At 71.4% G+C, this 56,211-nt stretch carries 53 protein-coding genes, 3 tRNA genes and 2 pseudogenes (2 of these 58 running past the window's edge); 26 read left to right on the top strand and 32 right to left on the bottom strand.

Annotated features, from left to right (window positions below):
• Both C6W10_RS12715 and C6W10_RS12710 read left to right on the top strand, forming a co-directional pair.
• Positions 1–153, top strand: the 3' portion of a protein-coding gene (locus C6W10_RS12715) for a hypothetical protein (protein WP_107258248.1). 435 nt of this gene lie to the left of the window's left edge; 153 of the gene's 588 nt are visible here — the last part of the coding sequence; the start codon falls outside the window, past its left edge; the stop codon is at positions 151–153.
• 6 nt (positions 154–159) lie between these two features.
• A complete protein-coding gene (locus tag C6W10_RS12710) occupies positions 160–690 on the top strand; it encodes a copper resistance protein CopC (protein WP_107258247.1) in 531 nt (176 codons plus the stop codon).
• 61 nt (positions 691–751) lie between these two features.
• On the opposite strand, the gene C6W10_RS12705 is transcribed toward C6W10_RS12710, so the two are convergent.
• A complete protein-coding gene (locus C6W10_RS12705; RefSeq protein ID WP_107258246.1) occupies positions 752–1,744 on the bottom strand; it encodes a DUF1702 family protein in 993 nt (330 codons plus the stop codon).
• Positions 1,745–2,039: 295 nt separating this feature from the next.
• On the opposite strand from C6W10_RS12705, the gene C6W10_RS12700 reads away from it, so the two are divergent.
• The 7 genes and pseudogenes from C6W10_RS12700 to C6W10_RS38495 all read left to right on the top strand — a co-directional run bounded on the left by C6W10_RS12700 (position 2,040) and on the right by C6W10_RS38495 (position 7,334).
• Positions 2,040–2,609, top strand: a complete 570-nt coding sequence (locus C6W10_RS12700) for a DUF5987 family protein (RefSeq protein WP_107258245.1) — start codon at positions 2,040–2,042, stop codon at positions 2,607–2,609.
• Positions 2,606–4,246 (top strand): GMC family oxidoreductase N-terminal domain-containing protein, encoded by a 1,641-nt coding sequence (locus tag C6W10_RS12695; RefSeq protein WP_107258244.1) that lies wholly within the window; start codon positions 2,606–2,608, stop codon positions 4,244–4,246. Before C6W10_RS12700 ends, C6W10_RS12695 begins: the two co-directional genes overlap by 4 nt.
• Before the next feature lie 12 nt (positions 4,247–4,258).
• Positions 4,259–5,347, top strand: a complete 1,089-nt coding sequence (locus C6W10_RS12690) for a carboxymuconolactone decarboxylase family protein (protein WP_107258243.1) — start codon at positions 4,259–4,261, stop codon at positions 5,345–5,347.
• A 145-nt stretch (positions 5,348–5,492) separates the two neighbouring features.
• The gene (locus C6W10_RS37260) at positions 5,493–5,660 is read left to right on the top strand and encodes a hypothetical protein (protein WP_159079476.1); all 168 of its coding nucleotides are present in this window, start codon (positions 5,493–5,495) and stop codon (positions 5,658–5,660) included.
• Between the two features lie 41 nt (positions 5,661–5,701).
• Positions 5,702–6,478, top strand: a pseudogene (locus C6W10_RS12685) (helix-turn-helix domain-containing protein); the annotation flags it as partial.
• A gap of 178 nt (positions 6,479–6,656) precedes the next feature.
• Positions 6,657–6,803, top strand: a pseudogene (locus C6W10_RS38500) (MerR family transcriptional regulator); the annotation flags it as partial.
• Positions 6,804–6,959: 156 nt separating this feature from the next.
• Complete coding sequence (locus C6W10_RS38495) at positions 6,960–7,334, top strand: hypothetical protein (RefSeq protein WP_234359736.1); 375 nt, start codon at positions 6,960–6,962, stop codon at positions 7,332–7,334.
• On the opposite strand, the gene C6W10_RS12675 is transcribed toward C6W10_RS38495, so the two are convergent.
• The 8 genes from C6W10_RS12675 to C6W10_RS12640 all read right to left on the bottom strand — a co-directional run bounded on the left by C6W10_RS12675 (position 7,310) and on the right by C6W10_RS12640 (position 14,256).
• On the bottom strand, positions 7,310–8,110 hold the full coding sequence (locus C6W10_RS12675; RefSeq protein ID WP_107258241.1) for a TIGR03084 family metal-binding protein: 801 nt from the start codon (positions 8,108–8,110) through the stop codon (positions 7,310–7,312). The genes C6W10_RS38495 and C6W10_RS12675 overlap by 25 nt on opposite strands.
• Before the next feature lie 21 nt (positions 8,111–8,131).
• Positions 8,132–8,557, bottom strand: a complete 426-nt coding sequence (locus C6W10_RS12670; RefSeq protein ID WP_107258240.1) for an SgcJ/EcaC family oxidoreductase — start codon at positions 8,555–8,557, stop codon at positions 8,132–8,134.
• Positions 8,558–8,808: 251 nt separating this feature from the next.
• Positions 8,809–9,258 carry an SCP2 sterol-binding domain-containing protein gene (locus C6W10_RS12665; protein ID WP_107258239.1) on the bottom strand — a complete coding sequence of 150 codons (450 nt, stop codon included), beginning with the start codon at positions 9,256–9,258 and terminating at the stop codon, positions 8,809–8,811.
• A gap of 162 nt (positions 9,259–9,420) precedes the next feature.
• On the bottom strand, positions 9,421–10,392 hold the full coding sequence (locus C6W10_RS12660; protein ID WP_107258238.1) for a nitroreductase: 972 nt from the start codon (positions 10,390–10,392) through the stop codon (positions 9,421–9,423).
• On the bottom strand, positions 10,393–11,478 hold the full coding sequence (locus C6W10_RS12655) for a hypothetical protein (protein ID WP_107258237.1): 1,086 nt from the start codon (positions 11,476–11,478) through the stop codon (positions 10,393–10,395). It abuts the gene before it with no gap.
• On the bottom strand, positions 11,475–11,915 hold the full coding sequence (locus tag C6W10_RS12650) for a DUF4188 domain-containing protein (RefSeq protein ID WP_107258236.1): 441 nt from the start codon (positions 11,913–11,915) through the stop codon (positions 11,475–11,477). The genes C6W10_RS12655 and C6W10_RS12650 overlap by 4 nt, the downstream gene beginning before the upstream one ends.
• A gap of 3 nt (positions 11,916–11,918) precedes the next feature.
• Complete coding sequence (locus C6W10_RS12645) at positions 11,919–13,514, bottom strand: phenylacetate--CoA ligase family protein (RefSeq protein WP_107258235.1); 1,596 nt, start codon at positions 13,512–13,514, stop codon at positions 11,919–11,921.
• 547 nt (positions 13,515–14,061) lie between these two features.
• Positions 14,062–14,256, bottom strand: coding sequence for a hypothetical protein (locus C6W10_RS12640; protein WP_107258234.1), 195 nt, complete (start codon positions 14,254–14,256; stop codon positions 14,062–14,064).
• 163 nt (positions 14,257–14,419) lie between these two features.
• Here C6W10_RS12640 and C6W10_RS12635 point away from each other — a divergent pair, with 163 nt between their 5' ends.
• From C6W10_RS12635 to C6W10_RS12620, 4 genes are all read left to right on the top strand, one after another.
• Positions 14,420–14,950 (top strand): hypothetical protein, encoded by a 531-nt coding sequence (locus tag C6W10_RS12635; protein ID WP_159104567.1) that lies wholly within the window; start codon positions 14,420–14,422, stop codon positions 14,948–14,950.
• Positions 14,947–16,752 (top strand): ABC transporter ATP-binding protein, encoded by a 1,806-nt coding sequence (locus C6W10_RS12630; protein WP_107258232.1) that lies wholly within the window; start codon positions 14,947–14,949, stop codon positions 16,750–16,752. The genes C6W10_RS12635 and C6W10_RS12630 overlap by 4 nt, the downstream gene beginning before the upstream one ends.
• Positions 16,749–17,267 carry a S26 family signal peptidase gene (locus tag C6W10_RS12625; RefSeq protein ID WP_234361727.1) on the top strand — a complete coding sequence of 173 codons (519 nt, stop codon included), beginning with the start codon at positions 16,749–16,751 and terminating at the stop codon, positions 17,265–17,267. Before C6W10_RS12630 ends, C6W10_RS12625 begins: the two co-directional genes overlap by 4 nt.
• A gap of 124 nt (positions 17,268–17,391) precedes the next feature.
• Complete coding sequence (locus C6W10_RS12620; RefSeq protein ID WP_159104566.1) at positions 17,392–19,377, top strand: BTAD domain-containing putative transcriptional regulator; 1,986 nt, start codon at positions 17,392–17,394, stop codon at positions 19,375–19,377.
• Positions 19,378–19,478: 101 nt separating this feature from the next.
• Here C6W10_RS12620 and katG read toward each other — a convergent pair whose 3' ends face one another.
• The 9 genes from katG to C6W10_RS12575 all read right to left on the bottom strand — a co-directional run bounded on the left by katG (position 19,479) and on the right by C6W10_RS12575 (position 28,688).
• On the bottom strand, positions 19,479–21,674 hold the full coding sequence (gene katG, locus C6W10_RS12615; RefSeq protein WP_107258230.1) for a catalase/peroxidase HPI: 2,196 nt from the start codon (positions 21,672–21,674) through the stop codon (positions 19,479–19,481).
• A 120-nt stretch (positions 21,675–21,794) separates the two neighbouring features.
• A complete protein-coding gene (locus C6W10_RS12610; protein WP_304598420.1) occupies positions 21,795–22,211 on the bottom strand; it encodes a Fur family transcriptional regulator in 417 nt (138 codons plus the stop codon).
• A gap of 413 nt (positions 22,212–22,624) precedes the next feature.
• Positions 22,625–23,389, bottom strand: a complete 765-nt coding sequence (locus C6W10_RS12605; protein ID WP_107258228.1) for a hypothetical protein — start codon at positions 23,387–23,389, stop codon at positions 22,625–22,627.
• Complete coding sequence (locus tag C6W10_RS12600; RefSeq protein WP_159079479.1) at positions 23,386–24,177, bottom strand: hypothetical protein; 792 nt, start codon at positions 24,175–24,177, stop codon at positions 23,386–23,388. The genes C6W10_RS12605 and C6W10_RS12600 overlap by 4 nt, the downstream gene beginning before the upstream one ends.
• A gap of 224 nt (positions 24,178–24,401) precedes the next feature.
• Positions 24,402–25,637, bottom strand: a complete 1,236-nt coding sequence (locus C6W10_RS12595) for a low temperature requirement protein A (protein ID WP_107258226.1) — start codon at positions 25,635–25,637, stop codon at positions 24,402–24,404.
• A gap of 144 nt (positions 25,638–25,781) precedes the next feature.
• A complete protein-coding gene (locus tag C6W10_RS12590; RefSeq protein WP_107258225.1) occupies positions 25,782–27,026 on the bottom strand; it encodes an RNA polymerase sigma factor in 1,245 nt (414 codons plus the stop codon).
• A complete protein-coding gene (locus tag C6W10_RS12585; RefSeq protein ID WP_234361726.1) occupies positions 27,023–27,409 on the bottom strand; it encodes a YciI family protein in 387 nt (128 codons plus the stop codon). The genes C6W10_RS12590 and C6W10_RS12585 overlap by 4 nt, the downstream gene beginning before the upstream one ends.
• Before the next feature lie 5 nt (positions 27,410–27,414).
• A complete protein-coding gene (locus C6W10_RS12580) occupies positions 27,415–27,795 on the bottom strand; it encodes a YciI family protein (RefSeq protein ID WP_107258224.1) in 381 nt (126 codons plus the stop codon).
• 164 nt (positions 27,796–27,959) lie between these two features.
• Positions 27,960–28,688: a DUF998 domain-containing protein gene (locus C6W10_RS12575; protein WP_107258223.1), complete on the bottom strand. Its 729-nt coding sequence runs from the start codon at positions 28,686–28,688 to the stop codon at positions 27,960–27,962.
• A 246-nt stretch (positions 28,689–28,934) separates the two neighbouring features.
• Between C6W10_RS12575 and C6W10_RS37255 the strand changes: the two genes are divergently transcribed.
• The 3 genes from C6W10_RS37255 to C6W10_RS12565 all read left to right on the top strand — a co-directional run bounded on the left by C6W10_RS37255 (position 28,935) and on the right by C6W10_RS12565 (position 33,415).
• Positions 28,935–29,093: a hypothetical protein gene (locus C6W10_RS37255; RefSeq protein WP_159104565.1), complete on the top strand. Its 159-nt coding sequence runs from the start codon at positions 28,935–28,937 to the stop codon at positions 29,091–29,093.
• A 51-nt stretch (positions 29,094–29,144) separates the two neighbouring features.
• Entirely contained in the window at positions 29,145–29,768 is a 624-nt protein-coding gene (locus tag C6W10_RS12570; RefSeq protein WP_107258222.1) for a GPP34 family phosphoprotein, read from the top strand.
• 218 nt (positions 29,769–29,986) lie between these two features.
• Positions 29,987–33,415 carry a S8 family serine peptidase gene (locus C6W10_RS12565; RefSeq protein WP_159104564.1) on the top strand — a complete coding sequence of 1,143 codons (3,429 nt, stop codon included), beginning with the start codon at positions 29,987–29,989 and terminating at the stop codon, positions 33,413–33,415.
• A gap of 357 nt (positions 33,416–33,772) precedes the next feature.
• On the opposite strand, the gene C6W10_RS12560 is transcribed toward C6W10_RS12565, so the two are convergent.
• On the bottom strand, positions 33,773–34,603 hold the full coding sequence (locus C6W10_RS12560; protein WP_107258220.1) for a hypothetical protein: 831 nt from the start codon (positions 34,601–34,603) through the stop codon (positions 33,773–33,775).
• A gap of 369 nt (positions 34,604–34,972) precedes the next feature.
• Here C6W10_RS12560 and C6W10_RS12555 point away from each other — a divergent pair, with 369 nt between their 5' ends.
• Positions 34,973–35,863: a hypothetical protein gene (locus tag C6W10_RS12555; protein ID WP_107258219.1), complete on the top strand. Its 891-nt coding sequence runs from the start codon at positions 34,973–34,975 to the stop codon at positions 35,861–35,863.
• On the opposite strand, the gene C6W10_RS39695 is transcribed toward C6W10_RS12555, so the two are convergent.
• Together C6W10_RS39695 and C6W10_RS12545 are read right to left on the bottom strand one after the other, a co-directional pair.
• Positions 35,853–36,149, bottom strand: coding sequence for a DUF4326 domain-containing protein (locus tag C6W10_RS39695; protein ID WP_159104563.1), 297 nt, complete (start codon positions 36,147–36,149; stop codon positions 35,853–35,855). The two genes, C6W10_RS12555 and C6W10_RS39695, sit on opposite strands and share 11 nt — an antisense overlap.
• Positions 36,150–36,325: 176 nt before the next feature.
• Positions 36,326–36,401 (bottom strand) — tRNA-Lys (locus tag C6W10_RS12545).
• Positions 36,402–36,589: 188 nt separating this feature from the next.
• On the opposite strand from C6W10_RS12545, the gene C6W10_RS12540 reads away from it, so the two are divergent.
• Both C6W10_RS12540 and C6W10_RS12535 read left to right on the top strand, forming a co-directional pair.
• Entirely contained in the window at positions 36,590–37,828 is a 1,239-nt protein-coding gene (locus tag C6W10_RS12540) for an Ig-like domain-containing protein (RefSeq protein ID WP_107258217.1), read from the top strand.
• A 268-nt stretch (positions 37,829–38,096) separates the two neighbouring features.
• Positions 38,097–39,389, top strand: coding sequence for an Ig-like domain-containing protein (locus tag C6W10_RS12535; RefSeq protein ID WP_369938319.1), 1,293 nt, complete (start codon positions 38,097–38,099; stop codon positions 39,387–39,389).
• Between the two features lie 282 nt (positions 39,390–39,671).
• Here C6W10_RS12535 and C6W10_RS12530 read toward each other — a convergent pair.
• Positions 39,672–39,744, bottom strand: a tRNA-His gene (locus tag C6W10_RS12530).
• A gap of 146 nt (positions 39,745–39,890) precedes the next feature.
• The gene (gene orn / locus C6W10_RS12525) at positions 39,891–40,487 is read right to left on the bottom strand and encodes an oligoribonuclease (protein ID WP_107258215.1); all 597 of its coding nucleotides are present in this window, start codon (positions 40,485–40,487) and stop codon (positions 39,891–39,893) included.
• 68 nt (positions 40,488–40,555) lie between these two features.
• On the opposite strand from orn, the gene C6W10_RS12520 reads away from it, so the two are divergent.
• Positions 40,556–41,866 carry a glycosyltransferase family 87 protein gene (locus C6W10_RS12520; protein ID WP_107258214.1) on the top strand — a complete coding sequence of 437 codons (1,311 nt, stop codon included), beginning with the start codon at positions 40,556–40,558 and terminating at the stop codon, positions 41,864–41,866.
• 433 nt (positions 41,867–42,299) lie between these two features.
• On the opposite strand, the gene C6W10_RS37975 is transcribed toward C6W10_RS12520, so the two are convergent.
• The 3 genes from C6W10_RS37975 to C6W10_RS38490 form a co-directional block, all read right to left on the bottom strand.
• Positions 42,300–44,078 (bottom strand): DUF963 domain-containing protein, encoded by a 1,779-nt coding sequence (locus tag C6W10_RS37975; protein ID WP_199853918.1) that lies wholly within the window; start codon positions 44,076–44,078, stop codon positions 42,300–42,302.
• A 191-nt stretch (positions 44,079–44,269) separates the two neighbouring features.
• Positions 44,270–45,013 (bottom strand): YcnI family protein, encoded by a 744-nt coding sequence (locus C6W10_RS12510; protein ID WP_107258213.1) that lies wholly within the window; start codon positions 45,011–45,013, stop codon positions 44,270–44,272.
• 11 nt (positions 45,014–45,024) lie between these two features.
• Positions 45,025–47,016, bottom strand: a complete 1,992-nt coding sequence (locus C6W10_RS38490) for a copper resistance CopC/CopD family protein (protein WP_234361898.1) — start codon at positions 47,014–47,016, stop codon at positions 45,025–45,027.
• 578 nt (positions 47,017–47,594) lie between these two features.
• Here C6W10_RS38490 and C6W10_RS12495 point away from each other — a divergent pair.
• Genes C6W10_RS12495 through C6W10_RS12485 form a run of 3 tightly spaced genes read left to right on the top strand, consistent with a single transcriptional unit; the run spans position 47,595 to position 50,075 of the window.
• Complete coding sequence (locus C6W10_RS12495) at positions 47,595–48,140, top strand: DoxX family protein (RefSeq protein WP_107258212.1); 546 nt, start codon at positions 47,595–47,597, stop codon at positions 48,138–48,140.
• Positions 48,133–48,852: a thioredoxin domain-containing protein gene (locus C6W10_RS12490; protein ID WP_107258211.1), complete on the top strand. Its 720-nt coding sequence runs from the start codon at positions 48,133–48,135 to the stop codon at positions 48,850–48,852. Before C6W10_RS12495 ends, C6W10_RS12490 begins: the two co-directional genes overlap by 8 nt.
• On the top strand, positions 48,849–50,075 hold the full coding sequence (locus C6W10_RS12485; RefSeq protein ID WP_199853917.1) for a hypothetical protein: 1,227 nt from the start codon (positions 48,849–48,851) through the stop codon (positions 50,073–50,075). Before C6W10_RS12490 ends, C6W10_RS12485 begins: the two co-directional genes overlap by 4 nt.
• Here C6W10_RS12485 and C6W10_RS12480 read toward each other — a convergent pair.
• Genes C6W10_RS12480 through C6W10_RS12465 form a run of 4 tightly spaced genes read right to left on the bottom strand, consistent with a single transcriptional unit; the run spans position 50,072 to position 52,873 of the window.
• Positions 50,072–50,872, bottom strand: a complete 801-nt coding sequence (locus tag C6W10_RS12480; RefSeq protein WP_107258210.1) for an energy-coupling factor ABC transporter ATP-binding protein — start codon at positions 50,870–50,872, stop codon at positions 50,072–50,074. The genes C6W10_RS12485 and C6W10_RS12480 overlap by 4 nt on opposite strands.
• Positions 50,869–51,639 carry a cobalt ECF transporter T component CbiQ gene (cbiQ, locus tag C6W10_RS12475; RefSeq protein ID WP_107258209.1) on the bottom strand — a complete coding sequence of 257 codons (771 nt, stop codon included), beginning with the start codon at positions 51,637–51,639 and terminating at the stop codon, positions 50,869–50,871. Before cbiQ ends, C6W10_RS12480 begins: the two co-directional genes overlap by 4 nt.
• A gap of 11 nt (positions 51,640–51,650) precedes the next feature.
• Positions 51,651–52,157, bottom strand: a complete 507-nt coding sequence (locus C6W10_RS12470; protein ID WP_369938315.1) for a PDGLE domain-containing protein — start codon at positions 52,155–52,157, stop codon at positions 51,651–51,653.
• The gene (locus C6W10_RS12465; protein ID WP_199853340.1) at positions 52,154–52,873 is read right to left on the bottom strand and encodes an energy-coupling factor ABC transporter permease; all 720 of its coding nucleotides are present in this window, start codon (positions 52,871–52,873) and stop codon (positions 52,154–52,156) included. Before C6W10_RS12465 ends, C6W10_RS12470 begins: the two co-directional genes overlap by 4 nt.
• Before the next feature lie 138 nt (positions 52,874–53,011).
• Here C6W10_RS12465 and bcp point away from each other — a divergent pair, with 138 nt between their 5' ends.
• The 3 genes from bcp (at position 53,012) to C6W10_RS12450 (ending at position 54,188) form a co-directional block, all read left to right on the top strand.
• The gene (gene bcp, locus C6W10_RS12460; RefSeq protein ID WP_107258207.1) at positions 53,012–53,488 is read left to right on the top strand and encodes a thioredoxin-dependent thiol peroxidase; all 477 of its coding nucleotides are present in this window, start codon (positions 53,012–53,014) and stop codon (positions 53,486–53,488) included.
• 30 nt (positions 53,489–53,518) lie between these two features.
• Positions 53,519–53,599 (top strand) — tRNA-Leu (locus C6W10_RS12455).
• Between the two features lie 70 nt (positions 53,600–53,669).
• Positions 53,670–54,188: a GNAT family N-acetyltransferase gene (locus tag C6W10_RS12450; RefSeq protein WP_107263892.1), complete on the top strand. Its 519-nt coding sequence runs from the start codon at positions 53,670–53,672 to the stop codon at positions 54,186–54,188.
• Positions 54,189–54,273: 85 nt separating this feature from the next.
• Here the strand turns inward: C6W10_RS12450 and C6W10_RS12445 are convergent, their stop codons facing one another.
• Both C6W10_RS12445 and C6W10_RS12440 read right to left on the bottom strand, forming a co-directional pair.
• Positions 54,274–55,320, bottom strand: a complete 1,047-nt coding sequence (locus C6W10_RS12445) for an expansin EXLX1 family cellulose-binding protein (protein WP_234361725.1) — start codon at positions 55,318–55,320, stop codon at positions 54,274–54,276.
• Positions 55,321–55,400: 80 nt separating this feature from the next.
• On the bottom strand, positions 55,401–56,211 hold the 3' portion of the coding sequence (locus tag C6W10_RS12440; RefSeq protein WP_107258206.1) for an MOSC domain-containing protein. It continues 32 nt past the right edge of the window; only the last 811 of its 843 coding nucleotides appear in the window; its start codon lies off the right edge, out of view; it ends in the stop codon at positions 55,401–55,403.

Below are 56,211 nucleotides of genomic sequence, written 5' to 3'. Positions count from 1 at the left end.
GAGCTGCACCTCTTCTACAACTCCGTGGTGTTCATCCCGATGGCGATCGCGATGTACCTGCACCTGCGCCCCAACCGGGCCGAGCTGGCCGAGTACACCTGCAACTGCGTCGCCCGGTCGAGGTCGGGTCAGCCCGTGCCCTCGGCGGTCTGACCGGTCATGCCCTCCCGCGCCACCGCACCGATCGCGCTGGCCCTGCTGGCTGTCGCCGCTGGTGTCCTGTTCGGGACGCCAGCGGCCGCCGGTGTGCCGGGCACCCTCGTGGCGAGCGACCCGCCCGACCAGGCGGTGCTCACCGCCGGGCCACCCGGGGTGCGTCTGACCTTCTCCGGCCCGCCGGTCGAGGCGGGCTCGCACGTCTCCGTGCTCGACGGCGACGGCTTCACCCTGACCACCGGACCGCTGGTGGTCCGGCCCGGCCGCGCCGTCTGGCAGCCGATCGCCGTCGACGCGCCGGGTGACGTGGTCGTCGCGTACCACGTCGAACTCAGCAGCGGCGGTGCGGCCTCCGGCATCCTGCGCTTCAGCGTCGGTACCGGAGAGCCGCCCGCACCGCTGCGCGCCGCCATACCCACCGGCGACCACGGGCACGGCGTCGACCCGATCAGCGCGTTCCTGCTCGTGGTCGACGGGCTCGTCGCGCTCGGCGTACTGGCGCTGCTGTGGCTGCGTCGCCCGCTCCCGCCGTGACCGGACGACCCGGGCGGCGCCGGGGCCCGGGCCGGGCCCACTCCGCCGCCCGTCGCCGGTCCTAGCTCGGGGTGCCGCGCAGCTGGGACGCCACCCGCGACCCGACCCGCTGCCGCCAGATCTCGTAGTCCGGATCGGCACCGGAACCGAACCCGTCCGCCGCCACGTCGTCGGCGAGCGTCGCCGCCGCCGGCACCGTCAGCCCGGTGAGGAGGCCGGTCGCCAGCTCGGTGTGCGGGGGCACGAAACCGGCGAAGTCCCGGGCCTTGGCCGCGAAGACCGCGCCCTGGGCCAGGTGCGGGAGTGCGTCACCGGCCGCCCCGCGCAGCACCGTGAGGCCGTGCGCGTCGCTGCCGCCGGCGAAGGTGGCCGCCAGGCCGACGCCGCTCCACAGGTCGGCCTGCCGCTCGGTGGCGAACCGGCCCACCGCCGTCGCCACGTCCGGCGCCACCCCGCCGTGGATGAACCAGAGGGCACGGCCGATGCCCTGGTCGACCGCGCGCGGGAAGTAGTCGGCCCGGCCCTGCCACGGGTACGGCGCCGGCCGGCGCTGCTCGGTGACCCAGCGGTCGGTCTCGAAGTAGGCGCGGTCGAAGCCGTACCCGTCCACGGCCAGCCAGCTCATGGTCGGGTAGTAGGGCACGCCGCTCAGGTCGGGCAGCACGTTGCGCCACAGGATGCGCGGCAACCGGGCCATCGCGAAGCCGATTCCGATGTACGTGAGGAAGGTGTGCGGCCGACCCGGTCCGCGCAGCAGGTCCCGCGCCCGGTGGCCCCGGCCGCCCGCCATCGCGTCGCGCACTGTGTAGGCCATCGCGGCACCCTCGTACGCGAACCCCCGCTGTTCGGCCTCCACCAGTTCCAGCCGACGTTCCACCTCCCACGGTGCCCGCGCCTCGATCGCCCACTCGAAGCCACAGAGGACCGCCTGGGGAATGGCCTCCAGCCGGCGGGTCGCGTCGGTGGCACGGACCGGAAAGCCGCGCGCCGCGAAGGTCACCTCGGTGAACGACGGCGTCAACGCCAAACGGCGCAGCGAACCGAGCATCGGCATGCCGGGCTCCTAATCCGATTTAGGGGGACAGCTCATCCCATGGTGGCGCGGCCCCGAGGAAAATCCGTCTCCTGCCGTGCGCTGTCGGGGCCCGGCAAGGGTTTGCGCGGCAGCCCGCGCCAGCGCAACGAAGAAGATGATTTCCAACCCCCGTATCGGGAGGATTGTCGTCTAACGGATCGGATTACGCCGAGCATCCGTGCGCACCTTCTCCGAAACCATTACCGGCCCAGCGGACCGGGCTAATTGGAGCAGGACGCCCACGACAGGCTCCGACACGACAGGAGGGAATGCCGTGCAGCCCGACGAACACGATGCGGGGCCGGCCCGTACAGCCACCATAGAGGCATTCGCCGACACCATCATCCCGGGAGCGAAGCGGTCACCCGACGACCGGGCGGTGGCGGGTGCCGACCCGACCGGAGGCGCGGTGGCGGCGGGCGCCCTCGAACTGCTCGAACAGCCCGGCGGCGGGCTGGCTGAGGCGCTGGACTCGCTGTTCTACACGCTGAACGACCACGCCCTCGAATACGCCGCCGAGCACGGTTTGACACTCGACGACGACGTACCCGCCTTCGTCGCACTCTCCTTCGAGCACCGCACCGCACTGGTACGGCAACTCACCGCACCGGTTCATCCGGAAAAACAGATGTGGGTCGCTCTCGCCCTTTTCAGCAACATGGCATTCGACAGCGCCGCGCACATCAGTACGGCGGAGGCATTCGCCGGGCAACATCCGGGGCTGTTGACAATCGGCTATTTCCGGCCGGACGCCGACGGCCTGCACCGTTTCCCGCAGTACTCGTACGGTCGCGCACTGGCCCCGATCCACCCACAAACCACGGTGACAGGTGATCCAGCATGACAACAGCCACGGAGTCGACGGACATCGTCGTGATCGGCAGCGGTTTCGGCGGTGCCATCGCGGCCTACCATTTCGCCGCCGGTGGGGCCCGAGTCGTGGTCCTGGAACGCGGACCATGGTTGCAGGCCGAGGAGTTCGACCACGACTTCAAGCTGGGGTCGTCGTACACCCGGGTGTTCGACTTCGTCGTCGGCGACGGGATGAGCGTGCTCAGCGGAAACTGCGTCGGCGGCGGCAGCGTGGTCTACTTCGCCACGATGCCGCGGGCGCCCCGGTTCGTCTTCGAGCGGCACGGCAGCATCGGCCGCCGGATGTGGCCGGCCAGCATCACCAGGGACAAGCTCGATCCCTGGTACGACCGGGTCACCGAGGCGCTGCCGGTCACCCGGCAGTCCTGGGACCGGGTGCCGTACGCGGGCGGCCTCTTCGCGGCGGCCTGCGCGCACGCCGGCCGTACCGCCAACCCGCCGCCGTCGGCGGTGGACCTGGACGAGTGCGTGAACTGCAACTGGATGATGGCCGGCTGCCGGTTCGACGCCAAGCGGTCGCTGCTGCTCAACTACCTGCCGGCCGCCGTCGCGCACGGTGCCGCGATCCGGCCGTTGCACGAGGTGCAGCACCTGACCAGAAACGACGACGGCGGCTACCGGGTGCACTACCGGATCGTCGACGCCGAGGACTACCGGATCCTGCACGACAGCGGCACGATCGACGCCAAGCTCGTCGTCCTCGCCGCGGGTGCCGGCGCGACGCCGGTGATCCTGCAACGCTCGGCGGCCACCCTCGGCCCGATGCCGCACGCGGTCGGGAGGTACTTCTCCGGCAACGGCGAGCGCCTCAACACGGCGGTCTTCGACGAGGACCGGGTACGCGAGGTGCTCGGACTGTCCCGCCCGGGCGGCCAGGCCTACGAGGCGTACCAGATCGGCCGGGGCCCGACGGTGGCGAGCTGGGACCGGTTGGACGGCCGGCTGCCGGAGTACGAGCGCTTCTCGCTCGAGCAGTTGTATTTCCCGCCCGGGCTCGGCACCATCCTGGCCCAGGTGCCCGGTGCCACCGGTCCGTCCTGGTTCGGTGTGCAGAAGAAGGAGATGCTGCGGCGCTGGCAGTCCTGGCTGACCATCTTCACGATGTCCGAGGACGACAACGAGGGCGTCTTCGGGCCGCCGCCGGAGACCGGGAACGCACACCGGCTCTCGATGCAGATGCTCGGCGACGGGCCGCTGCGGTACCGGCCGACGCCGAACACCTGGCGCGGCTGGTCGTTGGCGGACGCCGAGGTCAAGGACATCCTGGAGCGTGACGGCCTGGCCCGGGTGGCGCCGTGGACCAACGACCTGGTCGGCGCCTACACGGTGCATCCGCTGGCGTCCTGCCGGATCGGCGACGACCCGGCGACCTCGGCGCTGGACGACCGGCACGAGCTGCGGGGGCATCCCGGCATCTTCGTCACCGACGGCTCGGCGGTGCCGGGTGCGTTGACGGTCAACCCGGCGCTCACCATCGCGGCGCTGGCCGAGCGGGCCATGCCCGGCATGGTGCGGGCCGCCCAGGAGCGGGGTGTCGCCGTGCGGTACGGCGCTCCCGGACCGGGTGCCGACACGGCCTCCCGGGTCGCCATGGCCCGGACGGCCTGACGGGGGTGCGCCGTGGGATCGCTGTTCGCACGCGTCGCGCGCCGGGCGTCCGCGGCGCACATCCGGCACGTCGCCCGGGTCGCACCGGGTAGCGAGACCGGCCTGGTGGCCGAGGTGTACCAGCAGATGGAGGCCGACTTCGGCATGGTCGCACCGCCGATCGGGCTGCACGCGCCGGCACCGGCGGCGCTCGCGGCGAGTTGGCTGATGCTGCGGGAGTCGCTGCTGGCCGGCGGCGTGGTCGACCGGTCGGTCAAGGAGGCGGTGGCGGCGGCGGTCTCGGTCGCCAACCGGTGCCCGTACTGCGTGGAGGTGCACGGGGCGGCGATGGCGGGACTGTCGTCCGGCGCGGACGCGGACGCGATCGTCGCCGGCCGGTTCGACGCCGTCGCCGATCCCCGGGTACGCGAGTTGGCCCACTGGGCCTGGGCGAGCGGGCGACCGGAGGCCGGTGGTCGACCGGTCCCGTTCCCGGCCGAGCAGGCACCGGAGGTCATCGGGGTGGTGGTGACCTTCCACTACCTCAACCGGATGGTCAGTCTCTTCCTCACCGAGTCGCCGCTGCCGCCGGTACCCGCTCCGGCGCTGGGGATGGTGCGGCGGGGCGCCAGGTTCGTCATGGGAACTCTGGCGCGGCGGCGCCCGACGCCGGGTACCTCGCTCGAACTGCTGCCTGACGCGCCGCTGCCGCCGGACCTGTGCTGGGCCGCCGGTCGACCGCCGGTCGCGGCGGCCTTCGCCCGGGCCGCCGCGGCCGTGGAGCACGGCGCGCACGGTGCCGTGACCGCCGAGGTACGAGGGCTGGTGCTGGGCGCGCTGGCCCGGCGGGTCGGCGTGGAGCCGGGGTTGGGCGCGCCGGCCTGGCTGGCGGAGGCGGTCGCGACGGTGCCGGCGAATGACCGACCCGCCGCCCGGCTCGGCCTGCTCACCGCGTTCGCTCCGTACCGGGTGACCGGCGAGCTGGTCGACCAGGTCAGGGGCGATCTCGACGAGGCGGGGCTGATCCGCCTGACCTCCTGGGCCAGCCTCGCGGCTGCCCGGGCGATCGGTGCACGGTTGTGGCCGGTCGAGTCGGCGCCGCCGGCGGGGCGTCACATTTGACGTGGACGTTTCCGGGCGGTGACGACAGGGCTACATCGGTGAAGTAGTGCGCACCGCTATCCGATTTTAACTTCGTGATTGCGGAGCAGATAGAGGATGACGAATCTCAGTGTTGCTGGGAGGCCCTGCTTAAGTTAACCTCAACGTGGCGGAACGCATCGACGAGGGCGAGTGGACTGAAGCGCCGGGGGCATGGAGCTTCGAAAACCCTTCTGTTATCTACCAATCAACTCATGCTGCCGGGCAGCCGACGACGGTAGGCCCTGCTTTCTACCTCTCCGCTGGTTCGACCATTGCCGACACTTTTTGGTGACCGAATCAAGCCCGACATTCGAGTCTTCGGGAGGAGCAGGAGTGGACGACCCCATCGAGCAGGCCGTGGGCCGCGCTATTGCCGCAATGCGCGAGAACCTCGGCGAGCAGCTCACGGTAGATGACATCGCCCGTGCCGCGATGTTCAGCAAGTTTCACTTCACCCGGATATTTCAGCGCGCGACCGGTGTCTCTCCCGGTCGCTTCCTCTCGGCACTGCGATTGCAGCGGGCAAAACATCTTCTGGTGTCGACGTCGCTAAATGTAGCAGACATCAGTGTGCGGGTGGGGTACAACAGCGTGGGTACCTTCAGTACCCGCTTCAGCAGAAGCGTCGGAATGTCACCGACCGCCTATCGCAAGCGCTCCGGATTCGCACCACACATACCCGTCGACCCGTATCTCGGTGTGGACGGACGCTCGTCCGGACGGGTCTCCGGACGGGTCTGGCCGGCTCAGGCGGAGGAGAACAGCCTCATCTTCGTCGGCCTCTTTCCCGACCGGATTCCGCAGGGCCGGCCGGTGCGGTGCGCGATCCTGTCCGGGTGGGGCCAGTACCGATTCGACAGCGTGCCGGCCGGCACCTGGTATCTGCTGGCGCAGGAGGTGACCGGTGACCCGCGCGCGGCGATCGGCGAGCCGGACGGCGTCGACGGGTCGGTCTCGGTCGCCACGAACGGGCCGCTGACCATCGGTCGGGACACCTTCATCCAGGCCGACCTGCTGCTGAAACCGGCGGGGACGCTGGACCCGCCCGTGCTGCTCGCCCTGCTCGACGCCCGGAACACGGCACTGGCCGGCGTGCCGGAGCCGGAACCCGCCCGGGCCGCGGCGACCCGCCCGACCGGAGACGCCGGCTCGGTGGACATCGCCCTACCTGGCAACAACATAAATATCGACGCAAAGGTACGTATTGACGCAACTGATAATCTTGGCGAGCTAAACCAGGTGCGGTGCGGCACCTCTGGAACCACCAGCAACGCCACCGGGGGGCTAGATGCGCATATCCGATCTCAGCCGGCGGACCGGGGTCTCCGTTGCCACGATCAAATTCTACCTACGCAGGGGTCTGCTTCCCAAAGGCGTACCGACCCAGCGGAACCAGGCCGAGTACAACGAGAGACACCTGCACCGGATCCGTCTCATCAGGGCGTTCACGAACATCGGACAACTCGACCTCTCCACCGTCGGCGAGCTGCTCGCAGCCATCGATGACGAAAAGCTGTCGCTTCCGGACCTGTACGAGGTCGTCAACCGGGCCCGTTTCCCGGAGCAGCCGCCCCTGGACGACGTCAAGGGGATGCGCGGCGCGCGCTCCGACGTGGACGGGTTCGTCCAGGAACTGGGCTGGGAGGTCGACCCCGAGGTGGCCGGCAGGCTGGCGCACGTGGTGGTGACCCTGCGCCACCTCGGCTGCGAGTGCGACATGGACTTCTTCAGCCCGTACGCGGCCGCGGCCGAGCGGCTCGTCGTCCAGGAGCTCGATCTGCTCCCGTCGAACTCCGCCAGCACCGACCGGGCCGCCGCGGTGGTACGGATGGTGCTCCTCGACGCCGCGCTGGCCACGGTACGCCGGATGGCGCAGGAGCACTTCGTGGCCCAGCGATTCGACGCGGCGTCATCCGCGACCGGTGAGACCGGCGCGGTGGGTCAGCGCACCGGGGTGGCGAACTGACCGGGGCGGCGCCCCGGGCCGGCCGGCCCGCGGTACGCCTGGGCGATGTCGAGCCACCGGTCGGCCTCCACGCCCGTCGCCGTGAGGTCGAGATCGTCCCGGTGCCGACGCCTCGTCACCAGCAGGCAGAAGTCGACCGCCGCACCGGTGATCCGGTTCTCCCCGTCGGCCGGGCCGAACGTCCAGAGCGTGCCTGACGGCGCGGTCAGCTCGAAGCGCAACTCGACCTCCGGAGTCGGCAGGTCACGCGCCTGGTAGCCGAAGTCCCAGGTGCGCACCGCGAAGGCGACCAGGTGGCCGACCCGATCGGTGTGCTCACGCCGTACGCCGAGCGCGTCGGCGATGTCCTGGCCGTGCCCGAAGAGCTCCATCAGACCGGCCGAGGCGAGTACGGCCGCCGGGAGCGGGCGGACCAGCCACGGCACGACCCGGTCCGGCGGTACGGCCGCGAGCGCCTGCTCCGCACGGGCGCGTTCGGCACGCCAGCGGCTGAGCAGGACGTCCGGCGGCTCGGCCAGGAACTCGGCCATCGCGTGCGTCACGTTCGCGTTGAAGTTGGGACTGAGCTGCGAGGTCATCGCGGTGAACCGCTCCGGGTCCACCACGGCCAGCGCCGCCATCCGGAAGGTGGCGGACAGGTGGGCGACCTGGTGTGCGATCGTCCAACCCGGCGCCGGTGTAGGCAGCGCCCACTCGGCGGCGTCGAGCCCACTCACCATGCGGTCGACCTCGTCGCCCTCCACGACGAGGTCCTGGACCACTCTTGTCTCGGTCATGCGTCTACCGCCTCTCCTGGACTATCGGGCCGGATCGCGCGGGCAGTTGTGGTAGACCGCCAGCAGCCATGCGTCGCCGCGCTTCACCAAGATCCAGGACGCCCGGATGGCCGCCTCGGCGGAGAGTTCCGACTCGCCGGGGGCGAGCACTCCGCCGACCGTCGTCAGCGCGACCGCGCCGGGCGCGAGCGGGACGACCTCGACCGGCTGGCCCGTCACCCGGGTCCCCCGGTAGGCGCCGGCGAATTGCGCCGCCATGAACGAACGGATCTCGTCGCGCCCCTTCCGGTAGACCCCGGGAAGAATGAGCGTGCCGTCCTGGGTGAAAAGCTCGGCGAATCCGTCGGCATCGTGCTTCGCCCAGATTTCCACCATGCGGGCGGGGACTGCGGCAATCGCGGCACGGTCGGCCTCGGCGGCCGTTGTCGCTGGTCCGGTAATCGTCATGCCTCGCCTCACTTCCTGTCGAATCCCTGCGAGTTGCCGAGCCCCTTGGCGGGCGATCTCCTCGCTGGGATCACCCTGGCACGCGGGCCGGGACGGCGCATCTCTGGTCTTGCGGCGTCACCGACCGACCCGACTTCGATGCGGGGCGCACCGTCGCGATCGAAGAAATTGACGTCTGACAATTGCGCACACCAGCAGCATCGCGGTGCCGCCTGGCGGTCCCGACCATGGCGGACCGTCGAAACGTGCGCCTAGACCCGTGGAATGTCGAACAGCTGCGGAAACCTCGCGGTCAGCCCGAGGTCGCCCTTCGACTTGAGCTTTCCCTTCATCGCCAGCGTGACCGGGTGGGCGTTTCCGGTCACCATCCGGAGGAAGTCGACCGCGCCGACGGTCAGCGTCAGCTTCGGCTGCCGCTGCGGCTCGGGCGACAGCGCGCAGGCCCCACCGTCGATGACGATCTCGTAGACGTCCACGGCACCGTCCGGTCCGTCGCCGATCCTCCAGTGCACCACCGCCGACGTACCGCCGGCCCGGTCGCCCCGGAAGACGCCCGGCATCCGCCCGACCACCGTGTCCAGTACCGCCCGGCGCCGGCTGCCGCACATCAGCGTGCGCAGTTCGTCGGTCGGGGTCGCCTTGACCAGCAGGGCCAGCTCACGAGCGTCCAGCGTTGCCGGATCGAGGTCCTCGATGGGCATCTCATCCTCCCGGTGGCACGACCGCACCGGTCGTCACCAGGCCCGGCCGGGGCGAGCCCGCTGCCGGTGGGCTGGTGCGCCGGTGCCTGTCCATCCTGGTCACCGGCGCGGCCACCGCTCATCTCCTGACTTGCTGTCCGCCGTCGAGACCGGAGGCGTCGCCTAACCGGGGTCGCCGAGCCGGCGTGCCGAACGTGCCGACGTACCGGCCGGTCGACCGACCCGGGCGACGTGCACCAGCCGGTCCGGCGGCACCCCGAGCACCGCGCCGAGTACCTCGCGGGTCGGCGGCGCGTCGAGGAGCTGGCTCAGCGGATGCGCCGCCACGCCGGCCGCCGCCAGGGTCAGCCAGACCCGCATCAGCACCCGGCCGAACCCGACCAGACCCTCGTCGTCCAGTCCGGACGGTGCGACGAGGACCAGCACCGCACCGCCGTGGGCCAGCGGGTTTCCGGCGGCCGTGGCGAGCAGCCGGGGCAGTCCCAGCCGGCGCAGCACCGGATACCCGGCCAGCGCCGTCCGCAGCCCGACCGCCTCGGCCCGGGACAGCCCCAGGCAACGGTCGGTGAGCCCGTCGACGTGGTAGCCCGGGTGTGCCGGGGCGAGGCGCAGCCAGGACCGCAGTTCGCCGACGACCGCCGGATCCGCGTAGAGCTGCCGGTCGGCGACCCGGAGCAGCCGGGCCAGCAGGTCGGCGTCCGGCACCACCCGGACCGCTCCGCCGGCCTCCCGGGCCACGGCGTCGGCGGCGGCGACCACCCCGGCCGGCGGGCCCGCCGAGAACACCCCCCGGTGGGTACGCCGAGCGCGCACCTGCGCCGCCCCGAACGGGCTCTCGTAACGGCTTTCGGACTCCCGCAGCCAGCCCACCCGGCGGTCCTCGGCGCAGTGGTCCGGGACGAACCCGACCCGCAGCCCGGCATCGGCGGCGACCACCAGACAGGTCTCGACGAACGCGCCGACCGAGAGCCACAGGTCCCGCCCGGACGGATCGGCCGCCGGCAGCGCGTCCGCCGGATCCCAACCCACCCGGACCTCCGCCGCCCGATGGTCGAGCCGCCACGGTTGGCTGTTGTGCGCGCTCGGCGCCCGCCAGCAGAGCGGCTCCAGCGCCCGGAACGCCGCGACGTCCACCTACAACGCCTTCTCGTAGAAGGTGTACCCGTGCAGCGGCCGGCCGCCCATCCCCCGGAACTGCGCGGCCGAGGCCGGATTGTCCCGCCCCACGTACGTGCTGCGCAGCGTGCCGTACCCGCCGGCGTGCAGGTTCCGGCGCAGTTGCGCGGAGAGCAGCCGCTGGTAGCCGCGCCCCTGGTACTCCGGCAGCACCCCCTTGACGATCAGCACCGCCTCCCGCCGGTAGCGCCGCCGGGTCGCCAGCAGCCGGAGCTGGTTGACCAGATTCAGGTTGCCCCGTACCCGGACCACGAACTCGCTGATGTCGGGGATGCAGAGTACGAAGGCCACCGGCCGGTCCGCCCGGGTCAGGTAGAGCAGCAACGACTCGTCCAGCAGGTACGCCAACCCGTCGGTCTGCCGGCGCAGCTGCTCGTCGGAGATCTCGGTGTAGTAGTCGAGCTGGGCGAAGGAGGCGTTCAGCAGCTCCCGCAGCAGATCGAGTTGCTCGTCGAGCCGTCGCGGATCGCCCCGGTGCACCCGGAGTTCCGGATCGGCGAGGAGCGGATCGGCGCCGGCCGGGGCCGGGGTCACCGGGCAGATCCAGGTGTCCGACTCGAACCGCCGGACGAAGCCGTACGACTCGTAGGCGGTCACGTACCTCGGCGGGTTGTAGGCGCTGTCGACGAAGCCCCGGTCAGGGTAGCCGGAGGTGATGACCCCGCCGGCCTGGTTGGGCAGCAGCGCCACCGGCCCGAAGAGCGCCTCCCGGTCCCCGGCGGCCCGGCCGGCCGCGGTGATCGCCGCGAAGAGCGGCTCCGCCGCCGGGGCGGTGAACTCGGTCAGCCCGAAGAGCTGGTACCGCCGGCCGAGCCTGGCGTCGAAGGCGGCGTCGGTGTGCAGCGTGGTCCGGGCCAGCACCGCACCGGTGCCCGGCTCCCGGAGCAGGTACATCGGCACGCCCTCGCGCCACCAGCGCCGTACCTGGGAATGCGTCGGCGGCACGAAGCGCGGCTCGGCCGCGTACACCCGGTCGGTGAACCCGAGGAAGTCGCCCAGGCCGCGCCGGTCGACGACGCGCTCCAGCGTCGGGGCGGCGGTCATCGCCGCACCGCCGGCCCGGTCATCTCCGTGCCCAGCGGGGTGAAGGTCGGAATGTGCGCCATCTCGGTCGACTCGGCCCGCCAGGCCCCGTTGGAGTAGCCGTCCGGCTCGGCGGTGTAGAGCCGGATGTAGCCGGCGGTCGCGTTCCGGGTGCCGTCGGTCACCCAGGTCATCAGCCTGCGGTGGTGCCGGGACCGGGCGAACCGCAGCATGGCGTCCCGGTCGGCGAAGAACGCGATGGTGCCGAGGGTGAACGGGAACTCCCAGTAGACGGTGTGCCAGCGGTATCCGGACATCCGGCGCAGGTCGCGGACCATCCGGAGCCAGACCGGCCAGAGCCGCAGGATCGCCAGCGGGCCGCGGTAGCGGGTCGCGCCGACGAACATCGCGCCGGCCCGGGCCTGCGCCGGGGCCTGGGAGAAATCCCGGGTACGCATGCCTCAACCTCCCAGCAGGTAGGAGTTCTTGATCTTCTGTTCTCCGGTGAACGGGCCGGTCCCCGCCTCGTGCAGCTCCACCCGCAGCTCTCCGGCGGTCGGGTCCTCGGTCAGCGACTGGGCGAAGTCCCGGGAGACGGCGGCGAGGTGTCGGCGTACCCCGTCCCGGCAGGTCGTGGCAAGGGCGTCCCGGACCGGTCCGGCCAGCGGACGGCGCAACTCCAGGTGCACCACCGGCCGGCTCTCCAGCCCCGCGTCCTCGACCAGCGCCAGCCGGAACCGGCTGATCTCGGCGGCGTACGGGTTGCCGGCGTAGAGGCCGTACTCGACGTCCTGCGGGTAGAGGTTGGCGCCGAGGTAGGAGATGGTTGAGTCGCGCCGGCCGAAGAGCAGCAGCAGCGGCAGGGTCACCCGCTCGCCGGCCTGCGCCGCCCGGCACTCGGCCAGACCCGCCGGGTCGTGGCGGAGCAGGTCGAGAATCCTCCGGTACGGCAACAGCACCGCCTCGTCGCCGACGTTGTAGCGCAGCCGGGGCTGGAGCACGTCCAGGCTGGTCACCGTGCAGAGCAGTTCCCGCCGCTCGTTGGTCTCCAGACAGGTGGCCAACGGGTTGTACTGGAAGACCATCGGCAGCCGCTGCTCCTCCGCGCCGAGCAACGCGCGCCGGAACCCGGCATCCGTCCACAGTCGACGGCGCAGCCAGACCGTGAACGCGGTCTCCGCGCCGATCCCGATGGTCAGGTCCGACGCGCCGTACGCGGACCGTACCCGGAGAAACCGCTCCTCCAGATAGCTCCGCAGCGCCTCGGTCATCCCCTCTCCACCGCAGCTCGCGGAGATCCGGTAACCGGACCAGTCGAAGCCGTCGGCGTCGAGCCGGTCCCGCAGGTGCTTGAGAAACGGCGGGTACGCGGTCACCAGGTAGTCGAAGTCGGGGCCGAACTCCCGGAGCGTGTCAATGATCTTGCCGAGGTCGGGGCCGGTGTTCTTCACCACCGCGATCCGGGCCATCGCGGCGCCGGTGGTCGTCCCGGTCGCCCAGGCACCCATCGAGTAGGCGTTGACGACGAACGGCCGGCGCATCGGGAAGACCAGGTTGGTGTAGCCGGCGATGTCGTGGTGCACCGCGCGCAGTTCCCGCTCGCCGCGCGGCCAGTTGAACGGCCGGCCCGACGAGCCCGCCGACTCGTCGACCACCACACCCCGGGCCGGCAACCGGCCACCCCAGCAGCGCCGGGCGGCGGGGTACGGAACGACGTAACTCTCCTTGTCCGTCTCCGGAAAATCGGCGAGCCGGCGGGGTACCCGCACGTCCACCGTGGCGGATCGGCCGCGCAGGAAGGACCGGTACGCCGGTACGTCCAGTGCGGCGAGCGCGCAGACCGCCCGCGCGTTCACCGCGGCGAGCCGGTCGAACAGCGGATGGTACCGGCCGGCCAGCCAGCGCCAGGACGCCGGATGTCGGAGGGCGAGCCGGAGCACGGCTGTGCCGAGCCGCCCGGCGCAGGACAGGCGTACCCGGTGCCAGCGCTCCCGGAGGGTAAGCCCCGCCGGCGCCAATGTGGACGGCGCGGGGTACCGGCGCAACGTCTCGGTCATCACAGCAGTCTCGGCCGACCCGGCCACGCGTACCTGAGCCGTGGTGCCGGCCGGCCGCTGAGTACCGGTACCCAGAGCCGGCCGCCGGGTCGGGCGGGCTGGTGGGTTGCGCTGATCGGGTTAGTGGGGGGTGTGGGTGAGGAGGTGGAGGTTTCGGGTGGTGGTGGGTTCGGTGAGGTGGGTTTTGGTGGTGTGGTCGGGGTTGAGGAGGGTGAGGTGGTGGGTGTTGCCGGTGCGGGTTCGGATGCATCCGAACCCGCACCGGCAACACCCACCACCTCACCCTCCTCAACCCCGACCACACCACCAAAACCCACCTCACCGAACCCACCACCACCCGAAACCTCCACCTCCTCACCCACACCCCCCACTAATCTCCGCCCTCGGACCTCGGTGGGCATCCACCCGCCACGACAGGGGCCCGGTTCCGCCAGGAGAAGGGCCTGAGACAGCGGCGCCGGGCCGGATCCGGCGCGCCGATCGGAGCGGCCCCGCAGCAGCGGATCGCTCCCGGCGCGCCGGCCGGCCCGGCACCGGGATCAGTCGGTCAGCAGCCGCAGCCGTCGTTCGCCCACGGGGTGCAGTACCCGCTGCCGTCGTGGCACTGGCGCCGCTGCGCCTGGCCACGGCCGGCACAGCCGGTGGGCAGGCAACGGTACTGCGGGATCCACAGGGCCGACGCCTTCACCTCGGGGACGACCAAGCCGACCAGCCGGTCGGTCAGCGCACGAAACTTCGACACGCTTCACCTTCTTTCCTCCGCCGACCGCGGGGCGCGGTCGCGCGGCGCCGACGCTAGACCGCCGCCGTACGTGATCAATACATGGCGCGATGTAGGCGCCATGTATCCGAACGTGCGTACAGTCACCCGGCTGCATTTCGCCCCGGAGCTCGGAGGAGTACCCATGCTGCCGATCCTGACCGCCGCCGTCGTCCTGGTCGGCGCGCTCGGCCTGCTGAACCTGGCCCTGACGCTGGGGCTGGTCCGACGGATGCGCCAGTACGGGCACCTGCTCGAAGGGCTGGAGCCGGCGGAGCTGGGCGCCTCGACCAAACCGGTCGGCTCCGCCGTCGCGCCGTTCACCGCGACCGCGCTCGACGGGACCGTCGTCGATGCCGACTGGTTCACCGAGCCGGTCGTGGTCGGGTTCTTCTCGCCCGGCTGCCCCGCCTGCAAGGACCTGATCCCCGGCTTCGTCGCCGTCGCGGCTACCCGGCGGGCGCTCGCGGTCGTGGAGAAGGGGCCGGAGCCGGCCGACGAGTACACGGAGCCGCTGTCCCGGGTCGCCACCGTACTCGCCGACGAGCAGGCTCGCGGCGCGGTCGCGGCGTTCGGGGTACGCGCCTTCCCGGCTGTCTGCCAGGTCGACGCGACGGGTGTGATCACCGGGACCGGCGTACACCTGGTTCCGTCGCACGCCCCGGTGGCGGCGTGAAGCTGGTACGGACGCTCGGCAGGGCGGTCGGCCTCGCGGCCCGGGCCGCGCCGGGCGCCCTCGCCGTCCTGGTGGCGCTCACCGTGGCCGCCGCCGCCGTGCCGGTCGTGGCGGCCTGGTTCACCAAGGGCATGCTCGACGAGTTGGCCAGCCCGCGACCGGCCTGGTCCGCCCTGGCCGGCATCGTCGCCGGGCTCCTGGTCGCCGGCCTGGTCGGCGCCGTGCAGCCGCACCTGTCGGAGTACGTGCAGGAAGACCTCGGACGCCGGGCGAGCCTCGTCGCGCAGGACCGGTTGTACCGCGCGGTCAACCGCTTCCAGGGGCTCGGCCGGTTCGAGGACCCCGACTTCCTCGACCGGCTCCGGATGGCCCAGCAGACCGGCCAGGAGACGCCGGGCCAGATCATCCTGACCGCGCTCGGACTGGTCCGGACCAGCGTCACCATGGTCGGCTTCTTCGGCATGCTGCTGGTGGTCGCCCCGCAGATGGCCTGGATCGTCGTGCTGGGCGCCGTACCCACCTTCGTCGGGGAGGTGCGGCTCGCCCGGCGGCGGGTCCGGACGACCCTCGAAATCACCGCGCTGGAACGGCGGGAGACGTTCTACGCCCGACTCCTCGGTGACGTGGCCGCCGCCAAGGAGATCCGGCTGTTCCACCTCGGCGACCACCTGCGTCGGCGGATGAGGCGCGACCGTACGTCGATCAACCTGCTGCACCGGCGGATGGACCGGTGGACGCTGCTCACCCAGGGCGGACTGGCCCTGGCGGCGGCCGGGATCGCGGCCGCCGGGCTGTTCTGGGCGGTACGCTCCGCCGTGGCCGGCGCGCTGACCGTGGGGGACGTCTCCGTCTTCGTGGCGGCGGTGGCGTCGGTGCAGACCAGCCTCGGCGCGATGGCGAGCGGCCTGGCCGTCGGGCACCAGCATCTGCTGATCTTCGAGCGGTACCTGGACGTCGTCCGCGCCGGTCCCGACCTGCCGCCGGCCGGGTCACCCCGGCCGCTGCCCGGGTTGCGCCGTGGCATCGTGTTGCGCGACGTCTGGTTCCGTTATTCCGACGACCATCCGTGGATCCTGCGCGGTGTGGACCTGACCATCCCCTGCGGCCAGGCGGTCGCGCTGGTCGGGGTCAACGGCGCCGGCAAGAGCACGCTGGTGAAGCTGCTGTGCCGCTTCTACGACCCCACCCGCGGCGCCATCCTCTGGGACGGCGTCGACCTGCGGGAGGTGCCGGTGGAGTCGCTGCGCGAGCGGCTCAGCGGCATCTTCCAGGATTTCATGCACTACGACCTCACCGTCCGCGACAACATCGCCTTTGGCGACCTGGCGGTGGCCGACGACGAGCGGGCGGTGACACGGGCCGCCGAGCGCGCCGGGATCCACACCGTCCTCGCCGGGCTGCCGAACGGTTACGACACCATGCTGACCCGGCTCTTCGCCGACGACAGCGCGCAGGCGGGCGTGGTGCTCTCCGGCGGCCAGTGGCAGCGGGTGGCACTCGCCCGCGCGCTCGTCCGGGACCAGCGGGACCTGCTCATCCTGGACGAGCCGAGCGCGGGGCTCGACGCCGAGGCCGAGTACGAGATCCATCACCGGCTGCGCGAGCACCGGGCCGGGCAGACGAGCCTGCTCATCTCGCACCGGCTCGGCGCGGTCCGCGACGCCGACACGATCGTGGTGCTCGACGGTGGCGTGGTGATCGAGCAGGGCGACCACGACACGCTCGTCGCGGCGGACGGACACTACGCCCGGCTCTTCGCGATGCAGGCCGAGGGGTACGCGACCGTGGGGGCGCACCGGTGAGGACGGCGCTGGTGGTCTGCGGCCTGCTGATCGCGACGGGCGGCTGGGTCGGCTGGTTGCGCGCCCGGCTCGTCGTGGTCACGGTCGAGGGCGGCAGCATGGAACCGACGCTGCACGGCCGGGACCGGGTCGTGGTCCGCCGCACGCCGGCCCGCCGGCTGCGGGTCGGCCAGATCGTGGTACTGGAGCAGCCGCGGCTCGGGCCGCGACCCGGCGGCCCGACCTCCGGCGGCGGTATCCGAGGCCGTCGCTGGATGATCAAGCGTCTCGCCGCGCTCCCCGGCGACCCGCTGCCGCCCGGCGTCACAGTGGACGGTGGCGCCGCCTCGGTGCCGGCCGGCCGGGTGGTCGTGCTCGGCGACAACCGCGACGCCAGCACCGACTCGCGGACGTTCGGGCCGGTGCCACTCGACCAGGTGCTCGGCGTCGCGCTGCGCCGATACGCCGGAGGCGGGCCGATCATGGCGGAGACCCCTCACCGCCCGGCCGGGTCGGCCCCACCGGCCGCGGGCTGAGGCCCGGCACCGTCCACATCGGCCGGCCCGGTCCACAGGCCACTTCGGCCGCTGTGGATATTGAAGCTCTCCATCTCCCGTGGTACGCATACCTCACATGGGTCGACTGTCGGGGGAGGCGGCCATGCGGTTGACGGTGCGCGTGCTCGGTCCGATCGAGGTGCATCTGCCGAGCGGGATCCACCCGGTGCGGGGGTGCAAGCCGGTCAGCCTCCTCACCACCCTGCTGTCCCAGGCCAACCGGTCGGTCAGCCTGGACCGCCTGGTGGCGGCGCTGTGGGACGCGGAGCCGCCCCGCTCGGCGGTGGCCAACATCCGGACGTACGTGCAGATCCTGCGTGATCTCCTGCGCGGCAGCTCGGTACGGCTGGAGCGGGAGTCCGGAGGCTATCTGCTCCGGGTGACGGAGGCCGACTGCGACCACCTCAGTTTCGCCCAGCTCGTCACGGAGGCGTACGCCGAGACGGCCGGGCCGAGGCGGACCATCGAACTGCTGGAGCGGGCCCTCCAGCTCTGGCGCGGCGCCGAAGCCGCGGCCGGGGTGCCGCGACACGGTGCGGTCGGCACCTGGTTGAACGCCCTCGACGAGCAACGGCTACGCGCGGTGGAACGCGTCGCGGAGGCCCGGGTGGCGGTCGGCGAGCCGGACCGGGCGGTACGCGACCTGGACGACCTGTTGGCGGTCGCGCCGCTGCGCAGCCGGGCCTGGTGGCTCAAGATTCTCGCCCACCACCGCCTCGGCGAACACGACCTGGCACTGGCCGGCTACCGGTCGGCGGCGAGCGTCTTCCGCGACGAGCTCGGCATCGAGCCGGACCCGGAGCTGACCGAGCTGTACCGGTCGCTGCTGAAGTGGGAGCCGGTCGCGATCGGTGGCGAGGCGACCGGACCGGCCGAGGTGACCCCGATCCGGCCCGAATCCGGCCCCGCCGCCAGCCCGCCGGCCGGTGACACCATCCCGACCCACGACGCGGCCCCGGCCGGTGACACCATCCCGACCCACGACGCGACCCCGGCCGGTGACGCCCGCCCCGTCGGCGGCGCCCCGCCGGGCCGGCCGGGCCGGCAGTACCGTCTCGTGGTCGCGACGCCCCGGCCGGAGTGGTACCCGATCGTGCACCGGGTGCCCGAGCCGCCGGCACTCGTCGGCCGGGACGAGGTCCTCGCCGAGCTGCGCGCCGCTCTGCTGACCCCGCAGCGCGGGTCAGGGGCACGGGTCGAGGTCGTGCACGGTCCGCCGGGTGTGGGCACCTCGGCGCTCGCCCAGCGCGCCGCGCACGACCTGGCCGACGCGTACCCGGACGGGCAGCTCTATCTCGACCTGCGTGGGTGGCCGAGCGGCGGGCGCGCCGGTACCAGCCCGATCCAGGCGGTACTGCGCCGGCTCAGCGTCGCCCAGTTGCCCGACGACGTGCTGGAGGCCGGTGACCTGCTCCGTACCGCCAGCACCGGCCGGCGCCTGCTGCTGCTGGCGGACAACGTCAGCACACCCGCGGAAGTCCGGCCGCTGCTCTCCCTGGCGACCGGCTGTTGTCTGCTGATCACCTGTGGGTACCCGCTGGGCGTCATCCCGGCCGCCCGGCGGCTCGCGCTGCGGCCGCTCGGGGTGGCCGACTCGGCAGAGTTGCTCCGCGGCATGCTCGGGCGGGAGCGCGGCGGCGAGGAACTCGACCATCTCGCGGTGCTGTGTGGCGGGTTGCCGCTGGCGTTGCGCATCGCCGCGGCCCGGCTCATCGACCAGCCGACGCTGCCCGCCGCCGCGCTCATCAACCGGCTCCGGGACGACCGTCGGGCCCTCGGCGAGTTGGAGGTCGACGACCTGAGCCTCCGCTCCCGGCTGGTCGGTGTGCTCCGCACGCTCGGCGCCGAGGCCCGAGGGGCGTTCCCCCGGCTCGCGGAACGCGGGGAGTTCGCGCTGGCCGACGCGGCCCGCCGGCTCGGCGCCTCGGAGGCGACCACCGAGGCGGTGCTCGACGAGCTGGTCCGTACCCACCTGATGGTCTTCACCCAGCACGGCCGGTACCGGATGCCCAGGTTCGCCCGGCTGCTGGCGGAGGAGCTGCGCGCCCGGCCCCGGTACCCGATGCTGGCCGGCCCGTCCTCGGCCTAGCGGTCGGCTGCGGCGTCGATGCCGCCGCTGTCCTGGTGGGCGCTCGAAGACGTCCGGGCCGGCCGCGAGGCGGCCGGCCCGGAGATCGGGAACTTCGGAAATCAGACCAGGTCGAACCGGTCGAGGTTCATGACCTTGTCCCACGCGGCCACGAAGTCACGCACGAACTTCTCGCTCGCGTCCGACGCGGCGTAGACCTCCGCGTTGGCCCGGAGCTGGGAGTGCGATCCAAGCACGAGGTCGACGGCGGTGGCCGTCCACCTGAGCTCGCCCGTGGAGCGGTCCCGGCCCTCGTACACGTTCTCGGCCGACTCCGCGACCTGCCATTCGGTGCGCACGTCGAGCAGGTTGACGAAGAAGTCGTTCGTCAACGCGCCCGGCCGGTCGGTGAAGACCCCGTGCGGGGCCTGCCCGGTGTTGGCGTTCAGCGCCCGCATGCCGCCGATCAGCACCGTCAGCTCGGGGGCGGTCAGGCTCAACATGTACGCCCGGTCCAGCAGCAGGGTCTCCGGCGAGAGCTTCTCCCCGGCCCGCAGGTAGTTGCGGAACCCGTCGGCCCTCGGTTCGAGGACGGCGAAGGTCTCCACGTCGGTCTGCTCCTGCGACGCGTCGGTACGCCCCGGCGCGAACGGGACCCTGATGTCGTGCCCGGCGTTCCGGGCCGCCTGCTCGACGGCCGCGCAGCCGGCCAGGACGATCAGGTCGGCGAGCGACACCTTCTTGCCGCCGGTCTGTGCCCCGTTGAAGTCCTGCTGGATCCGCTCCAGCGTGCTCAGCACCGTGGCCAGCTCGGCCGGGTTGTTGACCTCCCAGTCCTTCTGCGGGGCGAGCCGCACCCGGGCGCCGTTGGCACCGCCGCGCTTGTCGGTGCTGCGGAAGCTGGCCGCCGAGGCCCAGGCGGCGCTGACCAGCTGGGAGACGGAGAGCCCGGACTCCAGCACCCTGTCCTTCAGGGTGGCGATGTCCTCCTCGGTGACCAGTTCGTGGTCGACGGCGGGAACCGGGTCCTGCCACAGCTGAGGCTCCGGGACCCAGGGGCCGAGGTACCGCGAGACCGGCCCCATGTCACGGTGCAGCAGCTTGAACCACGCCTTGGCGAACGCCTCCTCGAGCTGGTCCGGGTTCTCCCAGAACCGCCGCGCGATCGGACCGTAGATCGGGTCGATCTTCAGCGCCAGGTCGGAGGTCAGCATCATCGGGGCGTGCCGCTTGGACGGATCGTGTGCGTCCGGCACGGTGCCGTCGGCCGAGGCGTCCTTCGGCCGCCACTGCTTGGCGCCGGCGGGGCTCGTCGTCAGCTCCCAGTCGTACTTGAACAGGTTGTCCAGGAAGCCGTTGTCCCACCTGGTCGGCTCGTTGGTCCAGGCGCCCTCCAGCCCGCTGGTGAGGGTGTCGGCGCCCTTGCCGGTGCCGTAGGAGTTCTTCCAGCCGAGACCCTGCTGCTCGATGGGGGCGCCCTCCGGCTCCGGGCCGAGGTACTGCGGGTCGACCGCACCGTGCGCCTTGCCGACCGTGTGGCCGCCGACGATCAGCGCCACCGTCTCCTCGTCGTTCATCGCCATCCGGCCGAAGGTCTCCCGGATGTCCCGGGCCGAGGCCAACGCGTCCGGGTGGCCAGCAGGTCCCTCCGGATTCACGTAGATCAGACCCATCTGTACGGCGCCGAGCGGCCCCTGGAGTTCCCGGTCGCCGCTGTAGCGCTCGTCACCGAGCCAGGTGTCCTCCGGGCCCCAGAAGATCTCCTCGGGCTCCCAGATGTCCTCGCGTCCGAACCCGAACCCGAAGGTCTTGAACCCCATCGACTCGTACGCGCAGTTGCCGGCGAAGACCAGCAGGTCCGCCCAGGAGATCTTGCGGCCGTACTTCTGCTTGATCGGCCAGAGCAGCCGGCGCGCCTTGTCCAGGCTCGCGTTGTCCGGCCAGCTGTTCAGCGGCGCGAACCGCTGCGAACCGCTGCCGCCACCACCCCGGCCGTCGGCGATCCGGTACGTGCCCGCGGCGTGCCAGCTCATCCGGATGAAGAGCGGCCCGTAGTGGCCGTAGTCGGCCGGCCACCAGTCCTGCGACGTCGTCATCAGCTCGAAGAGGTCCCGCCGGAGCGCCTCGACGTCGAGCTTCTTGAACTCTTCCGCGTAGTCGAAGTCCTCGCCCATCGGGTTCGACCGGGGCGAGTGCTGGTGCAGAACCGAGAGGTCCAACTGGTTCGGCCACCAGTCCCGGTTGGTCCGGGGGCGGGTCGCCTTGGCGGTGGGCGCCGGGATTGCGGGATTTTCGCTTTCGCTGACGCTCTCGGTCATGTCCTTCTTATCAGACACGTCTGTCCTTCCTGTCTCGGTCTGCTAACTGTTTGCTCGTGCCGTTGGTTGCTTGGGTCCAAGATTGTCCGGGCGGTCGTGCCGGGCGGGCGGCGTGTCCGATCAGTCGTCGGGCGCGGCGGAGGCCGCCGCGACACATCTGGCACACCTGCCCCAATAGACGACCTCGGCCTCGTCGATCCGGTAGCCGGACCCGTCGGCGGGGGTCAGGCAGGCGGTGTAGCCGGCCGCGCCGTCGACGTCGACGATGGCCCCGCAGGACTGACAGACGAGATGGTGGTGGTTGTCCCCGGTCCGAGTCTCGTAGCGCGCCACCGAGCCCGTCGGCTCGAATCGCCGCAGCAGACCCGCGGCGGTGAGCGCGTGCAGGATGTCGTAGACGGCCTGGCGGGAGACCTCACCAAGATTTTCGCGGACGACACCGATGATCGAATCCGTGTCGGCGTGCGGACGGTCGTGCACCGCGGAGAGCACGGCGACCCGGGGGCGCGTCACCCGTAGCGAGGCCCCCCGCAGCATGCTCTCGAAGTCGGACGTCGTCGGCACGCCGTGAAGTCTCGCGGTTTTTCTGGAATCAATCAAGTCTCGGCCCGGGTCTCCCGACCTCACGTCGGACCGGAGAGTCACACGTCACACAGCCGTGCGATCGAACGAACTCACAATCTATCGGACGACGGCCCGCGCCGAGACCCCGGCGATCCGGAGTTACCCCGCACTTCACCGCAGGTTCAGACACATCACCGCCGGTTCAGACACATCACCGCCTGCTCAGACACCTCACCGCAGGTTCGGCAACCCACCCCTCGGGCCACGGAGATCCATCGGCGTCACACCCGCCCGCGCCCGCGCGCCGCACCATCTCGCCCCGGCCGGCATCCCCCGCAGACCGAGGCGGGTGCCCCGCGTGACGCAGGGCACCCGGTTCGGCGACGTCAGGGGCGCGGCCGGAGCAGGTCGGCGAGCGCCCGCTCCGCCAGGTCCAGCGCCGTCTCCGCCATCGTCCGGTCGACGATGGTGGGGCGGCTCAACTCGCCGGGTTGCCAGTTGTAGTCACCGTAGTGGTGTTCGGCCCGGCCACCGACCGTTCGTTCCTGGCCCGTCACGGTACGGCCGTTGAACGTGCAGGTGTGGGTGAGCGTGCCGGTCGGGTTGTCGATGGAGTCCTTACAGGTCGGCCTGACGTTGCGGATGATGTGTTCGAGCGCCTCCTGGTATTCGGCGTACATGACCCTCATGTTGGGGACCCTGGCCTGGGCGATGAGCAGCACCTCCCACTGTGCGATCAGGGCCTTGCCGACGATGTCCCGCTCCGCGTCGCCGTCGAACTCGGTGAGTTTCTCGCGCGCGTTGTTGGTCCCCTGATAGACCGTGTTCACGTACAGCGGGAGCAGCGGCGGCACGTCCATCATCTGTGCGCCGTTGATCGCGTACCGCACCTGGCTTCTGACGTCGGCGATCTGCAGGTTGTTGAGCTGCGTCAACAGGTCGGTTTCGACGCCGGCCAGCGCGCCCTTGATGTCCTGGGTGAACTGGACGAGTTCGGCGGGGGTGAGCCCGTCGGCGGCCGAGTCCAGGAAGACCGCCGTCACCCGGATCATGTCGAGGTACCGGTTGAAGTCCGCCGCCGCGGCCGGTCGCGCCGTGCCGGTCAGGAACAGGAGCATTCCCATCACGGCCGCGAGGACCCGGCGCCTCATGCCCCGGCCCGAATCTGCTTCAGCCGCGGCAGTTCCCGCAGAATCGAGGGCCGTACGGTGTTGCGCATCACGTTCGTCTCGACGAAGGCGTAGTCGATCGGGTTGATGAGCTGTGAGCCGGCCTGGAGTTCCGTCCACGATTCGACGTCGCCGGTGTGCGCCCGGCAGGCGTAGGTGTGTTCGGTGACCCAGGCGAACTCGGGGTCCCAGATGGTGCCGTAGGAGTGTCCGCACGCCGGCTTGATCTTGTTGAGCACCGCCTCGTAGCTGGCGATCAGGTCGTCCAGCAGGGGCGTACTGTCGAAGCCGAACTTCGCGAACGTGACCATCGCGATCGAGTAGATCTCGCCCATCACCCGGGCGATGTGGTCCGCCGCGCCGAGGTCCTGCACGGCGTCGAAGTAGGCCGACGACAGGGTCGCGCAGTTGAGCGAGCTGTCCAGGAACACCGACAGCGTGTAGATGTCCATCTGGTCGATGTTCGGCATCAGGAGGGTGTTGGAGCGGGCGCAGGCGCGCACGTCGGCGGCGGCGATGCCGTCGATGTGGGCGAGGATCTCCTGTTGCGACTGGTTGATCGCGCCGAGGATCTCCCGCTTCGCACGTTCCAGTTGGGCCGGGGTCACCCCGCCGCCACCGCCGCCGAACAAGCTGCCCGCCACCGCCACGGCGACGTTGATCCAGAACGACGCGTCCACCGCCCTGGCCGGTTTGGCGGACCCGCCCACCACCATCGATACGGCGAGGCACCCGGCCAGCAGGCCATTGAGAAGGCGTCTTCGCATCATGTCCCTCCCTCGGTCAGTTCGCATCGGCATAGGTCGAACTGCCGGCGTAGTCTGGCCCAGACCACTGGACAGCGGCTGAACGCCGACTGGACAGCCCATCCGTCAGGCCGGCGCCTCATCCGTCGCGCCGGCACCTCGTCCGTGGGGCGGCCGCCGGGCAGCTCCCGGTGGCGGATATGCGGCGTCTTCCGGTGGCGGATCTGCGGCGTCGTCGTTCCGCGCGGTCATGCCTCGGGTCCGTGACTGCCGGGCGTCCCCCGGCCGATCGGCGAGGCGAGCTCCTCCGGTGGCCGTTGCCGATTCCGCACCGCGTCGAGCAGCGCGACCAGGGCCAGCACTCCGGCCACCACGCTCAGTCCGACCATCGGCGACCAGCGGGCCAACGCCGCCGTGACCAGCAGCAGGACCGCCAAGCCGACCATCCGGGACCGGGAGATCCGGCCGAAGATCTGGTGATCCAGCCACACCCGGGCGGCGAGGAAGAGCACCGGACCACCCACCACGAACAACAGCCACGTCGGCCGCAGCGGCCCGTACGGGTGCGCGATCACCAACTCGTAGCCGACCGCCGTGACGAGCACGCTGAGCACGACCAACCCGTGCGTCCGGTCCGACGCCGTACCCAACTGGCCGGGCATACCCGCCCGTCCCAACGCCTCGGTCAGCAACAGACCGGCGCGGTGGAAGTAGATCCGCCACAGCAGCGCGCTGGTGGCGAAGGCGACCGTGAAGGCGGCGGCGCGCTCCGCGGAGTAGTTCACGCCACTGAATACGACGGCGATGATCGCGATCGACTCACCGAGCGCGATGAGGAACATCTGCTGGTGCCGCTCGGCCAGGTGCTCCCCGGCGATCCGCCAGCGACCGACCGCCGCGGCCCCGAGCCACGGCAGCGGCCAGCCCAGGGCCCAGGCGAGATAGTCCACGGCGAGCGCGGCAGCCCACAGCGGCAGGCGAAGCCAGTCCGGGCCCAACGCGCCGACCAGCCAGAGCGGCGCGGAAACCGCCGCCCAGGCGGCGAGCCGAAACGGCACCAGCCGGCGTGGGTGGCCACGCAGCGCGACGGCGACCACCAGCGGCCGCACCACCATCACCATCAGGTACGCGACGGTGAACGGCAACGCCCGCTCCTCCAGGGCGCGCGGCAGCGCCACCGCCATCACCAGGGCGGCGAACATGGTGCCGACCACCACCGCCTGAATGACCGACCGCTCCGGCTCGTAGCGACTGGTGATCCAGATGGTGTGCGACCAGATCAGCCAGAGTGCCAGGAACAGCAGCAGGGTACGACCGAGCCCGGCGACGAGCGTCCAACCGGAGTCGTCGCCGAGGTCGGCGAACCGCTGCGAGACCCGGGTGAGGGCGACGACGAAGGCCAGGTCGAAGAAGAGTTCCAGGAAGGTGGCGCGTCCCGAGGTCGTCGCAGAGCGCAGCAGTTCGGCACCGCGTCCCGCCACCATCGCCCGCCCCCGTCCGCCCCTGTGGCACCAACGAGTCGGTCGCCGACAGGGTTGCGTCGGTCCCTGCCGCGCCCCGTACGCATGGTCCGGAAGTGGTCGGGCCCGCCGTGCGGGGTGCCGGAACAGGCTGGCCGGGCGTGTCGGTCAGCCGGCGAGCTGGTCGCGGCGGCGGGTCAGGTAGGCCCGCTCCGCGCGGTTGCCGGCCAGCCCGATGGCCCGGTCGTACGCCGCCCGCGCCTCGCCGCCGCGCCCGAGTCGCCGCAGCAGGTCGGCGCGGGCGGCGTGGAAGGCGTGGTAACCGTCGAGGACCTCGGCGAGCCGGTCGATCTCGGCGAGCCCGGCGCCGGCGCCGTCGACCTCGGCGACCGCGACCGCGCGGTTGAGCCGCACGATCGGCGAGGGGTCGATCAGCACCATCCGGCCGTAGAGGGCCACGATCGCCGGCCAGTTGGTGTCTCGGGCGGACCGGGCCTCCGTGTGGACCGCGTTGATCGCGGCCTGCAACTGGTAGCGCCCGGCTGGGTCACCGCCGGCCGCCACCGCCTCGATCCGCTCCCGAACCAGGGCCCTGCCTTCGGCGATGAGGGTACGGTCCCACGCGTCGCGATCCTGCTCGTCGAGGGTCGCCAGCTCTCCGCTGCGGGACAGCCGCGCCGGTCGCCGGGCGTCGGTGAGCAGCATCAGGGCGAGCAGGCCGGCCACCTCGCCGTCGTCCGGGAGGAGGGTCCGGAGCAGCCGGCCGAGCTGGATCGCCCGGTCGGTGAGGTCGACGCGTACCGGGTCGTCCCCCGCACCGGCCAGGTAGCCCTCGTTGAAGATGAGGTAGACGACCGCGAGTACGCCGGCGAGCCGCTCGCGGATGTCGGCGGCCGACGGTACCCGGTAGGGAATGTGTGCCGCCTTGATCTTCGTCTTGGCGCGGGTGATCCGGCGCGCCATCGCGGTCTCCTGGACCAGGAAGGCGCGGGCGATCTCGGCGACGGTGAGGCCGCCGACCAGACGCAGGGTGAGCGCCACCCGGGACTCCATCGCGAGCGCCGGGTGGCAGCAGGTGAAGACCAGTCTGAGCCGGACGTCCTCGACCGGGCCGGTCGGTTCCGCAGGGGTGTCGTCGTACACGATTCGGGCCGCCTGGTGTTTGGCGTCGCGCTGTGACTCGCGACGGAGCCAATCGATCGCCTTGCGTCTCGCGGTGGTGGCGAGCCACCCGCCGGGGTTGGGCGGTACGCCGTCGCGCGGCCACCGCTCCGCGGCCGCCGCGAACGCCTCGGCCGTCGCCTCCTCGGCGACGTCGAGGTCGCCGCACCGGCGGGCGAGGTCGGCGACCACCCGCGCCCACTCCTGCTGGTGGGCACGGATGATCGCCTGCTCGACGGTGGGACCGGTCACGGCGTCGGCAGCGCTGGTACGGATTCCGCGGTGCGGAAGGGCCGCACCTCGATCCTGCCGCGACACGCCTTCGACCCCTCGACGGCGAGCGCCAGCGCCACGTCGAGGTCGGCCGCCTCGACCACCCAGAAGCCGCCGAGGTGTTCCGGCGTATCCAGGTAGGGCCCGTCGGTGAAGACCGGTCTCCCGCCCTGCCCGTCGACGGTGGTGGCGGTCGTCGCGGGCTCCAGGCCGCCGGCGAAGACGAGGTGACCGTCCCGCCGAAGCCTCTCGTCGAAGGCGCCGGTGTCGACGACCGCCTCCGGCATCGCCTCGTGCTGCGGGTGGGTGCCCGGCTCGGTGCGCTCGGCCGTCCCGTGGACGGACAGCAGGTACCTGGGCACCGGGCTCACTCCGCTCCGGAGCCGGTGCGCCGGGCCCACCCAGGACGGGGGAACCGGTGCACCTCCTGCGGCCAGTCGAGCACGGTGGCGAGCCGGCCGGCCCAGTATCGCGCCGTCTCGTCGTCGGGTACGTCCACGACGGCGAAGCCGCCGAGGTGCTCCTTGGTCTCGACGTACGGCCCGTCGGTGAAGACGGGCTTGCCGTCGACCGACTCGACACCGCAGACCGCGGTGGACCGGTCGAGCGCGCCGTTGCTGAAGATCAGGACGTCCTCCGCCAGCATCTCGTCGACCACGGCCCGGGCGGCCGTGGCCTTCTCGGCCAACTGCTCCGCCGTGTGCTCAGGCACCCACTCGTCGTTGAAAGTGATCAGGTACTCCGGCATGTCGTCTCCTCCTGCGTCCGAGCTGAGGGCCTGTCCGGCTCCTCCGGTCCGGCAGCCTGACCAGCTGCCACACACGAGTTCCACGAACGGCCACGCCCTGATACGACACCATCCCGGAAATTTCCTCTTCCGGGCGGCCCCACCTGCGAAAGGGTTCCCCCGAACTAGCGCGCCCGCCCTGCCGCAGGGTTGACCGGCCGACGAGGTCGCGCGGCCAGGATCTGTCCGGTCGTCGCCGAGGCCCACAGCCAGCCGAGGGCACCCCCGGCAAGCATGACCCGGTAGTCGGGGATCACCATCCCGACGACGGTCAACCCGAGGTAGGCGACGGCGGTGCCGTAGCTCACCGCGGCCCACCCACGTCGGTCGGTGCGCCGGAAGCGGTACCCGAAGACGAGGGCGGCAGCGACCAGCGCCAGCCCCATCAGCGGGTTGGCGAGGATGTGCAGCGTGCCATGCCAGCTCAGCTCTTCGGGCGGCCCGGCGGGCGCACCGGCCGGATAGCCGTGGCCGGGGTCGACGACGAGGACGCCACCCGTCAGCAGCGCCGCCCCGTAGACGGCGATGAGGATCGGGCCCCAGGTGCCGGCCGGGCTGCCACGCAGCATCCGGCGCAGGCCCGCCGCCGAGGCGAGTACCAGCAGGCCGGCCACGATGAAGTTGGCGATCTGGATCCATCCCGCCGCACCCAGGCTGAGCATGCTCAGGGGGTGGATCCTCGGGTCGACGTCGGCCTTCACCGCGAACTGGGCGAGGGTCGTGGCGAGGAAGAGCGGGCCGGCGAGCACGCCCGCCGCGAGCAGGACGACGGTACGCCGGGACGGCGCTGGACGTCCGTCCGTCGCGGGTTCGGCCGAGGCGCCGACGGTGGTGGTGGTGGTGGCCAGGGACATCGGTACTCCAGGAGTGTTGGTGACGAGGGTCGGTGGTTGTCGTCGGTTCCGCGTCGGCGGGATACCAGCGGCCCGGTGACGCCCTCAACGATTCGCGAACCGCCGACGCCGACCAAGCCATGATCGGGCTACGACCGTTGACCCAGATTCAACGAAGGAGCACCCTCACCGCTTCCGCCGTCGATTGACTTGTCGCAAACTTTGACTCACCATGTTGAGACAAAGTTTGCGACATCGGGAGGCGTCATGCCGAAGGAAACCCTGCCGGATGTCGACCCGCCGGTGCGTCCGGCGGAGATCCAGCGGGCCGGCGTGCGGCTGGCCGGGCACGGTCTGGCCGACGTCCGGCCGACACCGTCGGGCTCGACACCAACGAGGCCACCCGGCTCGTTCATGCGGCGCTGACCAGGGGCATCGCGGTGTCCCCCGGCACACCCGAGCCGAAGGAGGCGTGACATGGGCGTACCCGGCAGCCTCCCCCAGCGCATCTTCGTGCTCGCCTACAACCCCGCCAAGGGCAGGCTCAGCCTGACCGTCAACCTCGGCATCCTGCTCCGGGCCGCAGCCCTCGCCGACCTCTACCGGAGTGGTCACCTCACCGACGAACGCGGCCGCGCCACCATCGGCGTTCCGCACCCCTGCCACGATCCGGTGCTCGACGCGCTCCTCGGGGAGATCGCCAACGCCAAGCCGGACACCTGGCAGCACTGGATGCAACGCCGCCAGAACGCCACCATCCGCGCGGTACGCCAGCAGCTCGGTGAGCACGGCTGGGTCCGCCTCCAGCCCCACAAGGTCCTCGGGCTCTTCCCCGTCACCAAGGTGACCATCCACGATCCGCGCGTCCGCGAGGAACTCCTCGGCCGGGTCGACGCCGCCCTGAACCAACCCCTCGACCGGATCGACCCCGCCGACGCCGCAACCGTGGCGATCGTCGCCGCCGGTGGCCTCGATCTCGTCCTCGACCGCAGGACCAGACGCGCCAACAAACAACGCATCGAGCAACTCGCCGAACAGAGCGGACCGATCGTTCCGGGCCTGCACCAATCGATCCAGGCCGCCGCCGCTGGCATCGCCTAGTTGGACCGGGATCGCGGGTACGTGGCCCGAGGCTGTCGGCCATCGGCGCGACAACCCACGACCGTGGACGCGATGTCGGGGTCGGAGATCGATGCCGGTCGCTTGTTTTCCATCCTTTCCCGACGGACTACCTTGGCTGGGAAGGACGGCCACCCTCGCATCGCTTCCGTTCCGGTGAACTACGGACGAAGGCATGCGCATGACGTACGGGAGGATTCATGCGCACTCGACGAGGACCCTGGCGTGGGCTGCTGGCCGCCGTTCTGGTCGGCTCGCTGCTCCCGGCCGGCGTCGGCCCGGGAGCCGGTACGGCCGCACCGACCGGTACTGCCTCACCGACCGGTACTGCCGGCCCCCGCGCGGCCGGCGCTGGCCCGCTGACCGGGGGCGTGGCCGGGGCTGGCGAGGTGGCCCGGGACCTCGTACTCGTCACCGGTGACCGGGTGACCCTCAACCCCACCGGCGCGGTCGGGATCGAGCCCGGCGAGGGCCGGGACGGCATCAACTTCGCCACCTACCGCGACCCCGACGGGCACGTCCACGTCGTACCGTCCGACGCGGAGGACCTTCTGGCGCGAGGCGAACTCGACCGGAACCTGTTCGACGTGACGACGCTCGCCGAGTACGGCTACGACAGCCGGGGCGGGGGCACGCCGCTGATCGTGACGTACGCCAGGATCGGCGACAGCCCAGCGGCGCGCGGGCGGTTCGCCAAGGGCGGCGCGCGACTCACCCGGGAGCTGCCCAGCGTGCGCGGCGCCGCGGTCGAGTCGTCGCCCGGCACGGCGGCGAAGCTCTGGAACGAGATCACCACCGAGGTCGCCACCGGCGCCGGCCGGCGGAAACTGCGCGCCGAGATCGGCCGGGTGTGGTTGGACCGCAGGTTGGACCTGCACCTGGAGAGCAGCGTGCCCCAGGTTGGTGCGCCGACGGCCTGGGCCGCCGGCTACGACGGGACCGGTGCGAAGATCGCCGTACTCGACTCGGGCATCGACGCCACCCACCCCGACCTGGCCGGGAAGGTCGTCGCCGCACGGAACTTCACCTCGGAGGCCGATGCCCGGGACCTGCTCGGCCACGGGACGCACGTGGCCTCGATCGCGGCCGGCACCGGCGCGGCGTCCGACGGTACCCGCCGGGGCGTGGCACCCGGCGCCGCGCTGCTCAACGGCAAGGTCTGCACCGCGGCGGCCTCGAACAACTGCCCGGAGTCGGCGATCATCGCCGGCATGCAGTGGGCCGCGCAGCAGGGCGCGGACGTGGTCAACCTCAGCCTCGGCGGGCTCGACACCGTCGGCGTCGATCCCATGGAGCAGGCCGTCAACACCCTCACCGCGCAGTACGGCACGCTCTTCGTGGTCTCGGCCGGCAACCGCGGTCCCGGCGAGATGACGGTGGAGACCCCCAGTACCGCCGACGCGGCACTGTCGGTCGGTGCCGTCGGCGACGACGACTTCCTGCCCTACTTCACCGCCCGCGGCCCGCGCATCGGCGACACCGCGATCAAGCCGGACCTGACCGCGCCCGGGGTGAGCATCACCGCGGCGGCCAGCTCCACCGCACCCTCGACGCCACCCGGCGAGTTCTACGTGGCGAACGAGGGTACCTCGATGGCCGCGCCGCACGTGGCCGGCGCGGCCGCGATCCTCGCCCAGCGCAACCCGGAGTGGACCGGGACACAGCTCAAGTCGGCGTTGCTGGGCTCGGCCCAACCCCACGACCCGACACCGGTCATCGAACAGGGCGCCGGTCGGCTCGACATCGCCCGCGGGTACGACCAGCGACTGCTCGCCGACCCGCCGAGCCTCAGCCTGGGCCGCCAGCAGCACCCGCACCACGACGACCCGGTGCTCGACCGCACCGTGACCTACACGAACACCGGCACCTCCGCCATCACCCTGAACCTGGAGCTGACGACCCGGGACCCGAACGGCTCGGCCGCGCCGGCCGGAATGTTCTCCCTCGGCGCCTCCTCGGTAACCGTGCCGGCGGGCGGCAGCGCCGCCGTACGGTTCACCGCCGACACCGCGCTGAACGGCCCGGAGGGGCACTACGGCGGAACCATCACGGCGACGGCCGCCGACGGCGTACGCGTCGTCACCCCGTACGCGGTCGACCGCGCCGTCGCCGGTGGGGAGGTCACCTTCCGGCACCTCAACAGCGTCGGCGAGCCGACCAGCGAACGCAGCACGATCCTCTTCTCCCTGGACGGCGGAGAGGACTACTTCCTCGGCACCGAGAGCGAGCCGATCACCCGGTACATCCGGGCGGGGACGTACCTCCTCCAGTCCTGGATCACCGACTCTGCCGACTTCGAATCCCGGCAGACGATGCTGGTCGACCCGAGCGTGCGCATCGACGGCGACCAGACCATCACCCTCGATGCCCGGCGGGGGCGGCCGGTCGACGTCGACATCACCGACGACCCGAACGAGGGGACCGTCAGCGTGGAGCTGGGATACTGGTGGCGCGACAACGCCGGCAACATGCGGTCGTACAGCAACCTGCTCGATGGCGGTCGGCCGCTCGCCTTCGGCCAGGTCGACCCCGAGCAACGCACCCCCGGGCTGACCAGCTTCCTGAACATCACCCTGGCCGTGCCCGGGCCGGGCGGCGACTTCGTCAACTCGCCCCGCAGCTACCACCTGGTGCGGCGGTTCGAGCAGTACGTACCGACCGGATTCACCCAGACCCACTCGACCGCGTCGCTGGCCCGGGTGGACGCGCGACTCGGCGAGAGCACCCCGAACACCCGGGGAAACAAGACGTCGTACCCGTCCTTCGGGGAGCAGCGCTGGGCCGGCCAGTTCGCGATCCAGTTCGACCTTCCCTTCACCCACACCGAGTACTACAGCGCCGCCGCCGGTCTACGCTGGTTCTCGACCTTCGGGGACCATCATCCGGCGACCCGCACCTCGACGATCTCGTTGCAGGGCGCACCACGCGCCTACCGCGCCGGGACCATCGTCACCGAGGGGTGGAACGAGCCCGTGCTCGGCCCGTCGTACTCCGCGCTGCTGCTGCCGTCCGACGGCGTGCACCGTACCGGCGACACCATCCATCTGGACCCGACGCTCATCGGCGACGGATCCGGCCACTCCGGGTGGAGCAACGCCACGCCGCGGTACACGCTCCGTCGCAACGGGACGGTCATCGCCGACAGCACCGACGGCCCCTGGCCCGACGTGACGGTGCCGGCCACCCGGTCGACCTTCCTTCTGGAGGGCCGGGTGGAACCGATGGCGCCGGCTGAGCTCTCCACCCTGGTCACCGCCGTCTGGACGTTCCGCTCGGGCACCGCGAGCGAAAGCACTCCGGTACGACTTCCGCTCTGGACGGTGTCGTTCCGGCCGGCTCTCGACGACAGCAACGTCGCGAGGGCGGGTACGGCCTTCAGGCTCCCGGCGACGCTTGCGGCCCAGCCCGGCTCGACGCCCGGCAGCGTGCGGAAGGTGACGGTGCAGTATTCGACCGACGACGGGAGATCGTGGAGGAACGCCACGGTCACGGGATCCGGCAACACCCGGACCGTCGCGGTGCGGCACCCGAACACGTCCGGGTTCGTCTCCCTGCGGGCGACGGTGACGGACTCGGCGAACAACTCGGTGAAGCAGACAGTCATCCGCGCGTACCGGATCGCTCCATAGCCCGAGCCCCCGGACCCCCCTCGCCATTCGACGTAGCTTCCGTGAGCGCACCGCGGCAGTCCGCCCATCGGGCCCGGATGAGGTCGAGTCGGAACCGTCCGTCCGGGCATCGACGCCGGTGGCTCTGGTGTCCCTGCTCCGCCCCTGCTCCTGCTCGCCCCGCTACTCCTGCTCACCGGTCTGCTCCGGCGTCGGCACTCGCGGATGGCGCGCTGGCGAAGGGCCTCGGCCCGGCACCTGCGGCTGCCGCACCGGTACGCCGACCGAGCCACGCCCCTGAGACGTCGGCGCGACCGACGCCGAGCTGGCGGCGGGCGTCGTTGTCGAGCTTGCGGTGGTCGTCTCGTGTGTCGCGGCCTAGAGCGGATCACTTGATGTTGCCGGCGGGTCGGCAACCACAGGCGGCGACTCGGAATCAGCCGGGGCTTCCACGGCCAGCCGCTTGCCACCCGGAGACGCCGGCTCGCGGGAAGCGGGCAGCGCCGGAGCGACCGGCGGTCGCACCGCCACCGTCGCCGATGGAAAGGCCATCAACTGGACAACGACCACCACGCCAGGCAGCATGACCGACAGGAGAGCGGCGGCGATGAACACGCCTGGCGGGACCCCGTCCGCCCAGTAGCCCCGATCTACAGTGGTCAACAGACCGAAGATGACCGCACAGCTGAAAACGTAGGCAATCCCGAGGTAGGCCGCATGGGTCACCGCGCGATGCGCCCCGTAACGAAGTCGGGGAGCAAACGCGTGCCCGACAACGACCAGCGCGACCAGCACCGACCACGCCCGGACCAGCCAGTCGAGCCAGGGGTACATGCCCTCGGGCCGAACATCCCTCAGATAGTCGTGCGCGGTCACCGTCAACTGCCCGACGGTCACCAGGGACAGACCGTACGCAGTCACCCGGATGAACCGGAGCGGGGACTCGAACTCGCTGCGCCCGGCGATCAGCCACGCTAATCCGGTGAACAGGGTGAGCGAACCAACCCCGAGCATTCCAGCCGCCACCGTCGTCTGCGTCCAGACCCGGGGACAGGTCCGTTCACCGGCGATGACGCCAAAGAAAAAGCTGTCCAGAGCGAAGGTGACCAGACCGGCGATGAACATCGTCAAGGCCTCGCCAGACGCGCGTTTCGACGTTCCTCTATCGATCAGCATGACTATGCCGGCGAAGACGAGACCGGCGACCAAGCCGGCTAGTTGGGAGTGTGCCCCGGCCGAGCCGAGCGGATTCCAATCTACCGACTCACACACTTCACCCACCGGCACCTCGCTCAGGTCCTTGACAGTCGGACCACGCCATCGACGCTGTCGGTACAAGTTCCACTGTAGAGGGCAAGGCCAAGGATCTCTGGCACACCGCCGCAGTCGACCACGAGCTCCTGGAACACCGCGAGCTCCTGGAACACTGCGCGCACCTTGACGCCTGACGGCTTTGGTCACCACAACCCTCAGGTGGACTCAGGCAGAGGCCAGGTCGCCTTCGATGGCTAGCGCCCCGTTGATTTAGATGTGAAACTACCTATGTAACGAGGAGTGCTCAGGAAGCCACATTGAGCGATGTTGGTGGTTCTGTTGGGACAGCTTCCGTTGTGGGGACCCGGCGCGGACGAGGATCCGCCGTCGAAGCCGGTACTGACCCGCCCAGTGACACTCCGCCTCCTGATCACCGTGAAGGCGGCTCCCAATCCCTCCGCCCGCTACGGGGAGACAGTCTGCGTCGGCGCGCTCGGCCTGGAAACGCCCTGGACAGGCTGGATTCGGCTCTACCCGATCCACTTCCGCGATCTGGCCGACGACAGCAGATTCCGTAAGTACGACATCGTCCGCCTCGACGCACTGCCGGCCCGGCAGGACCAGCGCCGCGAGAGCTGGAAGCCGATCGTGGACACCATCACCACCGAGCAGCACCTGACCAACCAGCAGTCACGTCGAAATCTCCTCGATCCACTCGTCGAAGACTCCATGTGCCGGCTCAACGAGCAGGCCCGCGACGACCCGAGCGCACGATCGATCGCATTGATTCGCGCCGCCGACATCTCGGCCCTACAGGTCAAGCGCCATCCTGGCTGGTCGGTGGAGGACCACAAGAAGATCGCTCGCTACCTCAACCAGCTCGACCTACTGGAGCCGCCCAAGCCCAGCCCGCTTCAGGCACCACGATTCACCGGTGTCTACCGCTACCGATGTGCGGACCGCCGTTGCCGCGGTCATCAGCAGACCCTCTGGGACTGGGAATTCGTCGCCCTCCAACGTCGTCTGACCCAGCTCACCGACGCGGAGGCTGCGGATCAACTCAGACACAAGTTCCTCGACCAACTCTGCGCCGCCGACCGCGACGTCGCCTTCTACGTGGGCAATCAAGCGGCAAGACCACAGTCCTTCAGCATCGGCGGTGTCTACGCACCCAGACGACCCACCGCTCGATATCGACTACGCATCAACCGATGATCTCGGCCAGCACATCAGCGTGGCAGGCATCCTCGACGTGACACCAACACGCCAACTGCTTTCCCGCGAGTTCCTGCCTCGCCCGCTCGACGAGCGCCGGCTGTCCCACAAGCCACTGCCGATACAGGCGCAACGCCTCAGCCCGATCATGACTGCGGAGGCTGAACGGATTGGCCCAGGGAGAACGTCGCAACCCGAACCCCTGCCGCCCGACATAGACGGCACCGGACGGTACGACCGGGTGGTAGAGGTCCCCTTGAACTCGAACCCGTGACTGCGCCCCCACATGGCCAGGGTAACTGTCCACCACGGGCTCGGCGGGGTGCTCGCGAGTGCATGGTGTGTCCCGGCCATGCCGCCCGGTCCAACGGCTCCCGAGCACTTGTCGAGCACCCCGGGCACGCCGGCAGCAATGAAAAAGGCCCGGATCCAGGTGGGAACCCAGATCAAGGCCTTGATCGTTGGTGCGCCGCCAGGGACTCGAACCCCGAACCCGCGGATTAAGAGTCCGCTGCTCTGCCAGTTGAGCTAGCGGCGCTCGCTGACAACGGGAGAAACCCTAACACGGCTGCGGGAGGAGCTTCCAACCAGTTCCCCTTCCTGCGACGAGGAGCCGACCCGAGCCGGCAAAACGGGCATTCCTCCCATAGGTTTGGCGTCCGGGGTCAAAACTGTGGCCCCGATAGTGCACGATGTCTCCCGGGATTCGAGTGGACCGAGGTGGGGATGGGCAGGAGCACGCGCACCTGGGCGATGATCATCGCTCTGGTGGTCGGCGCGCCGCTGGGTTTGGCGGCGTGTGGCGGCGACGGAGACGAGAAGCCGCAGTTCGTGAGCGGTGACGGCGGGGCGGCCGGAGCGTCTGCGACCCCGACACCACCCGCCGAGCCGCTCGAGTTCGCGATCACCCCGGCCAGCGGCGCCAAGAAGCAGCCGGTGAGCATCGAGATCGGCACCAGCGTCAAGGGCGGGAAGATCAGCAACGTCAGCCTGACCCTCGCCGGAGGCGGCGCGGTCCGGGGCGCGATGCGGCCGGACGGCTCGTCCTGGGTGCCGGCGGCGCCGCTGAAGTACGCCAAGACCTACACCGCGCAGGTCACCGCGACCTCTCCCTCCGGCCAGACCGAGACCAAGACCACCTCGTTCACCACCATGGCCAAGCCTAGGTCGGTGATCGGCTCCGGCCTCTACCTCTTCGACGACAAGACCTACGGCGTCGCCATGCCGGTGGTGGTGGAGTTCTCTCCCGGCATCGCCAAGAAGGACCGGGCCAAGGTGCAGCAGCGGATGTTCGTCGACTCCGACCCGCCGCAGCCCGGCGCCTGGCACTGGGTCTCCAACGGGACCCAGGCCTACTACCGCGCTCCGGAGTACTGGCAGCCGGGGACGACGCTGAGCGTACGGATCGGGCTGGAGGGCATCCCGCTGAGCAACGGCCGGTACGGCAACGTCGACCGCAAGGCGACCGCCAAGATCGGCAACAGGTTCGAGATGAAGGTCGACAACAAGACCAAGAAGATGACCGTCATCGAGGACGGCAAGGTGGTCCGGACCATCCCGGTGAGCCTCGGCAAGAAGAGCACCCCGTCGTCGAGCGGCACCATGGTGGTGATGGAGAAGAAGGAGTCCACGGTCTTCGACACCCGCGACGACCCGGACCCGGCGAACCGGTACGTGACGGACATCGACTTCGCCCAGCGACTGACCTGGGGCGGGGAGTACATCCACGCCGCTCCGTGGTCGGTCGGCGACCAGGGGCGACGCAACGTCTCGCACGGCTGCGTCAACGTCTCCACCGCGAACGCCCGCTGGCTCTTCGAGAAGACCAAGACCGGCGACCCGGTGACGGTCACCGGTACCGAGCGGAAGCTGGTCTCCGGGAACGGCTGGACCGCCTGGAACCTGCCCTGGAAGGAGTACGTCAAGGGCAGCGCCCTGCCGGTCCCCGCCGACCTGGGCGCCTGACCTGGGCCAGCACGGCGACGGACCGACGACGGACCGACGATCGACCGACGACCGACCGACGACGGATCGAGGACGGATCGAGGACGACTTCGGTCGACATTGAGGTACCAACCGGTTGAATCGACCTGATCCGATGGTGTTCTACGGCACGGGAGGAAACGAAAACTTGCTCACGGACGTCTTTGGGAGAGGATGACCGTGGGGACCGAGTGGGTACAGCTGTGGAAAACAGCAGTGTGAGGGGATCATGCGACCAGGCCGGAATCAGATGACCCGTGGTACCTCCGACCGGGGTCCGGCGACGCGGGTACGACGACCCGCGCCGCTGCGTGCCCTCGCCTCGGTCCTGATCGCCGGGGCCCTGGCGGTCACCGCGACCGCCTGCACCGGCGACGGCGACAAGGGCGCCGGGCCCTCGTTCCAGGGCGGCAGCGAGGCCGAGCAGCAGCCGAAGGCCTCCGCGACGATCACCGCGCCGGCGGCCGACGCCAAGGACGTACCCGCCTCGGCGGAGATCGCCTTCAGCAGCAAGGATGCCGTCGAGACGACCGTCGAGGTCAAGAACGCGGCCGGTGAGGCCGTCAAGGGTGCGCTCACCGCCACCGGGACGTGGCTGCCGGAGAAGGCGCTCGAATACGGTACGACGTACACCGCGACCGTGACCGCGACCGGCGACGACGGCAAGCCGGCGACGACGACCAGCACCTTCACCACCATGGCCAAGCCCGGCAAGCAGATCCGGGTGACCAGTTTCCTCGGCGACGGCCAGACGGTCGGGGTCGGCATGCCGTTGATCGTCAAGTTCAGCCGGGCCGTACCGGAGGACTACCGGGACGACGTGCAGCGTCGGATGACCGTGCAGGCCACCCCGGCCCAGGAGGGGATCTGGCACTGGGTCAGCCCGACCGAGGTGCGCTACCGCCCGAAGACGTACTGGAAGGCCAACACCAAGATCTTCTACAAGATCCAGGCCGGCGGGCTGCCGATGGGCGACGGCTGGTACGGCCGGTCCGACCTCACCGTCGACATCAAGACCGGGCCTGCGGTGGTGATGACCGTCGACAACAAGACCAAGAAGATGACGGTCAAGAAGGACGGGAAGGTCATCAAGACCATCCCGATCAGCCTCGGCAAGAAGAGCACCCCCTCCTCCAGCGGCACGATGGTGGTCATCGAGAAGCTGAAGAAGACCGTCTTCAACACCATGGACGACCCGAACCCGGCCAACCGCTACATCACCGACATCGAGTACGCCCAGCGGCTCACCTGGGGCGGCGAGTTCATCCACGCCGCGCCCTGGTCCGTCGCCTCGCAGGGGCGTACGAACGTGTCGCACGGCTGCGTCAACATGTCCACCGCCAACGCGAGCTGGCTGTTCAACCAGACCCGGGTCGGCGACCCGATCGTGGTGAAGGGCACCGAGCGCAAGCTGCAGAACGGCAACGGCTGGACCGACTGGAACATGAGCTGGGACGAGTACGTCAAGGGCAGCGCGATCCCGGTCGGCGAGACGGCGACCGCACCGACCGCCGAGCCGACCGCCGGCACCGCCACGGGCTGAACCGGCGACAAGCCCGCCGGCACCGCCCACAGCCCACCGCCCACCGCCCACCGAAGACGCCCTCGCCCTCCCGGAACCGTCCGGAGCGGGCGAGGGCGTCTCGCAAGAGCGGAAGCGGAAGCGGAAGCGGGAGCAGGAGCGGGAGCGGGAGCAGGAGCGGGAGCAGGAGCGGGAGCAGGAGCGGGCCTCGGATCGATCGCGGTTAGCTGCCCCAGAACGATCAAGACCCCCTCGGAGGAGGGGGTCTTGTCTCGACCTGCGGATCGCGAGATCCGGCATGAGGGTGACTGATGGGATTTGAACCCACGACACCCGGGACCACAACCCGGTGCTCTGCCAACTGAGCTACAGCCACCATGTTCAGTTTGATCAGGAACATCCGCCACAACCGGATCAGCGGACCCGGCAGGGCGACGACCAATGATAGCCACACCCCTCCCCCCGCCGTCGACCGGGTTGCACCCTGTCCGGGACGACGGCGGGACCGCCGGGCCGAGGCCCTCAGAGCTCGGCGGCGATGGCCTTGGCGGCGTCGACGTCCGGGCCGGGCAGCGGTACGAAGATCGTCCGGCGGTAGTACTCGAGTTCCCGGATGCTCTCCCGGACGTCGGCCAGGGCCCGGTGGGCCAGCCCCTTGGCCGGCTGCCCGAAGTAGACCCGGGGGTACCAACGACGGCACAACTCCTTGATCGACGAGACGTCGATCATGCGGTAGTGCAGGTGGGCGTCGAGTCGGGGCATGTCGCGGGCCAGGAAGCCACGGTCGGTGGCGATCGAGTTGCCGCAGAGCGGTGCCGTACGCGGGTCCTTGACCAACGAGGTGACGTACTCCAGCACCAGGTCCTCGGCCTCGCGCAGGCTCACCGTCGAGCGGCGAACCTCCTCGGTCAGGCCGGAGCGTTCGTGCATCGCCCGCACGATCTCCGGCATGCCAGCCAGCGCCTGCTCGTCGGCGTGGATCACCACGTCCACACCCTCACCGAGCACGTTGAGGTCACGGTCCGTGACCAGCGCGGCAACCTCGATCAAGGCATCCTTGCCGAGGTCGAGTCCGGTCATCTCACAGTCGACCCAGACGAGAAGATCAGCCACGACGATCAGACTACGCGTAGCCTCGGCAACCGCGCCTCAACGCTGTGGACAGAACGGACCGCTAGGGTTTTCCCGTGCCAGCCGATCCCCCCGTGCCATCCGCCACCGACGAGGACGATCCCGGCGGCCGCACCGCACGCCAGATCATCGTCGTGGTGCTGGTCGCCGCGGCGGTGCCGCTGCTCTATCTACTCAGCACCCCGCACAACTTCTACGATCTCAAGATCTATATGAGCGCGATGCGGTGGTGGGCGGACGGGAACCCGCTCTACGACTACGTGCAGGCAGACGATCTGCAGGGCCAGCTGTACTTCACCTACCCGCCCTTCACCGCCCTGCTGCTGCGTCCCTTCGCCGGGTTGCCGATCGGGGCCACCGCCGCCATCTTCACCGTATTGACCGTACTGGCCCTGCTGGTGACCACCTGGTGGCTCGTCTCGGCGATCGCCGATCGGCGCGGGGTGTCCCGGTGGTTCGCGGCGGGACTCGCCGTACCACTCGCCTTCGCCGTGGAGAGCACCCGGGAGACCATCATCTTCGGGCAGATCAACATGCTGCTCGTGGTGCTGGTCCTGGCCGACCTGCTCTTCGCCGTACCCCGGAACTCGCGCTGGGCCGGCGTCGGGATCGGGCTGGCGACGGCGCTCAAGCTCTATCCGGGGATCTTCATCGTCTATCTGCTGGTCACCCGGCGGTGGCGGGCGGCGCTGGTCTCGTCCGCGACGGCGGCCGTCGCGACGCTGCTGGCGGCGGCCATCGCCCCCAGCGACTCCTGGCGGTTCTGGACCCACGAGCTCTGGCTGACCGACCGGGTGGGCCGGCCCGACTACACCGGCAACCAGTCGCTCTTCGGGCTGCTCAGCCGCTTCACCACGCCCGGAGAACCCAACCAGGTGCTCTGGCTGGTGCTGGTGGTCGCCGCCGCGGCGTACGGGCTGTGGCGGGCCGCCCGGGCTGCCCGGGCCGGCGACGAACTCGCCGGGTTGACCCTGACCGGTCTGGTCGCCGTCCTGGTGAGCCCGATCACCTGGACCCATCACGCGTACTGGTTCATTCCCGCCGTGGTGGTGCTGGTCGACGCCGGACTACGGTCCAGCGGAGCACAGCCGCCCGATCCGCCCGACGGCCGGGCCGGCCGCCGCCGCAGGTTCGCGCTGCTGGCGCTCGCCGCGCTACTCACCGCCGCGATCGTGTACGGCGTGGTCTCGTACTACGACTGGGGACGCGCCTTCGACCGGACGGACGCGCCCGGCGAGTTCCTGCTGCGCAACCTCTACGTGCTCTTCGCGCTGCTGCTGCTCTTCGTGCTGCCGATCCGCCGGGCGTCACCGGGTACGGGCACGGAAGCCGACACCCCGAAACATGAACCAAGTAGCCGGCAGTAGCAGAAGTTGCGCCAAATGGACAGATCTATCTAGTACGCCTCGATGCGGTTAATCTAGGGACACATCTGAAACGTCCCTTCGGTACACCGATCCCCCGGTGAAGGTGGCCCCCCGTGTCGGCAGCGCGGGGGGCCACCCGCCGTTCGTCCCCTCGCGTTCCCTCGCGTTCCCTCGACAGGGTCACCCGGTCGGAGACACGCCAGCGGCGAAACCCACCTCGCGGTCGGCACAGCCCAACCCCCAGCCGACCCGCGATCAGTGAAGCCGACTCGCGACCAGCGTCCTCAGCCCTCGGCCCTCGGCCCTCAGCCCTCAGCCCTCGGCTCCCGACGAGCACCCGCAGCTCGCGATCGGCGCCCTCGGGATCGTGGGCAGCGCGCTCGGTCAGCCCGGCCCAGGCCCGCACAAGGTGGAACAGGGCCGGGGAGTGGGGTCAGCGGGGCGCCGGATTCGGACTGGACCGCCTGATGTCGTGCCCCAAGCCGGCCGGCTCGTTCTCCTGTACGGGATCCTGCCGGTAACCAGGGGCGGCGTTGCCACCGTTCCGCCCCGTCGGAGCGTCCATCGCTGCCGATCTGGTCGCCGGCTCGTAGCCCCTCGGCCTGTTCAGCCCGGTACGCCCCGTACGCGGCTGGTCGGCATCGTAGGCTGCCGCCCCCGGGGTCGCCGGACGCAGCGCGACCCGCCGGACACGCTCCTCCTCGCCGGAGAGCAGCCCGGACAGGTCCTCGGCCTCCGGTACGGGCTGCACCGGAACCGGCCGGTCGTCCCGCGATCGCGCACGTACCGTGGCCGGCGCGCCGGCCTGTCTCGGGGCGACGTTGGCCGCTGGGACAGGGGCCGGCCTGGGCGGTGCCGGCATCGGCGGTGCCGGGGCCGGCAACGGCGGCGTCGGCGAGGGTGCCGGCACCGGTGCGGGCGGTGGCGTGGGTACTGGCGCGGGGGCCGGTGCCGGGGCTGGCGCACGGGCGGACTGCGCCGCCACCACCACCGAGCCTGGCGACCCAACCGGCCCAGACGACCCAACAGAGTCCGAACACCCAGCCAGGCCCGACGACCGCACAGGTTCCGACGACCGCACAGGTTCCGACAACTCCACAGGTTCCGACAACTCCACAGGTTCCGACGACACCACACGGGCCGACGACTCCACAGGATCCGACGACCGCACAGGATCCGACGACGCCACAGGATCCGACGACGCCACAGGGGCCGACGACACCACAGAATCCGACGACACCACAGAATCCGACGACCGCACAGGGTCCGGCGGGTTCATCGGCGGCCAGACCAGGCGCGACGAGGCCCCTGGACCCGGCCACGCCACCGTGACGCCGCCGGCCGGCGTCACCACGTCCGCCAGCGTCGCGGGTCGCCTCGACGGCACCGGACGGCTCCGCGCCTCTTCCGGCCCACTGCCGACCTGGGCCGGCACTTCCGCTGGACGCTCCACTCTCCTCCGCTCGCCTCGGTGCCCGATCTCGTTTAGGGCGGCGATGCCGAGCCGGGCGGTGAGCGCCGGTATCTGGCTCGGTTCGACGACGAAGACCACCTCGCGGGGACGGATCGGCCGGGCCAGCAGGGCGACGCCGAAGAGCACCAGCAGGCCGCTGACGGCCAGGGAACTCCAGGCGACCGGGTCGAGCCAGCCGGGGCGTACCTCGGCGCGCAGGTCGGCGACGACGCCGGCTCCCGCGTCCGGGCGCATGACGACGAGGCTGAGCCGGGGTGCGCGTACGTCGTCGACGGTCAGGTCCAGTGTGCCCAGGCCGCTGCGGAGCCAGAGTGCCTGCTCGCCGGGGAGAGCGGGGGCGGCTGCGGTAGCCGGCTCGTCGGCCGGAGCGATGCGTACCGGCAGGCTGCCCCGGGTCACGCTGACCCGGTCGAGCCGGGCGTACGGCGACTTGGCGAGGTAGGTGGCGACCTCGGCGGTGGGCGCGAGGCCGAGGAAGGCCGGCTCCGCCCCGGTACGCGCCACGACCCGCAGCCCGGTCCGGCCAGCGCGTACGAAGGGTGCGTCCCGGCGCAGCATCGCGGCCAGGTCGGGTACGACGACGGCGTGCCCGCCGGTCTCGATCCGGTCCAGGGTGCCGGCGAAGGCCCCGTCGCCGCCCCGCTGTTCAGAAACTGTCCACAGTGCACCGCCGACGAGGAGCACCGGCAGTCCGATCGTGAGCAGGAGTATCCCGGCGATCAGCCGCACGAAGCGCATACCGTCTCGTTCCCTCCGGTCGCGGTACCGCCGATGACGTCGCACGACCGGCGGCAGGGGTCGCAGTACCCGACGACCATACCGAGCGAAATCGCTTCAACACGGATTATTGACTTAAAACGCCGCTGGCCCGTCGGCAGAACTGCCGACGGGCCAGCGAGGACACCGGTGGGTGCAGAGGTGTCGTGGGATCAGGCGGTGGGCGGCGTGGCCTCCCGTCGGGTACGCGCGAATGCCAGCCCGCCCAGCGCCAGGCCGGCGAGGCCGGCTACCAGGCCCGCGATCGCCAGGCCGAGGGCGGCCCCGTCGCCGTCGTCCTCGTTCGACGATGCCGGCTGCTGCTGCACCACGGCCGGGCCGGCGCTCGCCGGGGTGCCGTTCCCGGCCGCCGGAAGCAGCTTCAGAACCGGGGCGGGGTCGTTCTCCGGCTCCGTACCGTCGGCGGCCGGCGGCTCGATCCAGCGCGCCGTGGTGCCGTCCGAGTAGTGCTGGACGACCCGGAACACCAGCTGCTTGACCTCGGGCAGCGGTCCCATCGAGACCGGGAACTCGTGGAACTCTCCCGGCTTGATCCCGGCGTTCGCCGCCGCCGTCCAGGTGATCTTCGAGACCACCTCGCTGACCTGGCTGCCGTGCACCTCCACCGGCGGGTCCACCTTGCGCTTCTCGACCGCCACGGTCCAGCCGGGAACCGGCATGGTGGAGACCGAGGCGAGCGGCGCGTCCTCGGGGAACGTCACCTCCAGCTTGACGGTCGACGCGGTGTCGCTCTCGGTCGGTACCCGGAACGCCACGCGACCGTAACCGCCCTGGGTCGCCTCTTTCGGGTTCACCGTGACGTGCGCGGAGGCCGACGAGGCCACCCCGAACACGCCGATCACGGCTGCTCCGAGGACGAGGGCGGCGGCGCGCGCAACCCGACGGTGACGGATCATGATGTACCTCTCTAGGTGATGGGCACGGTGCTGGTCACCGTGGCCTGGTCGATGTCCGAAAGCCGGACCGTGAAGCTGAGCTGCCAGTTGCCCGCCGTCGGCAGGCTGATCTCGCCGGTGGCGTGGTTGTCGGTGAGCGGCAGCAGTGGGATTTCGATGGGTTCCACGCCCTGCTCCGGCAGCGCGGCCGTGGCCTTCCACTCCACCACCGGCAGCGGCTTGTTGTCCGGCGTGTACGCGTAGAGGTGCACCGAGTTGCTGCCGACCCCGGCCGGGTCCACCTCGACCTGCAACGAGTAGAGCGAACTGGTCAGCGTGGTGGTGTAGTAGCCGGGGCCACCGGCGTCGCCGTACTCGCCCGCGGTCCTGGCCGGCGGAGTCTGCACCAGTACGGCGGAGAGGGCCAGCACCACCGCGGTGATCGCGAGTTCGACCCAGACCGCCCGACGGATCCGTCTGGCCGACGCGGCGGGCCGGGGTGGGTCGGCGACGAGCGTTCTGGCGGCGGTCGCCAGGAGGGCGCCCCGGGTCGCCCGCTCTGTGGCGGCCGATTCCTCGCCGCCGTCCGGGCCGGCCGGCTCGTCCCGGCCGTGGCCCGGGCCCTCCGGTGCGGAGTCCTCCGACGACCCCTGGCCGTCCCGCCCGGCCCCGTCCTCCCACTCGGCGTCCCACTCGTCCGTCCCGTCGTCGGTCCGCCGATCCGGCGCGACGGCGTCATCCACCTCGTCGGACGGGTCCGACGGGTCCGACGGGTCGGCTGGATAGGCCGCCGCTTCGGTCGCTTCGGTCGGGTCGTCGGCCAGCAGGCGGCGCCGGACTAGTTGCCGCGAGTACGCGGCCACCGCGATCACCGCCGCGAAGAGCACCACCTTGGCGATGATCAGTCGGCCGTACGTGGTGGAGACGAGCGCGGACGGCGTACCCACCTCGATCAGGGCCTGGACGATCCCGGCGAGCAGCAGCGCTGAGACGGCGACGGTCGCCCAGCGGGACCAGACCGGCAGGATCGCGTCGAGTTCCCGGTCGTTCGCGCGGCGGAGCAGGAACCCGCCGAGCATGACCAGTCCACCGAGCCAGACCGCCATGCCGGCCAGGTGGACCGCGTCGACCACGACCGAGACCGCCGGTACCGGCGAGGCCGCCGCGTGCCCGGCGATCGGCCAGGTACCCAGACCTGCCACGCCGAGCACGGTGAGCAGGATGTGGTCGCCCCGGCCGGCCCGGCCGCTGATCAACGGACGGAGCAGGATCACCGTCGCGGCCAGGATGCCGAGCCTCACCAGGTGGGCCGCCCCGAAGGTGCTGCCGAGTACGTCACCGAGCGCGGCGCCGTCGACCGCGAACGGCCCGCCACCGGTGGTGTACGGCACCTGGAGCCAGAGCCCGGCGAGGGTGGAGAGCACGATCAGCCCGATGCCGGTCCAGATCAGCCGGGCGGGGCCGCGCCGGTCGAGCCGACGGGGCCAGAGCAGGCTGAGCACCATCACCGGACCGATCAGCAGCAGCAGGCCGACGTAGCCGACGGCCTTGAAGATTCGTACCGCCGCGCCCACCGCCGGGTGGATGTCGTCGGCGTCGCTGTCGGACGGCGGCGTCGACGGGGCACCGACGGAATAGGTGTACGCGCCGGCCACCGGGTGGTTGTCCGCCGAGATCACCCGGTAGCTGACCAGGTAGCTGCCCTGGGCTCCGGACGGGTCGACCGGGATGGTGATCACGGCACCGTTGAAGGTCGGGTCACCCCGGTCCACCCGGCTACCGTCCGGGCCGAGCACCCGGATCTTGTCCGGTACCTCGCGGACGCTCTCGCTGAAGGTGAGCACCACCTCGGCGGGCGCGTTGGAGAGCACCGCGTCGGCGGCCGGACTGCTGCTCACCAGTACCGCGTGCGCGCTGGCCGGGACGGCCGGACCCAGCAGCAGGGCGAGGGCGGCCAGCAGCAGGCCGAGACTGGCGCCGGCGCGGGCCAACCATCGACGATTCGCAGCAATCATGCCCGATATCGTGACCGACCACCCCGGCTTCGCGCGACCTCGGGTCACGCCGGGTCCGCCTCGATCACACCGTCCGACGACTTACGATCACCGGCCGCCGGCCCCGGACGACGAGCACCGGCCGCCGGTTTCGACCCACGATCACCCGCCGTCGGCTTCGACCCACGACCGACCGCCGCCGGCTCCGACCCAGGTCCGACCGCCGCCGGGTCGAGCCGACGGCCATCGGCGGGCGGCCGGCGACCGGCGCGCGGAACGGCGCACAGGTGGTCGGCTGCCCGGCGCGCGAGCCCGGTCCAGTCAGGTATCACGACCGATAGTCGGCGGCGGACCCGAAAAAGTTCCCGAACTCGCGACATCGGTCCGGGATTTGTGCGGCGGCCGGGGGTCGATCAGGGGCGGAGACCCCGCGAATCGGCTCGACCAACGGGCCAGAGCCGGGTGCCGGTCGGACGTTCTGCCCGGTAATGCCCACCTGTAACCGTAATGCCCCCTAGCGTTGGTGAGCGTGATCTCACCCGGTACGGCGGCTCGGATGACCGATGCCACACCGGGGCCGGAAACCCGCACACCGACCAAGACGACTAATGACTGTGACTGAGCGGACCACAGCAAGCGCCCCGGCGCCGGGCCACCGCCGCTGGCGGGCCGCCCGGCCGTGGCTCGGCACGGCCGCCCGGCTGGGCCTCGCCGCCGTGTGGCTGGCCGCCGGCGCTACCAAGGTCGGTGACCTCGCCGGCTCCGGCCGGGCGGTCAGCGCATACAAGATCTTCCCGTACGACCTGGCGGTGGTGATCGGGGCGGCCCTGCCCTTCGTGGAGTTGGCCCTCGGGCTGATCCTGCTGGTCGGGCTCGCCACCCGGCTCGCGGCCGGGATCTCGGCGGCACTCCTGGTGATCTTCATCGCCGGGATCGCCTCGGCCTGGACCCGTGGCCTCTCCATCGACTGCGGATGTTTCGGCAGCGGCGGCGACCTCGCCGCCGGCCAGGACCCGACGTACGGGACGGAGGTCCTGCGCGACGTGGGCTTCCTGGTGCTCGCCGGCTTCCTGCTGGTCTGGCCGCGTACCCGGTTCTCGGTGGACGCGGCGCTGGGTCGGGACACCCGCGAGGAGGAGAGCGACGATGAGTGACCGGAACCGCAAGGGGCAACGCCGACCCGCCCGGGTCGTACGCGAGCAGATGGCCCGGGAACGACGTCGCAAGCGCACCCTGTGGACCTCGGTCGGCGTGGTCGTCGTGCTGGTCATCGCCGGATTGATCGGCTGGGGCGTCTCGGCCAGCCAGGACTCGGGCGACTTCACCCCGCCGGGCGGGGCCAACCCGGAGGGCACCGGCATCGTGCTCGGCTCCGGACCGGTCAACGTCGACGTCTACGAGGACTTCATCTGCCCGATCTGCCGCACCTTCGAGCAGCAGGCCGGCGGCACGATCGACCAGCTCGTCGCCGAGGGCAAGATCCGGGTCACCTACCACCCGGTGGCCTTCCTCAACCGCTTCTCCAGCACCGAGTATTCGACCCGGTCGTCCGCCGCCTCCGGATGCGCGGCGCAGAGCGGCAAGTTCCGGGAGTACGCGAGGGCGCTCTTCGACCGTCAGCCACCCGAGGGCGGCGCCGGACTCAGTGACGAACAACTCGTCGAGGTCGCCACCAGCATCGGGCTGGCCGGGGACAGTTTCCGCAACTGCGTCCGGGAGAATACCTTCGAGAAGTGGACGGAGCACGTGACCGACGAGGCTGCCCGGGCCGGAGTGACCGGCACCCCGACCGTGCTCGTCAACGGCAAGCAGGTGCAGGCCAGCGCCGAGGCGATCAGCGCGGCGGTGGCGGCGGCCGGCAGGTGACCCGCCCCGGACCCGGCTGCCGTCGCCTCGGCGGGCTGGCCCGCGCCGGGATCGCCCTGGCGGTGGGTCTGGTCGGCGTGTTCGGGTCCGCGACGCCGGCCGCCGCGCACGCCGCCGACACCCCGGACGGCACCGACTACCGGGCCGAGGTGACCTCGGTCACTCCGGCGCTGCCGGGGCTGCGGGTCCGGGTGGTGGAGGGCGGCGCCCGGCTCGAACTGGAGAACCGGACCGGTCGCACGGTCGAGGTGCTGGGCTACGCCGGGGAGCCGTACCTGGAGATCCGCCCCGACGGCGTCTACGAGAACACCGCCTCCCCGGCGACGTACCTGAACCGGACCCTCGCCGGAGACACGCCGCTGCCGGCCGGGACCGACCCGACCCGGCCGCCGTCCTGGCGACGGGTCGGCACCGAGCCCGTGGTCCGCTGGCACGATCAGCGCAGCCGCTGGCTGGAGGAGTCGCCGCCGCCCCAGGTCACCGCCGCCCCGGACCGGCCGCACCGGGTCCGCGACTGGGTGGTGCCGCTGCGCGACGGACTGCACCCCATCGAGGTACGCGGCACGCTCGACTGGCTGCCGCCACCCGACCCGCTCCCCTGGTGGAGCATGGGCCTGCTCGGTGCGCTGGCGATCGGGGCACTCGGGGTACTGCCCCGCAACTCCCGACCCGGCCGCCGGATCACCGTCGCGCTGGCCGTACTCGCGGTCGTCGGTGGGGTGGCGGCGCTGGGCTTCGCGCTCGCCCGGGGCGCCGACGCCGGGTTCGGCGGGATGCTGCTCGGACTCGTCACGGGGCAGCTCTGGCCCACCCTGACCGGCGCGGGCGCGCTGGCCGCCGGGGCGTACGCGCTGACCCGTCGACCGTCCGGCGACTTCGCGCTGGCGCTGGCCGGTACCTGTCTGGCGCTCTTCACCGGGGTGACGAACGCGGCCGTCTTCGTCCGCTCGGTGGTGCCGGTGCCGTGGCCGGCGGTGTGGGCCCGGGTCCTGATCGCGACGGTGATCGCGGTCGGCGGCGGGCTGGCCGTGGCCGGGATACTGCGGCTGCGCGCCACCGGCCGGTCGTCCGGCGTCGGTCCGGCCGGCCCGGGCGCCCCTCGACGGCCGACCCGCCGCTGGTCGGTGGCCCTGCCGGCGGAGGAACCCGACCCGACCGCCGCCGCCGGCAACGGCAACGGCAACGGCGGACGGTACGCCGACGAACCGGCGGTCAGCGGTTAGCCGTTGGCGGCGAGTTGCCGGGCGGCCACCGCCGGGTCGAAGCCGTACGGCAGTTCCAGGCGGTGCCGGGCGAGCAGCTCGGCGTCGGCGAGGATCTCGGCGGTCGGCCCGTCCGCGACGATCCGGCCGGTGTCCAGGATCACCGACCGGTCACAGAGTTCCAGCGCGTACGGCAGGTCGTGGGTGACCATCAGCAGCGTCACCGGCAGCCGGCGCAGGATGCCGGCCAGTTCGCGGCGGGCGGCCGGGTCGAGGTTGGAGGAGGGCTCGTCCAGGACGAGGATCTCCGGGCGCATCGCCAGTACGGTCGCGACCGCCACCCGACGGCGCTGCCCGAAGGAGAGGTGCTGGGGCGCCCGGTCCCGGTGCTCGGCCATCCCGACCGCGTCCAGCGCCTCGGTCACCCGCTCGGCCAGCTCGGCGCCGCGCAGGCCGAGGTTCGCCGGGCCGAACGCCACGTCCTCGGCGACGGTGGGCAGGAAGAGCTGGTCGTCGGGGTCCTGGAAGACGATGCCGACCCGGCGGCGGATCTCGGCCAGGGTGGCCCGGTCCCGGTCCACGGTCAGCCCGCCGACGGTGACCGTGCCGGCACCGCCGCCGAGGATCCCGTTCAGGTGCAGCACCAGGGTGGTCTTGCCGGCGCCGTTCGGGCCGAGCAGGGCGATCCGTTCGCCGCGCGGGACGGTCAGGTCGACGCCGCGCAGCGCGACCTGACCGTCGGGGTAGCTGAACCGCACGCCGCGGACGTCCAGGGACGGCGGGTCGGCGGCGGGAGTGCTGTGCACGTACCCGATCATCCCAGCACGACCGCGGCGGCGGCGATGCCGGTCGCGGCGAGCGGCACCGTCGCCGCGACCAGCCAGTGCCGGGTGCTGGCCGCACCCGTGCCGAGCCAGGCGGCCGGCATCCGCCCCTGGTAGCCCCGGGAGACCATCGCCAGATAGACCCGCTCGCCCCGCTCGAAGGCGCGCAGGAAGAGTGCGCCCACCCCCGCGCCGAAGCCGCGCAACTGCCAGAGGAACCGGGGGTCGTCACCCCGGGAGATCCGGGCGACCCGCATCCGCCGCGCCTCGCCGACCAGTACGTCCAGGTAGCGCAGCATGAAGGTGGCGATCTGGGTGAGGATCTGCGGGCAGTGCAGCCGGTCCAGCCCGAGGATCAGGTCCCGCATCGTGGTGGTGCCGGCGAGCAGCAGCGAGGCGAGCACCCCGAGGGTGCCCTTGGCCAGGATGTTCCAGCCGCCGTAGAGCCCGTCGACGGAGAGCTCCAGCCCCAGCCAGTTCACCCGCTCGCCGGTGCCGAGGAACGGCAGCGCGAACGCGAACACCACGAACGGCAGCTCGATCAGCGACCGGCTGGCCAGCCAGCGCAGCCCGACCCGGGACACTCCGGCGACCAGCAGTACGAGCGCGAGATAGCCGCCGAACGCCCAGAACGCCTCCCGGGGAGTCGCGACGACGGCGAGGGTGAAGACCACCATCGCCACGATCTTGACCTCGGGTGGCAGCCGGTGCACGGCCGACGTCCGCTCCCGGTAGAGCACGTGCGCGTGCCCGGCTCCCATCTGTGGCGCTCCTACTCGGTGCCGTCGGTACCGGTCCGACCGGCGGCGGGAGTCACGGTCGACCCGTCACCGCCGCGCGGTGCCGGGGTACCCGTGCCGCGCGGTGCCGGCGTACCGCTCCCGGCGCCCGCTCCGGCGGCGGTGGCTGCCGCCGGGGCGGCGGTCGGGCGGCGCCGGGTCAGCCAGAACAGGCCACCGCCGACGGCGAAGGTGATCAGCACCCCGAGCACCCCGGAGAGCCCGGTGGAGAGGAACGCGTTGTCGATGCCCCGGACCCCGTAGTCGGCCAGCGGCGAGTCGGCCAGCTCGTGCTCCTCGGCCTCCTGGGCCGGGCAGCTGCCGCCGGTGATGTTGTCGTCCGCGTCGAAGGTGCAGCCCTCGCGCAGCGACGAGTCCAGCCCGTCCGGGTGGGCCGAGGCGAAGTTGCTGACCACCCCGGCGAGGAGGAGCGCGACCAGCAGGCCGCCGAGGATGAACGCGCCGGAGCGCTTCGAGATCCGGGTGCCTCCGGTCGTCATCGGGTACCTCCGGTCAGCGGCAGGTGGTCGGCGGTCGGGAGCGGACGCAGCGAGCGCAGCGCGTAGACCAGGTCGGGCCGGACCTTCGCCACGGTGACCACTGTGGTCGCGGTGATCAGACCCTCGCCGACGCCGATCAGCAGGTGCACCCCGGCCATCGTGCCGGCCAGTCCGCCGAGGCTGCTGCCGACGTCGGTGGTGCCGCCGAGCCAGTACTGGAGGACGAAGCCCTGCGAGGCGACCAGCACGCTCAGCACCGAGGCGACGAACGCGGTCACGCCCAGTCCGGTCACGGTACGGGGGAGGATCCGCAGCAGGAGCGCGATCAGCAGGTACGCGACCGCGACACCGATCAGCGCCATGTTGGTGATGTTGAGGCCGAGCATCGCCACCCCGCCGTCGCCGAAGATCAGCGACTGGACGATCAGCACCACCGCCACGCAGAGCGCCCCGACCCAGGGTCCGACCAGGACGGCGGCGAGTGCCCCGCCGAGCAGGTGGCCGCTGACCGCGCCGGTGAAGATCGGAAAGTTGAGCATCTGGACGGCGAAGATGAACGCGGCGACCAGCCCGGCCATCGGGGCGAGCCGGTCGTCGAGGTCCTGCCGACCGCGGAGCACGCACAGCGCGAGCGCCGCCAGGGCCAGCGCCCCGAACGCCGCCGCCACGGGACCGTTGATGATTCCGTTCGAGATGTGCATTGCCAGGCTGTCCACGCCACCTCCCAGGTGCCGGTGCGGGATCCGTCCCGCCGGCCGGCTCAGCGTAGGACTCGGCCGTCGCTATTGCCAAGATTTTGCAAGAGCTGTACACCAACCGCAATCTCCGGTCCACCTGGCGATAGAGTCGTGGCCATGACCTCGCCGATCCGCCTCGCCCCCGGGGACGCCGCGCCCGACTTCGCGCTGCCCACCGACACCGGAGAGACGCTCTCGCTCAAGGAACTGCGTGGCCGCAAGGTGGTGCTCTACGCCTACCCGAGGGCGATGACCCCGGGCTGCACCACGCAGGCCTGCGACTTCCGGGACTCGCTCGCCTCCCTCCAGGCCGCCGGCTACGAGGTGGTCGGCATCTCACCGGACACCCCCGCCGAGCTGGCGAAGTTCCGGGAGCGGGACGCCATCACCTTCCCGCTGGTCTCCGACCGGGACAGGGAGGTGCTCGTCGCGTACGGGGCGTACGGCGAGAAGCAGTCGTACGGGCGGACGATCACCGGCGTGATCCGGTCGACCTTCGTCATCGACGAGGAGGGCCGGATCGAGCGGGCGCTCTACAACGTCAAGGCCACCGGGCACGTCGCCAAACTCCGCCGGGACCTCGGCCTGGACTGAGCCCGCCAGCGGTCTAGACTTTGAGCGCGAGCGGGAGTGGTGTAATGGCAGCCACGCAGGATTTAGGTTCCTGTGCCTTCGGGCGTAGGGGTTCGACTCCCCTCTCCCGCACTTGTTAGCACCGTCACGCCCGGCGCGCGGGCCGGCGGGGCCTCCCGACGGGCCGGCGAGGATGACCCGGGTGGGCATCCGTTTCGTACTCGATCCGCCGCCGACCCCCGACCTGCGCGACGAGATCGTCCGACTCTGGACGGCGGTGACCAACGCCGGCGGGGCGGTCGGCTTCGTCGGCCCGGTCTCCGAGGACGACGTCCGGCCGTTCGCGCTGGCCACCCTCGGGGCGGCGGCCGAGGGGCCGGACCAGCTGCTCGTCGGCTACCGGGGCGACGAGTTGGTCGCGCTGCTCTTCCTCACCGACAACCGGTTCCACCTCAAGGCGCACTGGTGCGTGCTGAAGCGGGTGATGGTGCACCCCGACCACCAGGGGTACGGCTACGGCCAGGCCCTGCTGCGCGAGGCCGAGCAGGTGGCCCGGAACGCGGGCTGGGAGGCGCTGCACCTGACCGTCCGGGACGGCCGGGGCGTGGAGGAGTTCTACCGGCGGCTCGGCTACCGGGAGGTCGGCCGGCTGCCCGGGGCGCTCCGGGTCGGGCCGGGCGACGACCGCGACGAGATCCAGATGTGGCTGCCGCTGGACTGACCGTCCGGCGCCTTCCCGTCGGCGACGGGGAGAGGCCGGGGGCGGTTCTCCTGCCCGACCGCACGGTGGGGCTGATGTGTCGGGGTCAGCCGCAGGCGACCGGTGCCGGACCGCCGGCAGCGCCCGCCACCGCCTGTCCGGCCGGGTCGGCACCGGTCGGCGTACCCGGGGCGGGCGTCGGCGACGCGGTCGGGGCGGGGCTGGCGGGGGCGGGCGGGGCCGACGGGCTCGCCGAGCCGGCGGCGGCCGGGGTGGCCGGGTACCTCCGTACCGTGCTGCGCTGCACCTGTCGGGGTGCCAGCCGGATTCCGGTGCCGACCGCCTCGTGGCCGTAGACGTCGACCACCCGGATCGAGTACGGCCCCGGGCCCATTCCGCCGTCGACCACCCAGTAGTTGTCGGAGCCGCGCTTCGCCGCCCGCCAACTCGAACCGGCGCGCTGCACCGCGACCGACTTCACCGGGTTCCCGTGGTTGCCAACCTGCACGGCGAACCAGTATCGCGACACGCCGCTCTTGAGCCGGAAGGTGAGCGGGCCGGGCAGCGGCGGGTCGACCACCGCCCGGTAACGCACCGGGACGATGCCTGCGGAGAGGTCGGCGATCTTCGCGAACGCCTGCCTGGACAGGTCGATCTTGTTGTTGGTGCAGCCCGCGCAGCGGTCCAGCACCATCACCCGGACGGTGCCCTTCGGGCCGGTGACGTCGAGGAAGCTGCCGCAGGCGGCCGAGCCGGCGTACTGGCTGGAGCCGAGCGCCGCGTAGAGCCGGTTGGCCGGCGGGCCGGGCAGCGAGCAGTTGCCGCCCGAGCTTCCCCCGTCGTAGTGCGACGCCTTTCCCTTGTAGACCGTCGCGCCGGACGGCGGCGCCGCACGCTCCAGCGGCGGCGCGGCCAGCGCGGCGGCGCAGGCGGCCGAGTCGGAGAACTGCCAGACGAGCACCAGCCCGAGGACGGCGGCGAGCAGCGCGGCGGACCAGCCGGCCAGCCAGCGCCGGGACATCCTCCGCCGGACCGGCCGAGCGGTCGGGGCGGGATCGCCGCCGGGCGGCACGGCAGCTCCGGCGATTCCGGCGGGGCCGGTGGTGGTCCGGTCCGTACCGTTCGGATTGTCGGGAGGCTCCGGCTCGATCATCCGGGGCATGTTGCCCTAGCCGCCGCGCCTTTCGCAAGGCCCGGACCAGGGCGTTCGACCGGTGCCGATGGCTACCGGGGTCAGCTCGCCAGTTCCACCGGGTCGCCGACGGTCAGCGTGCCGACCAGCCCGTCCGGGCCGGGTGCCGAGACCGGGACCAGGTTCTGGCCGAAGACCAACTGCCGGTTGATCCGGCGGTACTTCGCCAGGGTGCGCAACGGTTCCCGGCCGCGTACCCCGGTCTCCTGGTCGGTGGTGGTGACCAGGCAGCGGCCGCAGGGCTTGGCCACCAGGAACGTCACCGGGCCGATCCGCAGCCGGCGGCCGGTCCAGCCGTCCTCGGCCCACGGGTCGGCGCCGCCGACCACCACGTTGGGGCGGAACCGGTTCATCGGCAGCGGCGCCTCGGCGTTGCCGGATTCGAGCAGGGACTCGTTGAGTGCGTCCAGCGAGGCGCGGTTGGCCAGCAGCAGCGGGTAGCCGTCGGCGAAGCTGACCCGGTCGGCCGGATCGACCAGGTCGGCGTCCGGGATCGGGCGTACCGTCGGATCGCCGAGCCAGACCAGCCGGACCTTGCGGTCGAGCAGCCGGGAGAGCCAGTCGTCGGCCGCCGGCTCCGCCCGCCGGGCCGGCACCACCGGCATGTTCGAGAAGACGCGTACGGCGATCGGCTCGCCGTCGGTCGGCTCGGCGACCTCCAGGGCGGGCCGGCCGGCGGCGCGCAGCAGCAGGCCGCCGGGGCGGAGTTCCGGGCGGATGGCGACCAGCCCGGTCACCTGGCGCTGGGTGACGGCGGTGCCGTCGTCGCCCACGATCATCCAGCGCCGGTCGCCGGCCAGGCCCCACGGCTCGACCCGGGCCGCGTCGTGGTCGCGCCGGTAGCAGCCCTTG

Source organism: Plantactinospora sp. BB1 (assembly GCF_003030385.1).
In the GTDB taxonomy this organism is placed as follows: Bacteria; Actinomycetota; Actinomycetes; order Mycobacteriales; family Micromonosporaceae; genus Plantactinospora.
This window is presented reverse-complemented; position numbering and strand designations above follow the sequence as displayed.

Bases quoted from the DNA above. Each gene is read 5' to 3' on its own strand.
- C6W10_RS12710 (WP_107258247.1), top strand. From the start codon at position 160: ATGCCCTCCCGCGCCACCGCACCGATCGCGCTGGCCCTGCTGGCTGTC.
- C6W10_RS12705 (WP_107258246.1), bottom strand. From the start codon at position 1,744: ATGCCGATGCTCGGTTCGCTGCGCCGTTTGGCGTTGACGCCGTCGTTC.
- C6W10_RS12695 (WP_107258244.1), top strand. From the start codon at position 2,606: ATGACAACAGCCACGGAGTCGACGGACATCGTCGTGATCGGCAGCGGT.
- C6W10_RS38495 (WP_234359736.1), top strand. From the start codon at position 6,960: ATGCGCGGCGCGCGCTCCGACGTGGACGGGTTCGTCCAGGAACTGGGC.
- C6W10_RS12675 (WP_107258241.1), bottom strand. From the start codon at position 8,110: ATGACCGAGACAAGAGTGGTCCAGGACCTCGTCGTGGAGGGCGACGAG.
- C6W10_RS12670 (WP_107258240.1), bottom strand. From the start codon at position 8,557: ATGACGATTACCGGACCAGCGACAACGGCCGCCGAGGCCGACCGTGCC.
- C6W10_RS12665 (WP_107258239.1), bottom strand. From the start codon at position 9,258: ATGCCCATCGAGGACCTCGATCCGGCAACGCTGGACGCTCGTGAGCTG.
- C6W10_RS12655 (WP_107258237.1), bottom strand. From the start codon at position 11,478: ATGACCGCCGCCCCGACGCTGGAGCGCGTCGTCGACCGGCGCGGCCTG.
- C6W10_RS12650 (WP_107258236.1), bottom strand. From the start codon at position 11,915: ATGCGTACCCGGGATTTCTCCCAGGCCCCGGCGCAGGCCCGGGCCGGC.
- C6W10_RS12645 (WP_107258235.1), bottom strand. From the start codon at position 13,514: ATGACCGAGACGTTGCGCCGGTACCCCGCGCCGTCCACATTGGCGCCG.
- C6W10_RS12635 (WP_159104567.1), top strand. From the start codon at position 14,420: ATGCTGCCGATCCTGACCGCCGCCGTCGTCCTGGTCGGCGCGCTCGGC.
- C6W10_RS12620 (WP_159104566.1), top strand. From the start codon at position 17,392: ATGCGGTTGACGGTGCGCGTGCTCGGTCCGATCGAGGTGCATCTGCCG.
- katG (WP_107258230.1), bottom strand. From the start codon at position 21,674: ATGACCGAGAGCGTCAGCGAAAGCGAAAATCCCGCAATCCCGGCGCCC.
- C6W10_RS12610 (WP_304598420.1), bottom strand. From the start codon at position 22,211: ATGCTGCGGGGGGCCTCGCTACGGGTGACGCGCCCCCGGGTCGCCGTG.
- C6W10_RS12605 (WP_107258228.1), bottom strand. From the start codon at position 23,389: ATGAGGCGCCGGGTCCTCGCGGCCGTGATGGGAATGCTCCTGTTCCTG.
- C6W10_RS12600 (WP_159079479.1), bottom strand. From the start codon at position 24,177: ATGATGCGAAGACGCCTTCTCAATGGCCTGCTGGCCGGGTGCCTCGCC.
- C6W10_RS12595 (WP_107258226.1), bottom strand. From the start codon at position 25,637: ATGGTGGCGGGACGCGGTGCCGAACTGCTGCGCTCTGCGACGACCTCG.
- C6W10_RS12580 (WP_107258224.1), bottom strand. From the start codon at position 27,795: ATGCCGGAGTACCTGATCACTTTCAACGACGAGTGGGTGCCTGAGCAC.
- C6W10_RS12575 (WP_107258223.1), bottom strand. From the start codon at position 28,688: ATGTCCCTGGCCACCACCACCACCACCGTCGGCGCCTCGGCCGAACCC.
- C6W10_RS37255 (WP_159104565.1), top strand. From the start codon at position 28,935: ATGCCGAAGGAAACCCTGCCGGATGTCGACCCGCCGGTGCGTCCGGCG.
- C6W10_RS12570 (WP_107258222.1), top strand. From the start codon at position 29,145: ATGGGCGTACCCGGCAGCCTCCCCCAGCGCATCTTCGTGCTCGCCTAC.
- C6W10_RS12565 (WP_159104564.1), top strand. From the start codon at position 29,987: ATGCGCACTCGACGAGGACCCTGGCGTGGGCTGCTGGCCGCCGTTCTG.
- C6W10_RS12555 (WP_107258219.1), top strand. From the start codon at position 34,973: ATGTTGGTGGTTCTGTTGGGACAGCTTCCGTTGTGGGGACCCGGCGCG.
- C6W10_RS12540 (WP_107258217.1), top strand. From the start codon at position 36,590: ATGGGCAGGAGCACGCGCACCTGGGCGATGATCATCGCTCTGGTGGTC.
- C6W10_RS12535 (WP_369938319.1), top strand. From the start codon at position 38,097: ATGACCCGTGGTACCTCCGACCGGGGTCCGGCGACGCGGGTACGACGA.
- C6W10_RS37975 (WP_199853918.1), bottom strand. From the start codon at position 44,078: ATGCGCTTCGTGCGGCTGATCGCCGGGATACTCCTGCTCACGATCGGA.
- C6W10_RS12510 (WP_107258213.1), bottom strand. From the start codon at position 45,013: ATGATCCGTCACCGTCGGGTTGCGCGCGCCGCCGCCCTCGTCCTCGGA.
- C6W10_RS12495 (WP_107258212.1), top strand. From the start codon at position 47,595: ATGACTGTGACTGAGCGGACCACAGCAAGCGCCCCGGCGCCGGGCCAC.
- C6W10_RS12490 (WP_107258211.1), top strand. From the start codon at position 48,133: ATGAGTGACCGGAACCGCAAGGGGCAACGCCGACCCGCCCGGGTCGTA.
- C6W10_RS12480 (WP_107258210.1), bottom strand. From the start codon at position 50,872: ATGATCGGGTACGTGCACAGCACTCCCGCCGCCGACCCGCCGTCCCTG.
- cbiQ (WP_107258209.1), bottom strand. From the start codon at position 51,639: ATGGGAGCCGGGCACGCGCACGTGCTCTACCGGGAGCGGACGTCGGCC.
- C6W10_RS12470 (WP_369938315.1), bottom strand. From the start codon at position 52,157: ATGACGACCGGAGGCACCCGGATCTCGAAGCGCTCCGGCGCGTTCATC.
- bcp (WP_107258207.1), top strand. From the start codon at position 53,012: ATGACCTCGCCGATCCGCCTCGCCCCCGGGGACGCCGCGCCCGACTTC.
- C6W10_RS12445 (WP_234361725.1), bottom strand. From the start codon at position 55,320: ATGATCGAGCCGGAGCCTCCCGACAATCCGAACGGTACGGACCGGACC.